Origin of the sequence: Bradyrhizobium sp. SUTN9-2 (assembly GCF_003122645.1) — a bacterium.
Lineage (GTDB): Bacteria > Pseudomonadota > Alphaproteobacteria > Rhizobiales > Xanthobacteraceae > Bradyrhizobium > Bradyrhizobium yuanmingense.
On record NZ_LAXE01000001.1, the window covers coordinates 7,004,001 to 7,052,626 of the forward strand.

The following is a 48,626-nucleotide window of genomic DNA, read 5'->3' on the forward strand; positions in this document are numbered from 1 at the left end:
GGCATCGCGAAGCGATGCGGGTGAGGGGGACTCTCCAAGCACTGAGCTCGTGGAGACTCCCCCTCATCCCGGCCTTCTCCCCGAAAGCGGGGAGAAGGAGAAGACCAAAAACATCTGCTGCGTCGGTGACGACGACCAGTCGATCTATGGCTGGCGCGGCGCCGAGGTCGACAACATCCTGCGTTTCGAGCACGATTTCCACGGCGCCAAGGTCATTCGCCTGGAGCGCAACTATCGCTCGACGGGTCACATCCTCGCCGCCGCCTCGCACCTGATCGCGCACAATGAAGGCCGGCTCGGCAAGACGCTGCGCACCGAGGACCAGGACGGCGAGAAGGTCACCGTCACGGGCTCATGGGATTCGGAAGAGGAAGCCCGCGGCATCGGCGAGGAGATCGAGCAGCTGCAGCGCCAGGGCGAGAAGCTCAACGAGATCGCCATTCTCGTGCGCGCCTCCTACCAGATGCGCGAGTTCGAAGACCGCTTCGTCACGCTCGGCCTGCCCTACCGCGTCATCGGCGGCCCGCGCTTCTACGAGCGCGCCGAAATCCGCGACGCGCTGGCCTATTTGCGCGTCATCAATTCGCCGGCCGACGATCTCGCCTTCGAGCGTATCGTCAATACGCCCAAGCGCGGGCTCGGCGACGCCACCGTGCAGATGCTGCACGACCACGCCCGCAAACGCCGCATTCCCTTGTTCGAGGCGGCGCGCGCCGTGGTCGAGACCGACGAGCTGAAGCCGAAGGCGCGCGGCTCGCTTCGCGATCTCATCGCGCAGTTCGACCGCTGGCGTGCCCAGCGCGAAGTCACCGCGCACACCGATCTCGCTCAGATCGTGCTCGACGAGAGCGGCTATACCGAGATGTGGCAGAAGGACCGCTCGGCGGATGCCGCGGGCCGGCTGGAGAATCTGAAAGAGCTGGTGCGCTCGATGGAGGAGTTCGAGAACCTGCAAGGGTTCCTGGAGCACATCTCGCTGGTGATGGACCGCGAGGGTGGCGCCGAGGACGACGCGGTGTCGCTGATGACGCTGCATTCGGCCAAGGGGCTCGAATTCGACAACGTGTTCCTGCCCGGCTGGGAGGAAGGCCTGTTCCCGAGCCAGCGCACCTTGGACGAACAGGGCCGCGCCGGCCTGGAAGAAGAGCGCCGGCTCGGCCATGTCGGTCTGACCCGCGCCCGCCGCCGCGCAAAGATCTATTTCGCGACCAATCGCCGGATCCATGGCACCTGGTCGACCACGATTCCGTCGCGCTTCCTCGACGAATTGCCGGCGGCCAATGTCGAGATCACGGAATCCAAAGGCGGCTCCGGATGGGGCGGCAGCGGCGGCTACGGCGCCTCGCGCTTCGACGACATGGAGGCGTTCGGCTCCAGCTATTCGACGCCGGGCTGGCAGCGCGCCCAGGCCAACCGGAATCGCGGCGGCGGCCGAAGCGGCGGCTGCGAGGAAGAGGCCGCGACGTTCTCGACCTCCTCGTCATCCGGCCCCGATTTCGGCAGCTTCGCCTCGCGCCGGCGCGGGCCCCTGACGATCGAAGGCGAGCTGGTCGCCAAATCGACCGGCACGACGTCCGAATTCTCGCTGGAAGACCGCGTCTTCCACCAGAAATTCGGCTATGGCCGCGTCACCAAGATCGACGGCAACAAGCTCACCATCGCCTTCGACAAGGCCGGCGAGAAGAAGGTCGTGGACAGTTTCGTGCAGCGGGCGTGAGACCCGATATGGCTCAGTACGTTGCCATCATCGAGGACGCCGACCCGGACGAAACCGTGAGCTTGTGGTTTCCGGACCTGCCCGGTTGCATCTCCGGCGGCGACGACGTCGAGGAGGCCCTGGAGAATGCGCCCGAGGCGCTCGCATTCTATGCGCAGGAGCTGACCGCGGACGGGCGCCAGCTGCCCCCGCCGCGGACGCTGGACGAGCTCAAGGCCGATCCCGAGGTTGCCGAGGACCTCAGGAACCATACCGTCGCCCTGGTCGACTGGCCGCCCCTCGCTGAGGCCGAGTGAGGACTGTTCGCCGCACTGCGCAACTCTCGACAGTTCTCGCCCGAACGCCCCTTGACCGCCGCGAACTTCCCCGTATCAGATGCAACCCATGGTCCGGGGCTCCGTCACATTGATCGTGCTTGCATTGGGGATGCCGTCGCTTGCGGCGGCGGAGACCATGAGCTTTGGCGATTCGATCGGCAAGCTGGCGGCGAGCTGCGGGGCGGAAATCGTCGCCAATTGCCGCGGCGTCAACCCGGATTCGAACCGGCTGAAGGAATGCCTGTCGCGCAATCGCGACGTGCTCTCGCCGCAATGCACGAGCGACTATCTCGGCGTGTTCGACGCCATCCAGAAGCGCGTCGCCGCGCGCGTGACGGTAGCGAACGCCTGCCAGCGCGAGATCGTCAAAGTCTGCGGCGGCTCGACCAAGGAGACCAGCAAGTCGATCCCGTGCCTGGTCTCGACGCCCAAGGGCATCAGCAACAACTGCCTGAAGGCCGTTGACGACGCGGGGTATCGCTGATGCGCGCGAACGGGCTCGCTACCGCAGGACTGGGCTTGGCGCTGGGGCTCGCTTTGCTCGCGGGCCCCGCCGGCGCGCAGACGGCGGCGCCGACCCGCGACGACATTGTCGCGAAGCTGAACCATTTCGAAGAGGCCGCCGAGGTTGACCTGCCCGCGCTGAAGCAGCAGGTGATGGAGCGCGCCAAGACCAGGATCAAGAACGATCCGGGGCCGGTGAACCGGCCGCTGATCGCGCCGGAGCTCGCCAAGCTGCCCGCCTTCAATGCGCAGATCCAGTTCGACGCCGACACGCCGATCATCCAGCCGGCGTCCTACCAGACCGTTGGCCGCATTGCGGACGCGCTGGTTCATTCCTCGCTGCTGCCCTACACTTTCCTGATCGTCGGCCACGTCGAATCCAATTCGAAGACGCGCGAGGCCAATGCGATCCTGAGTCAGCGCCGGGCCGATGCGATCCGTGACGTCCTGGTGAACACCTTCAAGATCTCGACCAAGCGGCTGCATCCGATCGGCCTCGGCGAGGAGCAGTTTCTCGATCGGGCCAAGCCGACCTCCGCCGTCAACGGCCAGTTGCAGATCCTGACTTATGCCAAGCTGCCGGAAGAGACGCGTCCGGCTGCGACGCCAGCGCCTGCGGCGAAAAAGCCCGCCAAGAAGCGCTGAGCGAAGGCGGCTCCGCGGCTGACGGAACCCCTTGAAGTGCGGATTATTTTGCAGCCTGTCCCGGGCGCGCGCGCACGGTTTCACGCGACAAAAGTGCCGGTTTGTGCACCGCTCGGTCCAGTGCTATAGCCTCTATTCGCCCTTCCCGACCCCGTGCTGCATGAGACTGAAATGGGTGGCTTTTTCCAGCGCCAACTTGCCGTTTATGTCGAGTACCATCGCGATCCCCGCAACATGGCGATGCATGTGGTCGGCATCCTGCTGCTGTTCACCGGCGCCGTGCTGCCGCTGACGCTGGTCAAGCTTCCGCTGTTCGGATTCAACGTCAGCCTGGCGGTGGTCCTGGCTGTTCCGGTCTTGATTTATTGGCTGCTGCTCGACGCGGCGCTCGGGCTCGGCATTCTGGCCGTCTCCGTCGTGCTGTTTTCGGTTGCGACGACCATCGCGGCGCAAGTCGGCACCGCGACGATGTGGGCGATTTTCGCCACGCTGGTGGTGCTCGGCCTCGCCGCACAGGCCATCGGCCACAAGGTTTTTGAGGGGCGCGAGGCCTCGTTGTTCACGTTCCCCTCGCATCTTTTGCTTGGACCGATGTTCGTCATGGCAAAATTATTCATTGCACTGGGTTTCCGTCGCGACCTTGCCGCGATTCTGGCGCCTCTTCCGGCCAATTCCCTTTCAACCCGATAACGCTCGAAGCGAAACAGCAACCTTCTGCATGGCTCTCGTCCTGGTTACCGGTGGCAGTGGCTTCATCGGACATCACCTCGTAGAAGCGCTCCGCGCCCGTGGGCAGCGGGTCCGCGTTCTCGATGTCCGTGTGCCGAGCGCGGCGAACGCGGATGTCGAGCACGTCCACGGCTCGGTGCTGGACTGTACCGCGGTCGATGCGGCGATCGCCGGTTGCGATCAGGTCTATCACCTCGCCGGCCTGCCCGGCATGTGGGTCGCCAACAAGCAGGACTTTCACGAGGTCAATTGCCGCGGCACCGAAATCGTGCTGGCGGCGGCGATGAAGCGCGGCGTCTCGCGCTTCCTGCATTGCTCGACCGAATCGATCCTGTTCCCCTATTCCGACCTCAAGGGCGTTCCCGCCGAAGAGGCGCTGCAGCCGGCCGAGGCGATGCCCGGCGCCTACACCCGGTCGAAATCGCTCGCCGAGCATCATGCCGCCAAAGCGGCAGAAGCGGGCTTCCCGCTGGTGATCGGCACGCCGACCATGCCGATCGGCGCCGCCGACCAACATCTGACACCGCCGACCGCGATGCTCTGGTACTTCCTGCAGAAGAAGGTGCAGCCGCACCTCAACTTCCTGGTCAATCTGGTCGACGTCCGCGACGTCGCCATGGGCCTGGTCCTGACCATGGAACGTGGCCGCCTCGGGCAGCGCTACATCCTCGGCGGCGACTGCGTCCCGCTCGGCGACATCCTGCGCATGATGTCGACGATGAGCGGACGCCGGCAATTTCCCGTCGTCGTACCCGGCAAGATCGCCGAGCTCTCCGCGATCATGCTCGAATACATGGCCGACCACATCACGCGCCGGCCGCCCAACGGCACCGCCGAGGGCGTGCGGATCGCGCTCGCCGCGAGCGATCTTTCGATCGGCAAAGCCCGTAGCGAACTCGGCTATTCGCCGCGTCCGATCGAGCCCGTCTTGCGCGAAACCATCACCCACCTGCTCGCCCGCAACGGCCAGCAGCCCTCCGGCGCCCTCAAGCATCACGCGCTGTCCTCGCGCGCGAGCTGACGCCGCTTCAAACGCAAAGAACCTTCATGTCTTTCGATTTCAGCAAGCTTCTCTCTGTCGCCTGGGGTGGCTGGACCACGACCTGGCCGACGCAACTGCTCGCCCTGATCTGGCTCGCTTTTCTGGTCAGCTGGGTCGGCGCCTCGTTCTGGCAGGGGCAGACCAAGAAGCAGGTCATGACGCTGGAGTCGCAGCGCTATCGCCTGCCGATCCTGGTCGGCGGCATCCTGTACACGCCGTTCATTGCGGAAGCCATGGGCTGGAAGCCGCTTTGGGTGCTCGGCAACACCGGCATCATCATCGCTGCGGTCCTCTCCGTCGCCGGCATCGCTTTCGCATGGTGGGGGCGGCTGCATCTCGGAAAATTCTGGTCCAACACCATCACCCAGAAGGAAGACCACCGCGTCATTGACACCGGCCCTTACGGTATCGTCCGCCACCCGATCTACACCGGCCTAATCTTCGGCATGCTGGTGACCGGCGTTGCGATCGGCTTGGTGACGACGATCCTCGGCGCGATCCTGATCTCGCTCGGTATGTGGCAGAAGGGCCGGATGGAAGAGGTGTTCCTCTCGAAGGAGCTCGGCGAGGACGCCTATGGAGCCTATTGCCGCCGCGTTCCGATGATCATTCCGTTCACGTCGCCGCGGTGAGGGCGTCACTCTCCTGTCCGGACGCGCTGCGCTGCGTCCGGGGCACGAGTGCACGATCCGACCCGCCAAGGAACCACACCTCCGCTGGTCCGTTAGCCCTCGACATCTGTCAACGGCCGCAGAGCATCGAGCCATGTCGGACGCCTACGATTATTTTCGCGCCCACGCGATCGCCGCCGTCCGCAAGGCGCGGGCGCTGCCCCCCGGGCGTACGAAGCAGAAGCAGCGCACGGTGGCGCGGGTCTATCATCTGCTCTCCAGGGAAGCGGCGCTGGCGCCGAACATCCGTCACTTGGATGATTTTCGCGCGGCACGACGGCTGGAGCGGCAGATCGGCCGTTGATCTCCGGGCCGACGCCGCGACCTCTCCCATGCAAATTCGATCGGCTGCCATTCCACGGGAATAGGCCCCTGCTGAGGTCCGCACAGGTTGACGTCGGCCCCGTCAGCCAGTTGGATGCGCGCGCAACCGGGGGCTTGTCATGACGTTTTCCAGCATCTTCGCGCAGTTCGTCGCCTTCATCGGCGGCATCGCGCTGCAATGGCGCAAGATGACGGGCACCGAGCCCGCGCCGGCCTGGGGCGAGAAGCCCGCCATTCCCGAAGCGAAACCGCAAGGCGCGATCCCCACCTTGAAGATGCCGACCGCACGCGGCTGGCGCGACCGACAGAAGCCGATCGCTGCACCCGGGCTCAAGGTCGATGCGTTCGCGACCGGTCTCGACCATCCGCGCTGGATCGAGGTGCTGCCCAATGGCGACGTGCTGATCGCGGAGGCAACGCAGATCGCGGGCGCCCCGCGCAGCGTGTTCCACTATGCGATGCAGGCGACGATGCGGCGCGCCGCCGCGCTCGGCGTCTCCGCCAACCGCATCACGCTGTTGCGCGACAAGGACTGCGACGGCGTTGCGGAGATTCGCGGCGCGTTCATGGAGAACCTCAGCCAGCCGTTCGGCATGGCACTGGTCGGCGACACTTTCTACGTCGGCAACACCGACGGCGTGATGGCTTTTCCTTACGTTGCCGACGCCGACCGCATCACAGCACCGGGCAAGCGGCTGACGACATTCAAGCCCGCCGGCCACTGGACGCGCAGCCTGCTCGCCAGTCCCGACGGCAAGAAGCTCTATGCCGGCGTCGGCTCGCTCAGCAACATCGCCGAGATGGGCATGGAGGTCGAGCAAGGTCGCGCCGCGGTCTACGAGCTCGATCTCGTCGCCGGCACGCATCGCATCTTTGCGGCCGGCCTGCGCAATCCCGTGGGCCTTGCCTGGGAGCCGACGACCGGCGTGCTTTGGACCGTCGTCAACGAGCGCGACGGCCTCGGCGACGAGACGCCGCCCGACTATCTCACCTCCGTGCGCGACGGCGGCTTCTACGGCTGGCCCTATTGCTACTGGGGCAAGACGGTGGACGACCGCGTGCCGCAGGATCCGGCGATGGTTGCCAAGGCAATTCAACCGGACTATGCGCTCGGTGGCCACACCGCTTCGCTCGGCCTGTGCTGGATGCCCGCAGGCACCCTGCCCGGCTTCGGCGACGGCATGGTGATCGGCCAGCACGGCTCGTGGAATCGCAGCAAGCTGTCCGGCTACAAGCTGGTGTTCATCCCGTTCGCGAACGGCAAGCCGTCCGGCCCCGGTCGCGACATCCTGTCGGGCTTCCTGTCGCCGGACGAGAAGGAATCCTACGGCCGCCCGGTCGGCGTCGCGATCGGTCCCGACAGGAAATCGCTACTGATGGCCGATGACGTCGGCAACGTGATCTGGCGCGTGACGGGGGCGTAGGAGCTCACGTCCCCACGCACAGCGTGGCGCGCTGCTTGCGGAGCAGCGCGATCACCGACAACGCGGTGATCAGGCCGGTCTTGGGATTCTCGGACGGGATGTTCTCGATGCCCATCGAGAAGCGCGCTGAGTCCGCCTCGACCTCGATGCGGTGAACGTTGCGCGTCACGGTCGGGTCGGCCCAAACCTGGATCTCGGTGCGATCGGGCCCGATGCCCGCGAGCGACAACGCAACGGCGACATTGACGTTGGCCGGAAAGCCCTTTGCCGCTTCGCGCGCGCTGCCCTCGAACAGCTTCAGCGGTTCGCGCAGATTGTCGATGTCGATGTTGTTCTGAACGATGAACGGCGCGCCCTTCAAGCCGTCGATCGGCTTGCGGGTCACCATCTTCACGGAATGGATGGTGCCGATTGCGGCGGCGTTGACCGCATCGAGGCCGATCAGGGCGCCGGTCGGCACGAGGATGCGGCCGCCATTGGCGCGGGCGAGATCGACGAGATCGAAATTGTCGAGCAGGCCGCCGACGCTGACCACGACCGCGGCCTTGCCGCGCTTCACCGCAGGCTCGACGATCGCACGCAGCTGGCTGCTCGGCGCGCATTCGACGACGATGTCGGCGGCCTCGCCGAGCTGGTCGAGCGGCAGGATTGTCGGCGGGCGGCGCAAGCTGTTGATGAAGGCTTGATGCTTGGCGGGATCCCGCACGGCCACGGCCGCGAGCGACAGGCCGTCGATGCCCTGATCGAGTGCGGTCGCGATCTTGGTGCCAATCGAGCCCAGCCCTGCAACAGCCACCCGCAATTCGCCTGAAGCCGTCTGATCCGTCATCACCATCCCTCTGTCCTGGCCTCTGTCTTGGCCGATGTCATAGCCGCTCACGCCTCCCGCGCATAGCTGCGCAGGCGGGCTTCCAGAACCGCCAGCATGGCATCGCGGGCCGGATCGCGCGAGCCGCGCAGCCAGGCGGCGGCAAGCGGCAACCGGCCCACCGGCCCGCTCTGCCTCAGTCGAAGCGGCACGAAGCGCACACCGGTCACCGCCATCCGTGCGGTCCAGCGCGGCACGATGGCGACCCCGAGCTTCGTTGCCACGAGGTTGATGATGGTCTGCTTCTCGTCGGCGACCTGAACGATGCGCGGCGTCAGGCCGGCCTGTTCGAACAGCTTTATGGTGAGGTCGTGGCTGTGCGGCCGCGAGCGCCGGTCCGGCACCAGCATCGCCTCATCGGCGATATCCGCCAGCGTGATCGCTTTGCGCCCGGCCAGCGCGTGCCGCCGCGGGAACGCAACGATCGCGCTCTCCTGGAGCAGGCCGCGGAATTCGAGCCGCTTGTCCGGCCGGTCAGGCGGACGGACGAAGGCGAGATCGAGCGCGCCGGTCAAAATCTTCGGCAGCAGCCGGACAGTCTTGTCTTCGAGGAGCTGCACCGCGATGTCAGGATGCCTGACGCGGAAATCGCGCAGGAGCGGCGGCAACAGTCCGGCCGCCGCGCTGTCGATAGCACCGACCCGCAGCCGCCGCGCGGTCCCCGCGCGCGAGCGATTGCGCAGGTTGCTCTCGACCGCCTCGACCTTGGCGAGGATGGTGCGGGCATCGCGCAGCAGCGTCGTGCCGTCCTCGGTGAGCGACACCGCGCGCGTGGTCCGCGCGAACAGCCGAGTGCCCAGGTCTTCCTCCAGCAGCCGGATCTGCCGGCCGAGCGCGGAGGGCAGCATCTGAAGCTGCTGCGCCGCGCGGCCGAAATGCAGCTGCTCGGCCGTCGCCACGAAGCATCGGAGCTGATGCAATTCCATTCGCCGTCCTCTCGCCTCGCCCGACCGCGCTTGAGACTTGCGCGAGGTCGTCATGCCCGGGCTTGTCCTGGGCATCCACGTTCTTGGGCCGCGGGGAAAGGCGTGGATGGCCGGGTCAAGCCCGGCCATGACGCCGTGGCGACCTACCGATGATTATATCATTTTTTTGTATAAACCAGCGCCGATTGAGTTTGCCCGGCACTCCCGTCTAGATTCGCCAGCGACGCCGACGGCCGGATATGCCGGCGCGGTCTCTGAAACGGAGCCTTCCCATGCGCACCCATTCGATCGCAGCCATCCCCGCCGACGGCATCGGCCCCGAGGTGATCTCGGCCGGCGTCCGCGTGCTGGAGGCTCTCGCAAAACGCAGCGGCGATCTCGCCTTCAACGTCAAGACGTTCGACTGGGGCTCGGATTATTACAAGAAGCACGGCGTGATGATGCCGGCGGACGGCCTCAGCGAGCTGAAGAAGTTCGACGCGATCTATTTCGGCGCGGTCGGCGCCCCAGACGTGCCCGACCACATCACGCTGTGGGGCCTGCGCCTGCCGATCTGCCAGGGTTTTGACCAATACGCCAATGTGCGGCCGACCAAGATCCTGCCGGGCGTCGCCTCGCCGCTGCGCAATGTCGGCGTCGGCGATCTCGACTGGGTGATCGTGCGCGAGAACTCGGAAGGCGAATATGCCGGCATGGGCGGCCGCGCCCACAAGGGCCTGCCGGAAGAGGTCGGCACCGAAGTCGCCGTCTTCACCCGCGTCGGCGTCACGCGGATCATGCGCTATGCGTTCCAGCTCGCGCGGTCGCGCCCGCGCAAGCTGCTGACCGTCGTGACCAAGTCGAACGCGCAGCGCCACGGCATGGTGATGTGGGACGAGATCGCGGCCGAGGTCGCCGGCGAATTCCCTGACGTGACCTGGGACAAGATGCTGGTCGACGCCATGACGGTGCGCATGACGCTGCATCCGAAGAGCCTCGACACCATCGTCGCAACCAATCTCCACGCCGACATCCTCTCCGATCTCGCCGGCGCGCTGGCTGGAAGCCTCGGCGTCGCCCCGACCGGAAACATCGATCCGCAGCGCCGCTTCCCCTCGATGTTCGAGCCGATCCACGGCTCGGCGTTCGACATCACCGGCAAGGGCATCGCCAACCCGGTCGCGACGTTCTGGACCGGCGCGCAGATGCTCGAGCATCTCGGCGAGAAGGATGCCGCCTTACGGCTGATGGCGGCCGTCGAGCGTGTCTGCGCCGCGGGCGTGCTGACGCCGGATGTCGGAGGCAAGGCGACCACGAAGGAGGTCACGGACGCCGTGATCGATGCGATCCACGGATCGAATGTTTAGTCTTATCGGATCGAGTGTCGCCAAGGACTCGCTGCACCTCTCCCACTTGCGGGGAGGGCGACGCGCTCGGCAGCGCAATTGCGCGCCAGAGCGCGGCGGGTGGGGGCTCTCTTCTCTGGGGTCCTCGATCGAGGAGAGACCCCCTCCCCAACCCTCCCCCGCAAGCGGGAGAGGGAGCGCACCGCCTTCTGCGGCAAGATAACGGCCCCTACCTCCGCGCCGCCGGTGACGCCGGCGGCGTGGCCATCGCGGCGGCCGGCTCGGGCGGTGTCAGATGGCGGGGGACGATGATGGTCTGGCCCGGCGTCAGCTGCGCGTTCTCGGGCAGCGAGTTGCTCTGCGCGAGCGTCCACAGCGGCACGCGGTTTGCTGCTGCGATGCTCTCCATGGTGTCGCCGCGGCGCACCGGAACCCGCACGCCGCTGTCCCACAATTCGACCAGCGTGTCCGCCGGCACGAGATAGCGCAGCGGCACGGCATCGGCCTGCGTTTGCGGCGGAATGCGCGGCAGCTGCGTCACCATCTCGACGATCTGACGATGGATATCGTCGGACTTCTCGATGTTGATGTGGGTGACGCGCGCGTTCCGCTTGAGGTCATAGCTGGCGTAATGGCCGCGAAAGCCGGGAACAGCCACGACGTCGCCGCCGCCGAGCACGCTGTCGGACAGGAAGATGTTGATGAAGCGCTCGACGTTGAGGGGGACATCGCCGGTCGCTTGCGCGGGATCGATGGCGATGACGAGGCTGATCGGGATGTTCTCCTTGGCCGCCATCTCGGAGATGACGATCGAGCACAGCCCGCCCATGGAATGGCCCATCAGCACGATCGGCGCCGGCGATTCCTTATAGCTGGAGATGGCGCGATCGCCGATCCACCGGCAGATGGTGAATTCGTAGACGTTGGCCGAGAAGCCGGCCTTCGTTAGCCTCTCTTCGAGCCGATCCATGCCGGTCGAGAAGATGGGACCCATGGCGCCGCGGAACAGGTAGATTTTTGGCGGCGGCAACGGCTCGAACGGCGGAGGCGGCGGCGGCGCGGCGGGGGCGGTCGCGTTGGTCTTGGACTTCGGCGGTGAAGCAGCGGCCATGCCACTGCTCAAGGCGAGCAGCACCACTACTGCCAGCGCGAGGAGTCGCCTCGAATGAATCATCAGTCCAGCAGTCCCACCACGGGAGGCAGGGGCCTCCCCTGACCGGCTTAGTGACCATCGATTGGGTGGATTTTGGGGCACGGAACCGACCATCTCTCGTCCGGCGCCCTCTCCGGCTGCCGCGCCGCTGGACGTGGCTGCGACCGTCGGCCTCAGGCGGGCCTCTCCCGGGCTAAAGCGGCAGCAGCCGATTGAGCAATTCGAGCAGGGTGCGTTGCTCCGCCTCGGTGAGCGGGGCCAGCATCTTCTGGTTATAGAGCCCCGTCAGGCTTGCCCCGTCCTGAATGAGCTTGGCGCCCTTCGGCGTAAGCATCAACTCGACGGCGCGGCGGTCGGATTTCGAGCGGTTACGCTTGATGAAGCCGGACGATTCCAGCTCGTTCAGGATCTTGATCAGGTTCGGCAGGCGCAGGCGGAGCAGGCTGGCAAGGCTGCTGGGGGGAACGCCCGGATTGTCGCGAATGACGACGAATATCGCGTAGGTCGCCGGCGTCAGGCCCAGTGCGGCGAACTCCTCGTAGAAGCCTTCGAAGAACTTCAGCTGCGCGAGCCGCAGCATGAAGCCGGGCGTGCGCTGCAGCGCGCGCAAGTCCAGTGACGTCTCCGACGGTTGAGCGGGCTTTGCTCCGGGTCTGACTGCTTTCGGGCTCATGATCCTGGATCCGGCGGCCACAAGTCGGCCGAATTGACACTCTCAAAAATAGCTATAAAATATAACTATTATAGAGCGGCACCAAGACCGCCCATGGGAGGGACACAATGAACAGCAAATTCCTGCATAAACTGTGCATGGTGGCCGCGGTGCTGACCGCCGCACCGGCCTTGGCCCAGGACGTCGTGAAGATCGGCATCCTGAACGATCAATCGGGGCCGTTCGCGAGCTATCAGGGCATCGGCTCGGTCGTCGCCGCCAAGATGGCCGTCGAGGACTATGGCGGAAAGGCCGCCGGCAAGCCGGTGGAAGTCGTTGCGGCGGACCATCAGAACAAGACGGACATCGGCATCGGTATCGCCCGGCGCTGGTACGAGAACGAGAGCGTCGATGCGATCTTCGACATTCCGAACTCGTCGATTGCGCTCGCCGTGGCCGGCATGAGCGCCGAGAAGAACAAGGTCTTCGTGGGCTCGGGCGCCGGCACGGTGCTTCTGACCGGGGAGAAGTGCACGCCAAACACCGTGCACTGGACCTACGACACCTATTCCTACGGGCGCGGCCTCGGCAAGGCCATCGTGCAGCAGGGCGGCAAGAAATGGTTCTTCATCACCGCGGATTACGCGTTCGGCCATGATCTGGAAAAGCAGGCCGCGGAAGCCGTGAAAGCGTCCGGCGGTGAGGTGCTCGGCAGCGTGCGGCATCCGTTGGGCACGGCTGATTACGCCTCATTCCTGCTCCAGGCCCAGGCGTCGGGCGCGAGCGTCATCGCATTCGCCAATGCAGGGGACGATACCATCACCTCGATGAAGCAGGCCGCCGAGTTCGGGCTGACGAAGGATCACAAGCTGGTCGGATTGATCCTCGGCATGAACGGCCTTCCCGCGCTTGGGCTCAAGTTTGCGCAGGGCGCGCAGATCATGAATCCGTTCTACTGGGATCTGACCGACGGCACGCGTGCTTTCGCGAAGCGCTTCGCCGAACGCATTCCCTCGAAGGCCTATCCGAACGACATGCAGGCCGGCGTCTATGCCTCGGTCATCCACTACCTCAAGGCGGTCGACAAGGCCCGCGGCGCCAAGGACGGCAAGGCCGTGGTCGCGACGATGAAGCAGATGCCGACCGACGATCAGTTGTTCGGCAAGGGCTACATCCGCAAGGACGGCCGCAAGATCCATCCGCTCTACCTGTTGCAGGTCAAGGCTCCCGAGGAATCGAATTCGTCCTGGGATCTGCTGAAGGTCGTTGCCACGATCAAGGGCGAGGACGCGTTCCGGTCCGAGAGTGACGGTCAGTGCCCGCTCGCAAAGCAATAGCGGTTCGGAGCTGACCATGAGCGGCATTGCATCCAGTCCGGTCGATCCGTTCGCGCCCGGCTTTCTGACGGATCCCTATCCCGCCTATGAGGCGCTGCGCGCAATCGGGCCGGTGTTCGAAGTGGAACGCTACGGCGTGTGGGCCATGGCCCGCAATGCCGAGGTCGAAGCGGCCCTGAAGGACTGGAAAACGTTCATCAGTGGCGAGGGCGTCGGGCTGAACGGGATGAACCCGGCGCTGCCAAAGCCGCTGACGCTGCAGATCGATCCGCCCGACCACGACAAGGGCCGCCGCGTGCTCGGCCGCACGCTGTCTCCGGGCGTCGCAAGGAAGCTGCGCGAGACGTTCCAGCGCGAAGCAGAGAGGAAGGTCTCGGAGCTGATCGACAAAGGCACGTTCGATGCCGTGACCGATCTTGCGGAAGCCTATCCGATGAAGGTGTTTCCGGACGCGATCGGCATCCGCCCCGATGGGCGCGAGAAGCTGCTCGCCTGGAGCACGTTCGTATTCAACAGCTTCGGCCCGGAGAACGAGATCCTCGCAGCGTCGCGAAAGGATGGTCTCGCGGCGCAGAGCTGGATCATGGAATGTTGTGCGCGCGATGCGCTACGGCCCGACAGCCTCGGCATGATGATCTACCAGGCGGCCGATGAGGGCGAGATCACCGAGCACGAGGCGACGCATCTGGTGCGGCCGTTCCTCACGGCAGGAATCGACACCACCGTCAATGGCATCGGCAATACCCTGCTCGCGCTCGCCACTCATCCGGACGAATATCGCAAGCTGCACGAGAAACCAGAGCTGGCGCGCAACGCCTTCGAGGAAGGCCTTCGCTACGATTCACCGGTGCAGACGTTTTTTCGCACCACCTCGCGCGATGCCGAGATCGGCGGCGGCGTGATCCCGGCGCACCGCAAGGTGCTGCTGTTCATGGCCTCCGCCAATCGCGATCCCGCGCGCTGGGACAAGCCGGGCCGTTTCGACGTGGAGCGGGTTGCGACCGGCCATGTCGGCTTCGGCGCAGGCATACACGCCTGCGTCGGCCAGATGATCGCGCGTCTGGAGGGCGAATTGATCTTCGGCGAGATCGCAAGGCGCGTGAAGACGATCGAGCTCGCGGCGGAGCCGAAGCGCAGGCTCAACAATTCCCTGCGCGGGCTGGAGAGCATGCCGGTTCGCGTGACGCCAGCTTAGGCGGCATCACGCGGCAGGATGCGCGACGGCTCAATTCCTCGCCGGATCCGTTGCCGCCGCCGCGCGTGCGGGCCGCGGCGCAGCGGGTTCGGCGACTCGCGCAGCCGGGGCGCGCGAGCGCATGATGGCAGCGTCGATCTCGGCGATGACGCGGCGCTGGATCGCCTCGTTCTTGTCGATCGAGATGTGGCCGACGCCACTGCCGCGGATGTCGACATTGTCGAGCTTGCCGCGGAACCCGGCCGCGGCCCGCACCGGCTCGCCGGGGCCATCGCCGATATAGATGTTGATGTAGCGTTCCGCGCCGGTCGAGAGCTTGGTCTTGAACACGGAGTCGAGGCCGATCGCGAGCTTCACGGGCACGCCGAGCTGGTTGAGCTTGGCGATCATGTCGGGCAGCGCGGTCGCACCCGAGGAATGGCCGACCAGGATGATGGTCTTGAGCCGACCGGCCTTGTAGGCAGCCGCCGCTTCATCGGCGAGCGAGGACCAGGACACGAAATTGGCGACGGTCACCGGAACGCCCTGCGCCTGGAGCCGGGCGCCGATGGTGTCGAGGCCGAGCGAGAAGATGTTGAGCACGCCGCGGAGCAGATAGACATGCGTGGTCGCCGCCGCGGCCTGGCTCGGCGCGGCCTTGGCAGTGGTCGGGCTGATGGCAACAGCTGACAGCAGGAGCAGGCCCATCGCCCAAACACGGAGGGCGGACAATTGGCTGGCGCCGGCGGTGTGACGGCCGTTCGGTCTCATCGATCTTTTCCCTGGAGACGATACGCTTCGCGATTGGCCGGAATCGTAGCCACGGCGCGCTCGCAGACGCAACAAAGAGGCGCGTGAGCGCCAATCTTAGCAGCAAGCCGTGACCATCGCGCAACACTTGCCCGGAACCTGCCACTAAAGCGCCTGTTTTGAGACCATTTTTCTCCGGGGAATTGCGGAGGGACAATGGCGTTCCTATTTCAGGGCTCCGCCGACCTGTCCTCCTGGATGGTCCGGCCCCCTCCCCAGCCTTTGCTCCTCAGCCTCGCGGCCATCATGTCTTCCATCATCTCCGTCGCCAATCTGTCGAAGACCTATGGGTCCGGCTTCAAGGCACTCAAGAACGTCAATCTCGACATCAAGCGCGGCGAGATTTTTGCGCTGCTCGGCCCCAACGGCGCCGGCAAGACCACGCTGATCTCGATCATCTGCGGCATCGCCAATCCGAGCGAGGGCCGCGTCCTGGTCGGCGGCGAGGACATCCAGACCTCCTACCGCAAGGCGCGCTCGCTGATCGGCCTCGTGCCGCAGGAACTGCACACCGACGCCTTCGAGAGCGTGTGGGCGACCGTGAGCTTCTCCCGCGGCCTGTTCGGCAAGCCGAAGAACCCCGATCACATCGAGAAGGTGCTGAGGGCCCTCTCGCTGTGGGACAAGAAGGACAACAAGATCATCACGCTCTCCGGCGGCATGAAGCGCCGCGTGATGATCGCCAAGGCATTGTCGCACGAGCCGCAGATCCTGTTCCTGGACGAGCCGACCGCCGGCGTCGACGTCGAGCTGCGCAAGGGCATGTGGGAGGTGGTGCGCGGGCTTCAGCAATCCGGCGTCACCATCATCCTGACCACGCATTACATCGAGGAAGCCGAGGAGATGGCCGACCGCATCGGCGTCATCAACAAGGGCGAGATCGTGCTGGTCGAGGACAAGACCACTTTGATGCAGAAGCTCGGCAAGAAGCGGCTGACGCTGCACCTGCAGAACAAGGTGACGGCGTTGCCGGAAAGCCTCAGCCATTACGAGCTCGAGCTCTGCGACGGCGGCGCGACGCTGGTGTACGATTACGACACCCAGGGCGAGCGCACCGGCATCACCAGCCTGCTCGGCGACCTCCGCACCGCCGGCATCCGCTTCAACGACCTCGACACGACGCAATCGTCGCTCGAGGACATTTTCGTCGACCTCGTGAGGACGTCATGAACCACCGCGCCATCCGCGCCATCTACCTGTTCGAAATGGCGCGTACCTGGCGGACCCTGCTGCAAAGCATCGTCTCGCCGGTGGTCTCGACCTCGCTCTATTTCGTGGTGTTCGGCGCTGCGATCGGCTCGCGCATCAGCGAGGTCGAGGGCGTCAGCTACGGCACCTTCATCGTGCCGGGCCTGATCATGCTTTCGGTGCTGACGCAGAGCATCGCCAACGCCTCGTTCGGCATCTACTTCCCGAAATTCACCGGCACGATCTACGAGATCCTGTCGGCGCCGATCTCCTATTTCGAGATCGTGCTCGGCTATGTCGGCGCCGCCGCCACCAAGTCGATCATCCTGGGCCTGATCATCCTGGCGACCGCCGGGCTCTTCGTTCCATTGCATATCCAGCATCCGGTCTGGATGCTGGCCTTCCTGGTGCTGACGGCGGTGACGTTCAGCCTGTTCGGCTTCATCATCGGCATCTGGGCCGACGGATTCGAGAAGCTGCAGATGATTCCGATGCTGGTGGTGACGCCGCTCACCTTCCTCGGCGGCAGCTTCTATTCCATCGACATGCTGCCGCCGACATGGCGCACGGTCGCGCTGCTCAACCCGGTCGTCTATCTGATCTCCGGCTTCCGCTGGAGCTTTTACGAGATCGCCGACGTCAGCGTGTCCGTCAGCATCGGCATGACGTTGGCCTTCCTGGTGATCTGCCTGGTCGTGATCTGGTGGATTTTCCGAACCGGATACCGGCTCAAGAACTGACCACGCGGCGCTCGCGAAAATGTCAGCGCCGCCGGCCGGCGCGGCACAAAGCGGCCTTGCTTACGCCTGCCATCACGTTAACGATGGACAGGCTGGCCGCTGGAACCAACGCCGGGCTGCAGGCATAATGCACGCCGGGGGACGGAGAGCCGCGGCGCTAAGCATGAACAGGCCGGAGGCCAGAAGTCAGATGCGTTCGTTTTTTATTGCTCTCACATCCCTGATGCTTTTGAGCGCGGGCACCGCGCAGGCCAAGGTCGAGATCACCGTCGACAAGGACAATCAGCAGATGACCGTCGCCGTCGACGGGGTCGCGCGCTACCGCTGGCCGGTGTCGACCGGCCTCCCCTCGCGCGAGACGCCGAACGGCGCCTTCCGGGCCTTCCGCATGGAAGAGGATCACTACTCCAAGGAATTCGACGACGCACCGATGCCGCACGCGATCTTCTTCACCAAGGTCGGGCACGCCATCCACGGCACGGACTCGGTCGGCCGGCTCGGCTCGCCGGCATCCCATGGCTGCGTGCGCCTGTCGCGCCAGAATGCCTCGACGCTCTATGCGCTGGTGCAGCAGCAGGGCGTGCTCAACACCACGGTGACGCTGACCGGCTCGGCACAGGTGGCGCTGGCGCGCAATCCGCGCGGCCGCAACAACACTGCGGTGGCCCGCGCCCCGCAGCCGGCCGAAGACCAATACGCCACCACCGGCGCCCCCGTGGACCTGACCCCGCCGGCGCAGCCCGCGCGGCGCTACATGCCGCAGGACGACAATTACATCTACCCGGCCGACGGCAGCGACACCGGCGCGCGCTATCCGGCGCCGCGCTCGGCCACCCGCCCGCTCTACGACGCGCAGGTCTATCAGCAGCAGCCGCGGCCTTATTACGACCAGGGCTACGGCCAGCAGGGCTATTACTATCAGCCGCAGCCGCGGCAGGTTTATCAGCCGCGCGGCTACTACTATCAGAACTGACCCGGCGACCATCAACCGCCCTTGACCGTCGAGGCACCATGCCATCACGTGCCACGACAATCCCGGTGCTGCTCTCGCTGCTCACTGCCGGACAAGCCATGGGATCTGATTTGGCCTTCGACCTCGAGGCGCATCGCGGCGGGCGGGCGCTGCTGCCGGAAAACACCCTGCCCGCCTTCGCCCATTCGCTGACGATGGGCGTGGACACGCTGGAGCTCGACGTCGGCGTCACCGCCGACGGCGAAGTGATCGTCGCGCATGAGCGCGGGCTCAATCCCGATCTCGCACGGCGGCCCGATGGCGCCTACATCGCTCCGCCCGGCACGCCGTTCGTGAAATTGCGGCTCGACGAGATCAGGACCTATGACGTCGGCCAGATTCGGCCGGACAGTGCCTATGCGAAACAATTTCCGGGCCAGCGTGCCGTCCCGGGGACTCGCATTCCCACCTTGCGCGAGCTGTTCGCGCTGGTGCGCAAGTCCGGCAACAGGCAAGTGCGCTTCAACATCGAGACCAAGATCGATCCGAACCGTCCCGATGAAACGCTTGATCCGCAAGAATTCGTCGCGAAGCTGCTCGGGGTGATCGAGACCGAGGGAGTCTCCGATCGCGTCATGATCCAGTCGTTCGACTGGCGAACCTTGCGTCGCGTCCAGCAGCAGGCGCCGAACATCCCGACCGCGTACCTGACGATCCAGCGCAGCCTGGCTCCGACGGTAGCGCTCGACAAGGCGACAAACTGGACGGCGGGGTTCAACCCGGCCGATCACGCCGGCTCGCTGCCGCGCACGATCAAGGCTGCGGGCGGCGCGATCTGGTCGCCCTATTTCGGCGACGTGACCGCGCCTCTGGTCTCCGAGGCCCACGCGCTCGGACTGCGCGTCGTGGTCTGGACGGTGAACAAGCGTGAAGACATGACGCACATGATCGAGCTCGGCGTCGACGGCATCATCTCGGACAGACCGGATCTATTACGAGAGGTGGCCGGCGCTAAGGGAATTGCGCTGCCGGTGGGGACGCCCGTGGCGCCGTAGTTGCGATGCCTCGTAGCCCGGATGGAGCGCAGCGAAATCCGGGACAGTACCACGCCGGGAGCGCCCCCGGATTGCGCTTCGCTCCATCCGGGCTACGAAGAGAGCCCTACTCGCCGTCCTTCCAACGCCGATACAGCGCGCCCAGGATGTTCGAATAGTCATCGGTCCAGACCCGCACCCTGTCGTCGGCTTCGGTCTGTTCCCATTGCTTGGAGGACGCGAGCCTGCCGATGTCGGCCTCCTCGCGCGCGGAGATGACGACGTCGGTGGAGAAGATGTAGTCACCATCGCGCCCGGAATCCTCGTTGAAGACCCAGCTCTTGAGATCATTGGCGTCCGCGATACCGACGACGACGGTTTCGAGGTCCAGATGCCGGTTGGAGACGTGCATCACCACGGCACCGTGCGGCGCGAGCTTGTCCTTGTAGATCTTCATCGCCTCTTCGGTCGCAAGATGGATCGGGATCGCGTCGGACGAATAGGCGTCGACGATGACGAGATCATAGGCGCCGTCGGGCTCCTTGGCGAAGGTGAGGCGCGCATCCCCGATGACGGGCTTCATGTCGGGCATGCAGCTCGAGATGTAGCGGAAATTCCTGGGATCACGCGCCGCATCGACCATGGACTGGTCGATCTCGAAGAAGGTCCAGTCCTCCCCCTGCTCGGCGGCGCAGGCGAGCGTGCCGGAGCCGACGCCGATCGCGGCGACCTTCAGCGGCGCGCCCTTGCGCTCGCGGATCGCGCTGACGGCCTGACCGATGCCGCCGTCCTTGTGGTAATAGGTGATCGGCTCGGGCCGGCCGGCAACAGGCGTGCCGTCATTGTTGCGGAAACGCTCGGCGCCATGAATGGTGGTGCCGTGCATCAGCACGTGGAAATAACCGCCCGGCGTCACCACGATCTTGTGCACGCCGAAGAAGCTGCGCACGGTCGTGACGCGGCCCTCGTCCGCGGGATAGACGCGGATCAACGCCAGCGCCAGCACGACGGTGGCAAAGATCTTCCAGCGCCCGGCATTGAGGATCAGCGCGAGCAGCGCGGCGAGCACGCCGACGGCGCCGGCGACCCAGACACGATGATCCTCGAACCAGGTCGAGAGGCCACCGGTCGTATATGACGGCGCGATGAGCGCCACCGCGAGCGCGGCGAGCGCCAGCCAGTACCATTTGACGATTGCGGCCAGCCGCTCATTCGCGGACGGACGGCACAGCGCGGCAAGCGCGATCAGGATCGGATATTCGGCGATCCACGAGAAGGTGAAGGGCGCAACCAGCCCCGCGAACAAGCCGCCGACCATGCCGCCGAACGACAACGCGACATAGAAGCCGGTGAGATATTTGGCGGCAGGCCGCGTCCGCGCCAGCTCGCCGTGGCAGGCCATGGCGATGACGAAGAAGCAGAGTTGATGTCCGCCGAGGGTCAGCAGCAGGTTCTGCTCGCCGCCGAAAGCCAGCAGGACGACGACGCCCGCAATCGCGACCGGCTGGAGCATCAGCATCCATTTGTGCGGCAGCAGCGGCCGCGACTGGAACACGACGACCCAGGTCAAGAGGTAAAGCGACAGCGGCAGCACCCACAAAAGCGGCGCCGCCGCGACGTCGGTCGAGATGTGCGCGGTGACGGCGATGAGCAGGCCCGATGGCACGGCGGCGAGGAAGATCCAGCGCAGCCGCGTCAAGAGGCCGGGCGCGGGTGCATTCACGTCCTCGGCCCGCGTGTCGGTCAGCGCCAACTTCGGCGAACGCAACAACAGCACGCCGCAGGCGCCGATGAGGAGGATCAGCAGGCCATAGCCACCGGTCCAGAACCGGTTCTGCATCTGCAGCGTGAACATCGGCTCCAGCAGGAACGGATAGGACAACAGCGCGAGGAAGCTGCCGACATTGGAGGAGGCGTAGAGGAAATAGGGATCGTGCCCGGCCGGATGGCCGGTGCGGACGAACCAGGCCTGCAGCAGCGGATTGTTCGCGGCGAGCGCAAAGAACGGCAGCCCGATCGAGACCGCGAACAGGGCGAGCAGCCAGACTGCGTAGCCCGAAGCCGGCGGCTCGCCATAGGCGGAGGCGATGCCGAGCGGCAGCGTTGCGAAGGCGGCGAACAGCAGCACCAGATGTACCGCGACGGGGACGATCCGGTTCCGCGCCTGCATCAGCAGATGCGCATAGGCATAGCCGGCCAGCAGCAGCGACTGGAAGAACACCATGGCCACCGACCACACCGCCGGCGAGCCGCCGAGCCGCGGCAGCACCATCTTGGTGAACAGCGGCTGAACCGAGAACAGCAGCAGCGCGCTGACGAAGATCGCAGCGGTGTAGACCGTCAGCAGCAGCCGGTTGCGCGACGACGACGGCTGCTCCGTGGCGGCGGGTTGCACGATCGAATCCATGAATGCTCCGGCTTAAACCCCGGCGGGCGCCGGATCGCGCGCAATGGAGCACAAGGCGCCTGGACGGGCAATAAAGTGTGGCGTGATGTTGCAGCAAGGAATGCCTGATATAAGAGGGTCGTTCCGGGCGATGCAAAGCATCGAACCCGGAACCTCGAGATTCCGGGTTCTCGCTTCGCGAGCCCCGGAATGACAGTAGACCGGGCCTCGCATTCTTCATGACAGATACCGACGTCATCATCATCGGCGCGGGCCATAACGGCCTCACCTGCGCGACCTATCTGGCAATGGCGGGCCTGCGCGTGCGCGTGGTCGAACGGCGCAAGGTGGTCGGCGGTGCCGCGGTGACGGAGGAGTTTCACCCCGGCTTTCGCAATTCTGTCGCCGCCTACACCGTGAGCCTGCTCAATCCGCAGGTGATCCGTGACCTCAAGCTTGCCGAGCAGGGCCTGCGCATCGTCGAGCGGCGTGCGCAGAATTTTCTGCCCGCGCCAGACGGCAGCTATCTCCTCACCGGCGAGGGGCGAACGAAAGCCTCGGTGGCGCGGCTCAGCGCGCATGATGCGGAAGCGCTCGACGGCTTCGCGCGCGAGCTGGAAGACATTGCCGACGTGCTCAGGCGGTTCGTGCTGCGCGCGCCGCCGAACCTGCTCGACGGTTTTGGTACCAACGCGGTCCGCGAGGCGGTGAACGCTTTGCAGAGCGCCAACATTCTGCGCGGCCTGACGCTGGAACAAAGCCGCAGCCTGCTCGATCTGTTCACGCGCTCGGCCGGCGAGATGCTGGACGAACGTTTCGAGCACGATCTGGTCAAGGCGCTGTTCGGCTTCGACGCCATCGTCGGCAATTATGCCAGCCCCTACGCCGCCGGCTCGGCCTATGTGATGCTGCATCACGCGTTCGGGGAGGTGAACGGCAAGAAGGGCGTGTGGGGCCACGCCATCGGCGGCATGGGCGCGATCACGCAGGCGATGGCGCGCGCGGCACGCGACCGTGGCGTCGTGATCGACACGGATGCCGGTGTGCGCGAGGTCATCGTCGAGCGAGACCGCGCCGTCGGAATCGTGCTGGAGAACGGCTCTGCGATCCGCGCGAAATATGTCGCGGCCAATGTCAATCCAAAGCTGCTCTACACGCGCCTGATCGCGGCCGATGCTCTGCCTGCGGACTTCCTCGCCCGCATCCGGCATTGGAAGAACGGCTCCGGCACCTTCCGGATGAATGTGGCGCTGGACCGCCTGCCCTCCTTCACGGCGCTCTCAGGCGAGGGCGATCACCTCACCTCCGGCATCATCCTGGCGCCGAGCCTCGGCTATATGGATCGCGCCTGGCTCGACGCGCGCGCGCAGGGCTGGAGCCGCGAGCCCGTCGTGGAAATGCTGATCCCCTCGACGCTCGACGACACGCTGGCCCCGGCCGGCAAGCATGTCGCGAGCCTGTTCTGTCAGCATGTCGCACCAGGGCTTCCCGATGGAAAGTCGTGGGACGACCATCGCGACGAGGTCGCCGATCTCATGATCGCGACGGTGGATAAAAACGCCCCGGGCTTCGCGGCGAGCGTGCTCGGCCGTCAGATCCTGTCTCCGCTCGATCTCGAGCGGCAATTCGGGCTGCTCGGCGGCGACATCTTCCACGGCGCGCTGACGCTGAACCAGTTGTTCTCGGCGCGGCCGATGCTGGGCCACGCCGATTATCGCGGGCCGCTGAGAGGCCTTTACCATTGCGGATCCGGCGCCCATCCCGGCGGCGGCGTCACCGGCGCCCCCGGCCATAACGCCGCGCAGGCGATCCTGCGGGATCACCGCGCCCTGTTCGGGAGCCGTGGATAGGGCTGTGGATTGGCGGTGGACAGGCTGTCGAAAGGCCTGTGAGCGGCCAGAGGAGGCCTGGGCGATACGGCCAGGAGCGATCCTGGGGAAAGCCGGTGGGAAATCGGCGAGGCGATCAGGGGAAAAGTGGTGGATAAAGTCCGGACAAGCAGGCGGATAAGCTGTGAAGTCGGGCGGCAAAAACGACCTCGCCCGCCAGGGGAAACCCCTAGCAGGCGGTGATCAGGAACAGCCTTTGAAGAAAATAGCCCCCGCTGGAAAATGGCGGCGGAAATTACTTCAAGGAGGTGCTAATCGAAGTGAACTTCTCGTTCATGGTAGTGCCCAGGCCGTTCACCACGGTAATGATCGCCAGGGCGATACCCGCGGCGATCAGGCCGTATTCAATCGCGGTTGCACCGGACTCATCCGACCAGAACTTCTGAATCATGCGCTTCAAGACTCGCCTCCGTTTCAATTCAAAGCTGCGTGGACTTGCTTGTACATCCGAAAATATACGGGCCACACACTGCAGGCGCGTTAATATGGGAACCTCAACTTGTCCGAAAACTGGGCACTAAAAGTTCCAAAAATTGAACGCGACGGAACCTAAATGCAGCCTTCCCCGACCCATCGCGCCAGCTTTTCAATCGGCAGCGAAGCCGACGCCAAGGGCGTCGTCGACCTGCTCACCGAGATCTTTTTCGACGGCGATGCGGCGGTCGCCGCGTTCGAACGGCCTGACGGACGCTGGGACGTCACGTTGCATTTCGCCGCAGCGCCCGATCAGGCATGGCTGCGCGAACTCGTTGCAACTTCAGCAGGAAATGAGGTCGCGGCGACGCTCGTCTTCGACACTGTCGAAGCCAAGGACTGGGTCAAAGCCAGCCTTGAAGATCTCGTCCCGGTGCCGGCCGGCCGCTTCGTCGTGCACGGCAGCCACGATCGCGACCGTGTGGCGCCGAACAAGCTTGCCATCGAGATCGAGGCGGCGCTCGCCTTCGGCACCGGTCACCATGGCACGACGCGCGGCTGTTTACTTCTGCTTGACCATGTCCTGAAGAGCTCCCGCCCAAGGAGCCTGCTCGATCTCGGCACCGGCACGGGCGTGCTGGCGATCGCGGCGGCGAAGGCGCTGCATCGCGCGGTGCTCGCTTCCGACATCGATCCGCCATCGGTCCGGGTGGCCGCCGAGAACGCCACGCTGAACGAAGTTGGCAACCATGTGCGGGTGATCCGCGCGACCGGCTTTGCCGCGCCAGATTTTGCGCGTGCAGGCCCGTTCGACCTGGTGCTCGCCAATATCCTTGCCAATCCGTTGCGGCAATTGGCGAGCCCGATGACGCGGCACCTTGCGCCTGGCGCCCCCGTCATCCTCTCCGGCCTCTTGACGCACCAGGCGCCCGCCGTGATCGCCGCCTACCGCGCCCGCGGCCTCGTGCCGGTGAAGCATCTGCGCATCGAGGGGTGGAGCAGTCTGCTGCTGAGGAAGGTGGGATGAACTAACCGCGTCGCGACGGCGGTGCGCTCCCTCGCCGCGCTACTCGGCCGGCTTCTCGTCGCGGCGTGACGCGCGCTTGCCCCGCAAGGCGCGTTTGGCGCGGCGCTCGGCGAAACGGTCGATCATCTGGCTGATGAGGCCGCGCGGCTTCTTCGGTACTGCCGCTATCGGAGCGCGGCGCGCCGGAGGCGAAATCTTCTCAAAGGTGAACGCTGGCATTGTGTGTCCCCTCGCCGTTGAGATGAACCACCCGCTCGAATTTCCCTGTTATCCGGACGAAGCGCAACTGCCGCATCCTTTACTCCACTCAATTCGAATGGAACTATTTCAAGCACAGTCCATGCCAGATGCGACGCAAATGCGTCTACATTGCGGACTGATCTCCATGATCCTAAAGTGATCCACCATGTTCGAAGCGCACTTCCAGACATTCGAGGAGCCGGAGGCCGGCGTCGCGTTGGCGGCACGACTGGCCGCACTTCGCGAAGAACTTGCCCGTCGCAAGTTGACCGGCTTCGTCGTGCCACGTGCCGACCAGCAGCAGAACGAATATGTGCCGCCATCGGAAGAGCGGCTCGCCTGGCTGACCGGCTTTACCGGCTCGGCGGGACTAGCAGTGGTTCTGCCGCAGGAGGCTGCGCTGTTCGTCGACGGCCGCTACACGCTGCAGGCGGCCAAGCAGGTCGATGCCAAGGCATGGGTAGTGGAATCGCTGATCGACCCGCCGCCGGAGAGCTGGGTGGCGGCGCATCTGAAAGCCGGCGACCGCCTCGGATTTGATCCGTGGCTGCACACTTTTTCGGCAGCCGAGCGATTGTCCGCCGCCTGCGCCAAGGCCGGGGCCGAGCTGGTCGCGGTCGACAGCAATCCGATCGACGCGATCTGGCAGGACCGGCCGCAGCCGCCGATCGCCCCCGTCGCGGTGCACAGCCTTCAGCACGCCGGTATCACTGAAGCGGAGAAGCTGACCCAGATCAGGGCCGAGATCGCCAAGCTCGGCACCGATGCCTTGGTGCTGTCGGACAGTCACGCGGTGGCCTGGACCTTCAACATCCGCGGCGCCGACGTCGCCCATACGCCGCTGCCACTGTCCTACGCGCTGGTACCGAAGGACGGCCGTCCCACCATCTTCATCGACCACCGCAAGCTCTCCAACCTCACGCGCGACCATCTCGAGCAGTCCGCCGACGTGCGCGAACCGGACGCCATGGCGCCGACGCTGATGGCGCTGGCCAAGAGCGGTGCGGCCATTGCGCTCGACAATGCCACAGCGGCCGACGCACTCAGCCGCCTGATCAGCGGAGCCGGCGGCAAGCCGGTGCGCGGCAGCGATCCGGTTGCATTGCTCAAGGCGGTCAAGAACGCGACCGAGATCAAGGGCACCAAGACGGCTCATTTGCGCGACGCCGTGGCGCTGGCACGCTTCCTCGCCTGGATCGATCGCGAGGCGCCAAGCGGCAAGCTCACCGAGATCGACGCGGTCGAGGCGCTGGAAACCTTCCGCCGCGACACTGGCGCGCTCAGGGACGTCTCGTTCCCGACCATCTCCGGCACCGGCCCGAACGGCGCCATCGTGCATTACCGCGTCACCCGCAAGAGCAACCGGCGGATCGCGCCCGGCGATCTCCTGCTGATCGATTCCGGCGCGCAATATGAAGACGGCACCACCGACGTCACGCGCACCATGGCGGTCGGCGAGCCGACGGATGAGATGCGCGACCGCTTCACCCGCGTGCTGCGCGGCCACATCGCGATCGCGCGCGCCGTCTTTCCGGACGGCACCACGGGCGCGCAACTCGACACGCTGGCGCGGCAACATCTCTGGGCCGTCGGGCTCGATTTCGAGCACGGCACCGGCCACGGCGTCGGCAGCTATCTCTCGGTGCACGAAGGACCGGCGCGAATTTCGAAGCTCGGCACCACGCCGCTGAAGCGCGGCATGATCCTGTCGAACGAGCCCGGCTATTACAAGACCGATGGCTTCGGCATCCGCATCGAGAATCTCGAGCTGGTCGTCGCCGCCGACATCAAGGGTGCCGAGAAGCCGATGAACGCGTTCGAGACGCTGACCCTGGCGCCGATCGACCGCCGTCTGATCGATGTCGCGATGCTGAGCCGCGACGAGCTCGATTGGCTGAACGCGTACCATGCGCGCGTCAGGGACGACGTGCGGCCGGCGCTGGACGAGGCGACGAAGACCTGGCTCGATCAGGCCACGGCGGAGCTGAAGCTCTAACTCCGTCATAAGACTGCCTGCGTAGGGTGGGCAAAGCATCCGCTGCCGCTCGAAGAGCGGAGGCGGATGCGTGCCCACCATCCATCTCCGGGTGACGGCAGCAATGGTGGGCACGCCGCGCAAAGAGCGCGTCTTTGCCCACCCACAGGCCCAGCGCCTTGACGCCTCGCGCATAGCCGTATGCCGAAATGAGCGTATTCGCTCGCAACGCGATGCGGCTAGTGTCCGGCGATGCACGGCATCATCAGCAAGCCGCCCGAAGCGGCCGGCAACCTCGCGACCTCGCGTCTGGTGTTGCTGCTGCTGGTGGTGATGACCGGGGTCGCACCGATCTCGCTCTACATCCTGGTTCCGGCGCTGCCGGTGCTGGCGACGGATTTCGGCAGCGACATCTCGATCGCGCAGATGACGGTGTCGCTCTACATGGTCGGCATCGCGCTGTCGCAGCTGATCATGGGCCCGCTGTCGGACCGGTTCGGGCGGCGTCCGGTGCTGCTCGGAGGACTTGCACTGATGGTGGCGGCCAGCGTCGCCTGCATTTTCGCCGAGACCCTGCCGCAATTGATCGCCGCACGCTTCTTCCAGGCGCTCGGCGGCGCATCCGGCATGGTGATCAGCCGGGCCATCATCCGCGACATCTACGAGCGCGACCGCGTCGCCTCGATGATCAGCCTCGTGGTCGCGGCGCTGATGATCGGGCAGATGGTCTCGCCGCTCACCGGCGGCCTGATCGAGACCGCGTTGGGATGGCGCGCGATCTTTTATGCCATCACCATCGCCGCCATCGTCGTTGCCGTCGGGATCGCCTTGGCGCTGCCTGAGACCCGCCGCAGCCGCGCCGCCGGCAGCGGCTTCCGCGGCGATATCGGCATGCTCATCCGCAACCGCGCCTTCGTCGGCTATGTGATGTGCCAAGTGCTGGCGTCCCAGATCATCTTCACCTTCGCCGGTGGCGGGCCCTACATCGTGGTGACGCAGATGGGCCGCAGCAGCGCTGAATACGGCGCCTGGTTCGCGACGACGGGCTTTGCGTTTCTGGTCGGCAACCTGCTCTGCGTGCGCTTTGCGCCGCGCCACTCACTGGAGAAGCTGATCTGGTTCGGGCTCGCCCTGCAGCTCTGCGGCAGCCTTGCGAACCTGCTCTGGAGCTTCGTCGGTTGGAACGAGGCGCCCGCCTGGCTGTTCGGCACCCATATGATCGTGATGGCCGGCAATGCCTTCGTGATGGCGAATTCCGCCGCCGGCGCCATCAGCATCCGTCCCGAAGCGGCCGGCACCGCCTCGGGCGCGATGGGCTTCCTGCAGCAAGGCATTGGCGCGCTGATGTCGCAGTTCGGCGCCTATCTCGGCGGCCACTCCGCAACGACGCTGCCGCTGACCTCCGCGGTCCTCGCGATCTCGATCCTTTGCGCCTGCGTGATGATGTTCGTCGTGCCCCGCCGCGAGGCGGTAGCGAGCGAGGCGCTGATCGGGCAGGCCGAGGAGGATGAGACGGGGATGATGTGAGGGGCGCCGAGTAGAGTCCCTCTGCGGAACGACTCTGGATTGCTTCGTGGAGCCTGTCATCGGGCCGCGCTTTGCGCGGACCCGGTGGCTCGCAATGACGACGCGGAGAGAGCAGTGCCAAAAATGAGAGGCGGGGCTGGGCCCCGCCTCTCTCAATTCAAGTCTGTGTTTCGGCTTACGCCTGGCTCGCGATCGCCTTGCCGAGCGCGGCCTGCGCCGCTGCAAGCCGCGCGATCGGCACGCGGTAGGGCGAGCAGGAGACGTAGTCGAGACCGATATGGTGGCAGAAGGCGACGGAGGCGGGATCGCCGCCGTGCTCGCCGCAGATGCCGACCTTGAGCGAAGTGCGGGTCTTGCGGCCGCGGGCGACGCCGATCTTGACCAGCTCGCCGACGCCTTCCTGATCGAGCGAGATGAAGGGATCGACCGTGAGGATGCCCTTCGCCACATAGGGACCGAGGAAGCTCGCCGCGTCGTCGCGGCTGATGCCGTAGGTCGTCTGCGTCAGGTCGTTGGTGCCGAACGAGAAGAACTCGGCCGACTGCGCGATCTCGCCCGCGAGCAGGCAGGCGCGCGGCAGCTCGATCATGGTGCCGACCTGATAGGCCAGCTTGGTGTTGGTCTCGCGCATCACGGCCTGTGCGGTGGCATCGATCCGTGCCTTGACCAGGTCGAGCTCGGCCTTGGTCGCGATCAGCGGCACCATCACCTCGAGGCCGACGGCCTTGCCGGTGCGCTTCTGCGCCTCGACCGCCGCCTCGAAGATCGCGCGGGCCTGCATCTCGGCGATCTCGGGATAGGCGATGGCGATGCGGCAGCCGCGGAAGCCGAGCATCGGGTTGAACTCCGAGAGCTCCCGGGCGCGGTCGGCGAGGCGCCGCGGGTCGGTGTTCATGGCGCGCGCCACTTCCTCGACCTCGGCATGGGTGTGCGGCAGGAATTCATGAAGGGGAGGATCCAGAAGCCGGATCGTGACGGGCAGGCCCTTCATGATCTCGAACAGCTCGACGAAGTCGGCGCGCTGCATCGGCAGCAGTTTTGCCAGCGCGGCGCGGCGCGACTGCTCGTCCTCGGAGAGGATCATCTCGCGCACCGTGCGGATGCGCGTCTCCTCGAAGAACATGTGCTCGGTGCGGCAGAGGCCGATGCCTTCCGCGCCGAACTTGATCGCGGTGCGCGCGTCGTCCGGCGTGTCGCCGTTGACCCGGACGCCGATCTTGCGGACCTGGTCGGCCCAATTCATCAGCGTGCCGAACTCGCCGGACAGCTCCGGCTCGATCATCGGCATGCGGCCGGCGAGCACCTGGCCGAGCGAGCCGTCGATGGTGATGACATCACCGGTCTTGAAGGTGCGCGAGCCGATGCTCATGGTGCCGCGGCCGTAATCGACGCGGATGGTCCCGCAGCCGGAGACGCAGGGCTTGCCCATGCCGCGCGCGACCACCGCCGCGTGCGAGGTCATGCCGCCGCGCGTGGTCAGGATGCCTTCGGCGGCGTGCATGCCGTGGATGTCTTCCGGGCTGGTCTCGATGCGGACCAAAATCACCTTGCGTCCGTCGCCCTGAAGCTTGGCCGCCTCGTCCGAGGAGAACACGATCTCGCCGGAGGCCGCACCCGGCGAAGCCGGCAGGCCGGTTGCGATCACGTCGCGCTTGGCGTTGGGATCTATGGTCGGATGCAGGAGCTGGTCGAGCGAGGCCGGATCGATCCGCGTCACCGCTTCCTTCTTCGAGATCAGGCCCTCATTGGCGAGCTCGACCGCGATGCGCAGCGCCGCCTTGGCGGTGCGCTTGCCGCCGCGGGTTTGGAGCATCCAGAGCTTACCCTGCTCGACGGTGAACTCCATGTCCTGCATGTCGCGGTAGTGCTTCTCGAGCAGCGTGTAGATCCGCGTCAGCTCCTTGAAGGCTTCCGGCATCGCCGCTTCCATCGACGCCTTGTCGGAGCCCGACTCCTTCCGCGCCTCCTCGGTGATGTCCTGCGGCGTGCGGATGCCCGCGACCACGTCCTCGCCTTGCGCGTTGATCAGGAACTCGCCGTAGAGCTTGCTCTCGCCGGTCGAGGGGTTGCGGGTGAAGGCAACGCCCGTGGCCGAGGTCTCGCCCATGTTGCCGAACACCATGGCCTGCACGTTGACCGCGGTGCCCCAGGATTCCGGAATGTCGTGCAGCTTGCGGTAGGTCACCGCGCGCGCATTCATCCAGGATGAGAAGACCGCGCCGATCGCGCCCCAGAGCTGGTCGTGCGGATCCTGCGGGAATTCCTTGCCGGTCTCGCGTGCGACCGCGTCCTTGTACTTGCCGACCAGCTCGACCCAGTCCTCGGCGGACAGATCGGTGTCGAGCGTGTAGCCCTGGCTGTCCTTGAAGGTGTCGAGGATCTCCTCGAAGTGATGATGCTCGAAGCCGAGCACCACGTCGGAATACATCGTGATGAAGCGGCGATAGCTGTCATAGGCGAAACGGCGGTCGCCCGACAGCTCGGCCAGCGCTTCCACGGTCTGGTCGTTGAGGCCGAGATTGAGCACGGTGTCCATCATGCCCGGCATCGAGGCGCGCGCGCCGGAGCGCACCGAGACGAGCAGCGGGTTCCTGGTGTCGCCGAACACCTTGCCGGTCAACTTGCCGACATAGTCGAGCGCCTTCTCAACCTGCGGCTTCAGTTCCTTCGGGTAGGTCTTGTCGTGCTCGTAGAAATAGGTGCAGACCGAGGTCGGGATGGTGAAGCCCGGAGGCACCGGCAGGCCGAGATTGGCCATCTCAGCGAGGTTGGCGCCCTTGCCGCCGAGCAGGTCGCGCATTTCCGTCCGGCCCTCGGCCTTGCCGTCACCGAACGTGTAGACCCATTTGCCGGCCTTCGCCGCTGCCGGCGCCGCCTTGGCAGGCACAACCTTCTTCGGCGCAGGCTTCGCGGCAACCTTCGGCGAAGCCGCCTTGGTCATTGCCTTTGCCACCGGCTTTGCAGTGGGTTTGGCGACCGGCTTCGGCGCGCTCTTGGCCAGCGCCTTGCGGGCCGCCGGCGCGGCCTTCGCCTTGGCGGAGGGCTTTGATTTCGCTGCAGTTTTAGAAGGCTTCGAGGCGGCTTTGGCCATAGCTTGCACACAACCTGCGAGAGGAATGGGAAATCGCGGGCCTTACACCACTTTGGGCGGGCCCGCGCAAGACGGACAGTTCCGAAAAGTGAACGCCTAGAAGCGGAGCCACTTCAGGAGCCCGAGCCCGATCGCGCCGTTGACGATGAGGAAGATCGCGACGATGAGGTTGAGAAGCCGCGGCATGATCAGGATGAGCACGCCCGCAATCAACGACAGGATCGGCGAAATGTGGGCGACGGTGATGTGCATGAACTATCTTTCTGTGAGGTGAGGCGAATCGCGCGCGGATCATAACCGGATGGGTTCCGGGAGTAGAGATGCGCAAGGGCTGCAGCGAGTTCCGGCCTCACGAAAACTGCCCGAAATTGCCGCGAATGCGGCATGCCTTTTGCCGGAACATTGGCTTGAGGCACGCATTGGCAACCGGTCGCGCCGCTGGCGCGCCCGCAGAATCACGTCGAAGGAGTTATCCATGCGGAACAGGATTTTTGCTCTCGCAGCGCTCGCGGCCGCAACCGGCGCGCCCCTTGCGGCGCAGGCGCAAAGCGATGTCACGATTGGACGCGCGCCCGCCATGGTCGACGGCGCGCCGACGATTGCCGTCGAACAACGGCCCGCCTTCCGCGAATATGTCGTCGAACAACGTGTGCCGCCCTTCCGCATTCCGGATCGCGTGGTGGTCGGCACCACCTTACCCGAGGCAGGCGTCACCTATTATGACGTGCCGCAACGTTTCGGCGCCACGACCTATCGCTACACCGTCGTGAACGGCGAAACCGTGCTGGTCGAGCCGCGCTCGCGCCGCATCGTCGAGGTGCTGGACTAAAGACGCAGCCGCTCCATTCGATGTCCGGCGCGTCACATCAGGCTGGCGCGAGCAGTGTTAAATCGGACATCAGGCCCCGCCCGGTCCTCCCCCCGCCGGGCGGGGCTTCTTTGGGCAAGCCACATCAGCAGCCGTCATTCCGGGACACGCCGGAGGCGTGGGCTATGGTGCGCAATTGCGCACCTGAGAATCCATACTCACGATCGTGGTTATGGATTCCGGGCTCGCGCTACGCGCGCCCCGGAATGACAGCGGTGTTTGCCGCAAACCGCGCCTCAATCCTGGATCTTCGAGAAATCCGCTACCGCGCGCGTGGCGCTGCGGATCTCGTTGAGGAGCTTCAGGCGGTTCTCGCGTACCTTGGGATCGTCGTCATTGACGCGCACCTTGTCGAAGAAGGCATCGACCGGCGGACGCAGCTTTGCCATCGCACTCATCGCGGCGGCGAAGTCTTCCTTGGCCACCGCAGCGCTGGCTTCCGCCTTGACCTCACCGATCGCCTTGGCCAGCGCCTTCTCCTCAGCGAGGCTGTAGAGCGCAGCATCTGGCTCGTGATCGTACTCGCGTTTATCCCTCTTCTCTTCGATAGCTAGAATGTTGCTCGCGCGTTTTGTCCCTGCCAGCAAATTCTTTCCATCATCGCTATCAAGCAATCTTCCGAGAGCCTCGATGCGATCCACGATCGAAATGAGCGAGTGCCCCTTAAAAAGCGATTCCGCACTCAAAACGGCATCGACCAGATCGTGTCGGGCCTTCTGATCCTTGAGCTGGACCTTCAGGCGATCCTCAAAAAAGAGCATCAAGTCATCGATCTTATCGACAACCTCAAGATACTTCTTTCTGTATGAATTCTCGAAGTGCTTCTCGACAATGTTTCGAAGACTGATCTTGATCCGCCGTTCAAGAACTATCCTGATGACGCCAAGTGCCGCGCGACGGAGCGCATATGGGTCTTTGCTCCCGGTTGGCTTTTCATCAATCGCCCAGAAACCGACTAGCGTATCCATCTTGTCGGCGAGCGCCACCACGACGCTGACCGGATCGGTCGGAACGCGATCAGCAGGCCCTTGCGGCTTGTAGTGCTCCTCGCAGGCCGCGGCGACGGAGGCGTCTTCGCCCTGAGCCAGCGCATAGTATTTGCCCATCAGGCCCTGCACTTCCGGGAATTCGCCGACGACTTCCGTCAGCAGATCTGCCTTTGCCAGATGCGCCGCGCGCGTCGCCTTGGCGACATCGGCGCCGACCAGCGGCGCGATCTCGGCGGCCAGGCGCTCGATGCGCTTGATGCGTTCCGCCTGCGTCCCGAGCTTCTCGTGAAACACGATCTGATCGAACTTCGGCAGCCGGCCCTCGAGCTTGGTCTTGAGGTCGGTCTCGTAGAAGAACTTCGCATCCGACAGCCGCGCGCGGATCACGCGCTCGTTGCCGGCAATGATGGTTTTGCCACCGTCGGTCGCCTCGATATTGGCGACCAGGATGAACTTGCTCGCGAGCTTGCCCGTCTTGGGGTCGCGCACCACAAAACACTTCTGGTTGTTGCGGATGGTGGCGCGGATGACTTCGTCGGGCGTCTTCAAGAACTCCGGCTCGAACGAGCCCATCAGCACGACCGGCCATTCGACGAGGCCGGCGACCTCGTCGAGCAGGTTCTGGTCCTCGATCAGCTCAAAACCTTGCGCGAAGGCCAGCTGCTTGGCGTCGGTGAGGATGGCGTCCTTGCGGCGCTCGGGGTCGAGCACGACTTTTGCTGCAAGAAGCTTAGCCTCGTAGTCCTCGAAGCGGCGCACGGAGATCGGCGCCGGCGCAAGGAAGCGATGACCGTAAGTGGTCTGGCCGCTCTCGATGCCGTCGACCTCGAATTTCACGACATCGGGCTCTTCGGTCTCGGGGCCGAAGGTCGCGGTGATCGCGTGCAGCGGACGCACCCAGTTCAGCGAGCCGGGCTTGCCCGAGCGCGCGCCCCAGCGCATCGATTTGGGCCAGGGGAAGGTGCGGATGATGACAGGCAGGATCTCGGCGAGCACGTCGATCGCGTCGCGGCCGGGCTTCTCGATCAAGCCGATGTAGAAATCACCCTTGGGGTCGCGCTGGATTTTGGCTTCGTCCAACGACTTCAAACCGGTTGCCTTGAGGAAGCCCTGCACGGCCGCATCGGGCGCGCCGACCTTCGGGCCACGGCGCTCGGTCTTCAGATCAGGCTGGCGCGCAGGGATGCCGTGCATGGTGAGCGCAAGGCGGCGCGGCGTCGCGAAGGCTTTTGCGCCCTCATAGACCAGGCCCTCGGCAATCAGCTTGTCGGTGACCATGCGGCGCAGATCGTCCGCCGCCTTCGCCTGCATGCGCGCGGGAATTTCTTCGGAAAACAGTTCAAGCAAAAGATCGGGCATCAGGCCGCTCCGCCCGCTTCAGTGTGGATCCAGGCCTCGCCACAAGCTTTTGCCAGCTCGCGCACGCGCAGAATGTAGCTCTGCCGTTCGGTCACGGAGATCACGCCGCGGGCATCGAGCAGGTTGAAGACGTGGCTCGCCTTGATGCACTGGTCGTAGGCAGGCAGCGCCATCAGATGCTGTTTCCGGTTGCCGCCGTCGCGCCAGCCCGCGTCGAGATATTTTTTGCAGGCCGCTTCCGCCATCTTGAACTGCTCGAACAGCATCGCGGTGTCCGCATACTCGAAATTGTGCCGCGAATATTCCTGCTCGGCCTGCAGGAACACGTCGCCATAGGTGACCTTCTGGTCACCGTCGCGTCCGTTGAAGTTGAGGTCGTAGACGCGGTCGACGCCCTGCACATACATCGCGAGGCGCTCGAGCCCGTAGGTGAGCTCGCCCGCGACCGGGGCGCATTCGAAGCCGGCGACCTGCTGAAAGTAAGTGAACTGGCTGACCTCCATGCCGTCGCACCAGCACTCCCAACCGAGGCCCCAGGCGCCCAGCGTCGGACTCTCCCAATCGTCCTCGACGAAGCGGATGTCGTGCACGGCGGAATCGATGCCGATCGCGGCGAGCGACTTCAGGTACAGCTCCTGAAGGTTCGGCGGCGACGGCTTCATGATCACCTGGAACTGGTAATAGTGCTGCATCCGGTTCGGGTTCTCGCCGTAACGGCCGTCCTTGGGCCGGCGCGAGGGCTGCACATAGGCCGCGTTCCACGGCTTTGGCCCAAGCGCGCGGAGCGTGGTCGCCGGATGGAAGGTGCCCGCGCCCATTTCCATGTCGTAGGGCTGCAGGATCACGCAGCCCTGCTCGGCCCAGAACCGCTGGAGCGCGAGGATGAAGCCCTGGAACGAGCGTTCCGGGCGCATATGGGCGGGCAATGAGGCGTCCATCGTCAGATCGGGCTCTCGCGGGGGGTTTTGAATAGCGCGGGACCGTATCGACGGCGGGGATGGGAATCAAGGCGAAGGGGCCGGATTCGGGCGTCATTCCGGGGCGCCCGCAGGGCGAGCCCGGAATCCATTGCGCCGCTCACTCCGTGGTTCGGATGGATTCCGGGTTCTCGCTTCGCGAGCCCCGGAATGACGAACGCGTGGAGGTGTGCCCTAACCCGGCCGGTAAGCTCCGGTCACGGGGTCACGCTTCAGCGTCTGGATATCCCCCATGCGGGCGGCCTCGGTGACGCGCGACAGGCGCATCTCCTCCAGCTCCTGGTTGATCCGGATGGCGGTCTTGTAGGCCCAGCGGACCACGGCAAGCCCGCCCAGGACGCCCGCGAAAGCGACGAACGGCGGCATCGGTCGATCCTCGTCTCATGCTCAGCCCCCACACGCATTGTTGCGCAGATGGACCTGCGCCGCAATCGGCGCCGCCCGGGCGAAATGGCGCGGGAGCGCGAGACCTAGAACCCGAATTTCGCCCAAATCGCCCGCGTCTCGACCGCCGAGATCAGCTCGTCCGGCAGCCCGGCCATTGATTCCAGGGCCGAAAGCTGCCCCGCGCCGGGCGATTTCCGGCCCAAAAGGCCGGAGAGCAGCCCGGTCGGCTGCGCAATCACGGGGGTGAGAACCTTCTCACCATAACGGGCACGAAGAGTTGAGCGGAGATCGCCGATGCTGTCGGCGAGCCCCAGCGCGATCGCGCTGTCCCCCGCCCAGTATTCGCCCGTGAACAGCGTATCGTCGGCTCCCTTCAGCCGGGCGCCGCGGCTTTCCTTGACCAGCGCGATGAAGATCTGGTGGATCTCGCGCTGGATCGCCTTCAGCCTCATGACATCATCCGGGTTTTCCGGAAGGAACGGATCGAGCATCGCCTTGTGCTCGCCCGAGGTGTAGAGGCGCCGCTCGATGCCGAGCCGCCTGATCGCCTCCTGAAAACCGAAACTGCCGCCGACCACGCCGATCGAGCCGAGGATCGAGGAGGGATCGCAGATGATCTCGTTGCCCGCGCAGGCGATCATGTAACCACCGGAGGCCGCAACGTCCTCGACGAACACGAGCACCGGCAGCTTCTTCTCCGCGGCGAGCTGCTTGATGCGCAAGTAGATCTGGCGCGACTGCACCGGCGAGCCCCCGGGCGAGTTGATCACCAGCGCCACTGCCTTGGCGTGCCGATAGGAAAACGCGCGCTCGAGCACCCGCGCGACGCCGGCAAGCGTCAGGCCCGGACGCAGCGGCGTCACCGCACCGATCACACCGGACAGCCGCACCACCGGCACGACCGCCGTGCCGGGACGAAAGCGCGCCGGCAGATATTGCATGAGCTTGTCGGCCAGGCCGGAACTCTCACGATCGTTCAATTGTTCGGCCATGGCCTTACCTCTGATTAACCATTTCTTATCACGCGAGTGTCATTGAAAGTGCCAGGAACGTGTTTTGCAGAATCCGCGTTGGGAAGCTGCAATAGGCAGCGGAAGGAAACGCCATGAAGATCTATCTGCTGTTGCTGCTGATCGGTGCGCTTTTCACGGCGCTTCACTTTACGTCGCCGCAAGAGCAGCAGACGGAATCGCTTCCGCAATAAGCCGTCACGGCCTCGCCAGCGGCAACGCCGCCCTCCCCTCCAGAATATCCTTCACCTCTTTCTTCGGCACGTTTGACTCCTCGTTGAGCATGAGGCCCGGCAGCAATTGTGTCGGTGCCCGGCCGCCTTTGACTGCGCGCACCAGCACCCGGATGGCAGGCTTTCCCGCTTCGCCATGAACCGGCAGGATCGCGAGGCTGCCGAAGCCGCGTGACAGCGCTGCCATGACGTCGCCAATTCCGTCCGCGCGCCAGATCAGGGTCAGCACGCCGCTCGATCGGAGAATGCGCCGGGCTGCATGCACCCACGCATGCAGTGTCTCCTCCCTCGCCACATGCGCGGTGTGGCGCGCCTGATCCGGCGAGCCGCGATGGCGTGCGGGATCGTTGAAGGGCGGGTTCATCAACACGGCGTCGGAACCGTCGGGCAGAAGTCCGTTCGCTGCAAACGCCTGCGCGTCGGCGGTGACGTCGAGCACGATGACCTCGGCAGGAAGCGCGTTCGCGGCGGCGTTGGCCCGCGCGAGCTGCGCCAGTTCCGGATCGATCTCGACCAGGCTGAGCCTGATCCCCGCGACGCGCCGCGCCAGCGCAAGGCCCGCCGTGCCGACGCCGGCGCCAAGCTCGACCACGCGGTCACCCGCCTTAGCGTCGGTCGCTGCTGCCAGCAGGATGGCGTCGTGCCCGGCGCGGTGGCCTGACCGCTTCTGCATCAAGCGCAACTGCCCGCCGAGAAACGCGTCCTCGGTAATATCCGCGGCCTCAATCATCGCCGCGCAGTTCGTGGCTGAGGCCTGCCTCGGTGAGGAGCGCCCTGGCTTCCTCGGCGTCGTCCTCATGAACCAGGATCCGCCGCGGCAGAATGCCGAGAGACCCCTCGATGATGCTCATGTTCTGGTCCAGCACCAGATGATGGATGTTGGCGCCGTCGAGCAGCGCGCCAATCGCCGACACCAGCACCATATCGTTGGTCCGAACCAGTTCACGCAAAACGGAGGTCTCCTGCCTGAAAGTGGCTAACGCGGCAAATGTCAATGGTTCCGCGGCCCTTGCCGCATCCGTCGCCAGTTTCTATTGTATTTCCATCAGAATAGCCCTTCCGGGGCAAATATTGGAGACCGGCGTGGCCGTCATCGTACCTTTCGAAACCCCCGGCGCGTCGATCGAAGAGCTGGTTGCCCTTGTCGCTCCCGACATGGAGCGCGTCAATGCCACGATCCTGTCGCGGACCGGCTCCGACGTGACCATGATCCCTGAAGTGGCCAACCACTTGATCTCCTCGGGCGGCAAGCGCCTGCGCCCGATGCTGACGCTCGCCATGGCCAATCTCGCCGGCTACACCGGTGACGGCCACATCAAGTTGGCTGCCAGCGTCGAGTTCATGCACACCGCCACCCTGCTGCACGACGACGTGGTCGACGAGAGCGAGATGCGCCGCGGCAAGCTGTCGGCGCGCATGCTCTGGGGCAACGAGGCAAGCGTGCTGGTCGGCGACTTCCTGCTCGGGCAGGCCTTCCGCATGATGGTCGAGGTCGGCTCGCTGCGCGCGCTCGACATCCTCTCCGCGGCGGCCGCCACCATCGCCGAGGGCGAGGTGATGCAGCTCGCCGCCGCCAAGAACACCGCGACCACCGAGGACGAATATCTCGCCGTGATCCGCGGCAAGACCGCCGAATTGTTCGCCGCCGCCTGCGAGGTCGGCCCCGTGATCGCGAACCGCCCGAAGGCGGAGCAGACTGCCTGCCGCTCGGTCGGCATGAATCTCGGCATCGCCTTCCAGCTCGTCGACGACGTGCTCGACTATGGCGGCAAGAGCGCCAAGCTCGGCAAGAACACCGGCGACGATTTCCGCGAAGGCAAGATCACGCTGCCCGTCGTGCTCGCCTTCCGCCGCGGCAACGACACCGAGCGCGCCTTCTGGATCCGGGCGCTCGAGCGCGGCGAGATCGGCGATTCCGATCTCGATCACGCCATCGGCCTGATGAACAAGCACCGCGCGCTCGAGGACACGCTGATCCGCGCCCAGCACTACGGCGCCATGGCCGTGGATGCGCTGGCGCTGTTCCCGCCCTCGCCGATGAAGAGCGCGCTGGAGCAGGTCGTGGCGTTCTGCTTGGCAAGGTCGCATTAGGCGACTGACGCTCACGCTTTGCGCGCTCCCTGCACCCGTCATTGCGAGCGTAGCGAAGCAATCCAGAATCCCGCCGCGGAAACAGTCTGGATTACTTCGCTGCGTTCGCAATGACGGAGTACGCCGCGACGGCACCGCTCGCTCTCGTGTCCCGGACGCGCTGCAGCGTGAAACGCTGCTGCGCAGAGCCGGACCCATGCGACATCCGCAATCGTGAGCAATATGGCCCTGGCTCTGCAGCGCACCGCTAGGAGGCGCTGCGCTGCGTCCGGGGCACGAGAGCGCGCTTCATCTCATCAGCAGAACCCAGCCTCACTCGCTCCACATGGCTCCCCGCGCAGTTACTTGCATTTTGCAAGTGACTGACCTACCTTGCCCGCATGCAACCCAAATCCCCTTCGATCCTGGAATGCCCGGTCGGCCGCGCGGTAGAGACGGTCGGCGAATGGTGGAGCATCCTGATTCTGCGCGATGCATTTCAGGGTGCGACGAAGTTCGACGAGTTCTCGCAAAGCCTCGGCATTGCGCCGAACATCCTGTCGCGGCGGCTCTCGCATCTCACCGAAAGCGGCATGTTCGTGCGTCGCCGCTATCAGGAGCGCCCGCCGCGCTACGAATATGTGCTGACGGACAAGGCGCGGGATTTCTTCCCCGTGATCGCTACGCTTTTCGCCTGGGGCAACAAGCATCTGGCGCCGAAAGGCGAATCCATCCTGCTGGCGAGCCGCGACGATGTCCGCCCGCTCGAGCCGCTCTTGGTCGATGCCGCCGATAAGCGCCCGATCACGCTGGCCAATGCGGTCGTCGTCGCAGGTCCCCGCGCCAGCCGCGGCATGCGCGCACGGCTTGCTTCGCTCAAGGCCATGAACCCGGCCGTCGCGCCGGCTGGAGACTGACATGCGTCGTATCGTCGTGACGGGAATGGGCGCGGTGTCGCCGCTTGGCTGCGGCGTCGAATTGACGTGGCGGCGGCTGCTCGCCGGGCAAAGCGGGCTGCGCCCGTTGCCGGAATGGGCAGAGGCGCTGCCGGCGCGCATTGCAGGCCTCGTGCCCGATAAGACCGATGATGCCGAAGGCGGTTTTGATCCGGCGCAGGCTGCCGCGCCCAAGGATCAGCGCAAGATGGACCGCTTCATCCTGTTCGCGCTGCTCGCGACGGCAGAAGCCGTCGCGCAAGCCAAATGGACACCGCAGGATGCTGGCGCGCTCGAGCGCACCGCGACGATCATCGCCTCTGGCGTCGGCGGCTTTCCCGCCATGGCGGAGGCGGTGCGCATCACCGCGCAACGCGGCGCGCGCCGGCTGTCGCCGTTCACGATCCCCTCGTTCCTCGCCAATCTCGCCGCCGGCCACGTCTCGATCAAGTACGGCTACAAGGGCGCGCTGGGCGCGCCCGTCACGGCCTGCGCCGCCGGCGTGCAGGCGATCGGCGATGCCGCGCGCATGATCCGATCAGGCGAAGCTGACGTTGCGATCTGCGGCGGCGCGGAGGCCTGCATCGATATCGTCAGTCTCGGCGGCTTTGCGGCCGCTCGCGCGCTGTCGAGCGGCTTCAACGACGAGCCTGCGCGCGCCTCGCGTCCGTTCGATCGCAACCGCGACGGTTTCGTGATGGGCGAAGGCGCCGGCATCCTGGTGATCGAGGCGCTGGAGCATGCGCAGGCGCGCGGCGCGACGCCGATCGCCGAGCTTGTCGGCTACGGCACGACCGCGGACGCCTATCACATGACCTCGGGGCCGCCGGATGGCGATGGTGCCCGCCGCGCCATGGAGATCGCGCTTCGGCAGGCCAAGCTTGCGCCCGCGGATGTGCAGCACCTGAACGCGCACGCGACCTCGACACCGGCCGGCGACGAAAGCGAGCTAGGCGCCATCGGCGCGCTGTTCGGCCGCAACCGCGGCATTGCCGTGAGCGCGACCAAATCGGCCACGGGTCACCTGCTCGGCGCCGCCGGCGGGCTGGAAGCGGTTTTCACCGTGCTCGCGTTGCGCGACCAGATCGCGCCGCCCACGCTCAATCTCGAAAACCCCGATGCGGGCGCCGAAGGCATCGATATCGTCGCAGGCAGCGCGCGGCCAATGCCGATGCAGCATGCCATCTCCAACGGGTTCGGCTTCGGCGGGGTCAATGCCAGCGTGATCTTGCGCCGGCTGGGCTAAGCAAGAGGTCTTGCAATCGCCGCCGGCTTCGCTACGAAAACGGCATGATCGAAACGAATTTCTGGCTGTTCCTGGCCGCAGCTCTCCTCATTGCCGCCGTTCCCGGCCCTGGCATTTTTTACGTCGCGGCGCGAACCTTGTCGGAGGGGCGTGGCAGCGGCTTCGCCTCGACCGCGGGCACGGCGCTGGGCGGACTGGTTCATGTGGTCGCGGGCAGCCTCGGCATCTCCGCCATCATCCTGGCCAGCGCGGAGCTGTTTGCCGCCGTGAAATTCGTCGGCGCGCTCTATCTGGTCTGGCTCGGCATCAAGACGTTTCGCAGCGCCGGCAACAACCTGTCGCTCGGGAGCGAGCCGATCGGCGACAAGCGCGCGTTTCGCGACGGCGTGCTGGTCGAAGCGCTCAATCCGAAGACCGCGGCATTCTTCCTCGCCTTCATTCCACAGTTTCTCGATCCGTCGGACTCGAACCCGACGCTGCAATTCATCCTGCTCGGTGCGATCTCCGTGGCCCTGAACACGCTCGCCGATGTCGTGGTGGTGCTGATGGCCTCCGCGACGCGCGCGCAGCTGACCGGACGGCCGCTTCTGATGCGTCGCCTCACGCAGGGCTCCGGCGTCTTCATCGCGGGCCTCGGCCTCTCGCTCGCCCTGGCGCGGCGGCCGGCCAATGGCTAGCGCCCCGCAAAGCCGCTTCTATGAATCGCACGGCCTGCGGCTGCACTACGCCGACTGGGGCAACGAGGGCGCACCCACCGCCATCCTGGTGCACGGCGGCCGCGATCATTGCCGCAGCTGGGATCACATCGCGCGCTCGCTGCAACCGCATTTTCGCGTCGTTGCGCCCGATCTCCGTGGTCACGGCGATTCCGACTGGACGAAAGGCGGCAGCTACGCACTCACCGAATATGTCTACGATGTCGCGCAGCTGGTTCGCACCTTAGCCACGCCTCAGGTCACTCTCATCGGCCATTCGATGGGGGGCATGGTGAGCCTGATCTTTTCGGGCGCATTCCCCGAACAGGTCACGAGGCTCGTCGTCCTCGACGGCGTGACCATGTTGCCGGACACACCGAAGCCGCCGGCGCATGAGCGCATCGGCAGATGGGTCGGCCAGCTCGACAAGCTCCAAGACCGCACCCCGCGCCGCTATCCGAGCCTCGAGGACGCGGCCGCGCAGATGGTGCTTCACAACAAGCGCCTGTCACGGGACCTCGCGCTGCATCTCGCCAGGCATGGCGCGCGGCAGAACGAGGACGGCAGCTACAGCTGGAAATTCGATCCCTATCAGCGCGCCTCCGCGCCACATCGGCTCTGGCCCGACGATCACATCGAGCTGTGGTCGCGGATCACGTGCCCGACGCTGCTGCTCAATGCCGGCGAAAGCTTTCTAGCGGGCGCTCGCTCCGCCGGCCTGGAGCGATACTTCCAGAACGCGCGCGTTAAGACTATTGCCGGGGCGGGACACTGGCTGCAGCACGACAAGCCGCAGGAGGTGTTGGGTGAGATCCGGCGGTTTCTCGAGCTCAACGAGGACGAAGGCTAGCTCAACGTGCCCGCATGCACCCACCAGGCGGGGTGATCGCGCCGGATCGTTTCGGCCGCGGCATGTGCCTCCTCAGATGCGCCGTAGATCGCAAAGCACGTCGCGCCCGAGCCGGACATGCGGGCGAGCTTGACGCCGGCGGAATCGCGCAAGGCGTCCAGCACCTCGCCGATCACAGGCTCGATCCGCAGCGCGGGTGCTTCGAGATCGTTGGCGACCGTGTCGAGAACCTCGACCCAATCGGAAATCGAGCCGCCTTCGCCGGGCCAGGCCGGTGCGCGGATGACGTCGGTGACGCCGACCAGGAGCTCGCCGTTGCGCAGGCCCAGCGCCTGGAACACGTCCTTGGTGGCGACAGGCACACGCGGATTGACCATGACGCAAGGCATGCTCGGCAGCGCGAGCGGCAGCAGCTGCTCGCCGACGCCGGTCATGTCGCAGGCGCGCGAGAGGAGGCACACCGGCACGTCGGCGCCGGTTGCGAGCGCGACCTTCTGAATGCGGGGATCATCGAGCGACAGATCGTTGAGACGCGCCAGGAGCCGCAGCGCGGCCGCGGCATCCGCCGAGCCGCCGCCGATGCCGGCTGCAACAGGGAGCACCTTGTCGAGCGCGAAGGCGCCCAGCTGCAGGCCAGGGATCGCCTCGGCAAGGAGCTTGGCGGCCTTGAGCACGAGATTGTCGGCTGTGTCGCCGCAGGCGGCAGCCAGCGGCCCAGTCGTGGTGAGCTTCAGCTCCCCGCCCGGCTCCAAGGTGAGCCGGTCGGCGCAGTCGGCAAACGCGACCACGCTTTCGAGATCATGATAACCATCGGCACGACGGCCGACGACGCGAAGGCTCAAATTGACCTTCGCCCGTCCCTCTTCAATCAACGCCGACATTGGCGATCAGCCCCCAAGACTCACTTGTTTGCGCATGATCTGATCGGAAAACCGCTCCACACTTTTCCGGATCATGCGCCTAGCTTAGCCGCCCTTGCCGTCGTCCTTCTTCTTTTCGGCCTGCGCCGCAGAAGAGTTCGAATTGTCGTCGGGAAGGCCGTTGGCGATCTTGGCCTCGATCTTCGGCAGCTCTTCCGGCTCGGGCTTGAGATCGCGCGCATGCGACCACTGGAATTTTGCCTCCAGCGTGCGGCCGACGCGCCAATAGGCGTCGCCGAGGTGGTCGTTGATGGTCGGATCCTCGGGCTTGAGATCGATCGCGCGTTCGAGGTTCTTCACTGCCTCCTCGAAATTGCCGATGCGGTAATAGGCCCAGCCGAGGGAATCGACGATGTAGCCGTCGTCGGGACGCTGCTCGACGGCCCGCTTGATCATCTTCATGCCTTCGTCGAGATTCACGCCCTGGTCGATCCAGGAATAGCCGAGATAGTTGAGGACGTGCGGCTGATCGGGCTGCAGCTCCAGCGCCTTCTTCATGTCGGCCTCGGCCTTGGCCCATTGCTTGGAGCGCTCCTGGCAGATGCCGCGATAATAGTACCAGACGCTGTTGGCCTTGTCGTTGCCGGGCGGCAGCACCTCGATGCCTCGTGAATAGGTCGCGCCGCAATCGCCGAACCGCTTGCGGCCGCGCTCGATGTTGCCGAGCGCCATGATGGCTTCGAGGTCCTTGGGATCCTCCGAGGTGACGCCCTTGAGGATCTTGATCGCCTCGTCGGTGCGGTCGGCGGAATCGAGATCGATGGCGAGCTGAATTTGCGCGTTGCGCTTGAGCGGCGAGTTGGCGGGCACGCGCTCGTAGACCTTGATCGCCATCTTCGGCCGCTTGACTGATTCGTAGAGATCGGCGAGCGACAGCAGTGCCAGCGGATGCGTCGGCTGCAGGTAGAGCGAGAGCTGGAGATAGACCAGCGCCAGATCCTCGCCACCGCGGCGGGTCAGCGTCGCGCCGATGCCGTAGAGCGCTTCGGCGGCGCCGGCCTGCGCGGAATCGACCAGCGGCGGCATCTTCTTGCCGGCCTTGGTCTCGCGCAGGCCTTCCTGGATCAGCGGATGGCGCGCGAGCTTCTTGTCGAAGGCCTGATAGATGTTGGTAGCCGCGGCGGAATCCTTGTTGCGCGACAGCCAGCGCGCATAGGCCTCGGTCACGCGCAGCATGGAATCGTCGAGCTTGTAGGCGCGCTCGAAGCGCGTGCCGGCGTCCTTCTCCTTGCCGGAGAGCTCCAGGATCATGCCGGTGTGGAGATCCTTGAACAGCGGATACCATTCCGGACCTGTCAGCTTGTCGATGGTGGCGACACCACCCTTGGCATCGCCCGCACCATAGGCGGCCCAGCCCGACAGCAGCGTGGCGACGAGATCGGTGATCGGACCACGGATCGACTGGTTGATGTTGGTCTGCGCCGCGACGTACTTCTTCAGCTTGAGATCGTGCACGCCGACGACGAGACGGGCGACGCGGTTGGTCTTGTCGATGGTGAGGATGCGCTCGGCGAGCTTGACCGCCTCCTCGATGTCGCCGTCGGCGACCGACGAGATGAAGGCACGGTCGAGCAGCTCGTTGTTCTTGGGATCGGTGCGGAGCGCCGAACGGTAGAATGCGGCGGCCGAGGTCGCGTCGCGCTCAACGCTAGCATGGCGGGCGGCGAGATAGCTGCCGGCGCCGGTGAGCGACTTCAGATCGTTTCGCGTCGGAAATTGCGCCGCCGTGTTTTCCGGATGATCCGGCGTCTGCGCCAGGACCGCGCCGGGGACCGTCGCGATCGCGGTGCCCATGAGGGCGATGGCGGCAGCAGTCCAGCGGTTGAAACGATTTGAAAACATCAGGGCTCGCCTTGAGTTGGGTGGTGCCTGGGTTTGCAGCAGAAGACCGTATCGCAAGCGAACGCGGCCGGTGACATCCGGGCCCGGAACCGTCAGGCCGACAATGCCGCTTTTGGCGCTTCGCCGCAAGGATTCGGACCCGGGAAGATCCCCTCCGCACGCCCAAACCGGCCCATTGAAACCGCGCCAGCGCCCCAAGACGCCGCCACTATGGCCTTATCGTGGCCGCGGCGGGTCGCCGCAGCCCCGTCCTCACGGGAACGTGCGCTTGGTCACCTGCGATGTCCTCACATCGCCTCGTAGTTCGGGCCGCCGCCGCCCTCCGGGGGAACCCAGGTGATGTTGCCGTTGGGATCCTTCACGTCACAGGTCTTGCAGTGAACGCAGTTCTGGGCGTTGATCTGGAAGCGCGGGCCGGAGCCCTCCTCGATCCATTCATAGACGCCAGCCGGGCAATAGCGGTTCGAGGGGCCGGCATAGACGTCGTGCTCGGACGTCTTCTGGAGGTTCATGTCCGTGACCTTCAGATGGATCGGCTGGTCCTCCTCGTGATTGGTGTTGGACAAAAACACCGAGGACAGCTTGTCGAACGTGATCTTGCCGTCGGGCTTCGGGTAGTTCCTGGGCGCGTGGCTCTTGGCCGAATCGAGCGTGGCGCGGTCGGGCTTGACGTGCGACTGCGTGCCAAACAGTGAGGCGCCGAACAGCGTATTGCACCACATGTCGAAGCCGCCCAGCGCGACGCCGAGCACGGTGCCGAACTTCGACCACAATGGCTTGACGTTGCGGACCAGGAACAGGTCCTTGCCGACCGATGAGGAACGCCAGGCGTTCTCGTATTCGACGAGCTCGTCATTGGCGCGGTCGGCGGCGAGCGCGGCCGCAACATGTTCGGCAGCCAGCATGCCGGTGCCCATCGCATTGTGCACGCCCTTGATGCGCGGCACGTTGACGAAGCCAGCCGCGCAGCCGATCAGCGCGCCGCCGGGGAAGCTCAGCTTCGGCACCGACTGATAGCCACCCTCGGTGATCGCGCGCGCGCCGTAGGCGAGCCGCTTGGCGCCTTCGAAGGTGCCGCGGATCGAGGGATGGGTCTTGAAGCGCTGGAATTCGTCGAATGGGGACAGATAGGGATCGTCGTAGTTCAGATGCACGACGAAGCCGACGGCGACGAGATTGTCGTCGTAGTGATAAAGGAACGAGCCGCCACCGGTCTTGAGGTCAAGCGGCCAGCCGAATGAATGCTGGATCAAGCCCTTCTGGTGCTTGGCGGGATCGATCTGCCAGACCTCCTTGAGGCCGATGCCGAACTTCGGCGGCTCGCTCTTGGCGTCGAGCGCGAACTTGTTGATGAGCTGCTTGGTCAGGCTGCCGCGGGCGCCTTCGGCGAACAGCGTGTACTTGCCGAGCAATTCCATGCCGCGGGTGAAGGAATCCTTCGGCTTGCCGTCGCGGCCGATGCCCATGTCGCCGGTGGCGATGCCCTTGACCTTGCCCTCCTCGTCATAGAGCACCTCGGCCGCCGCAAAGCCCGGATAGATCTCGACGCCAAGCGCCTCGGCCTTGCGCGCCAGCCAGCGGCAGACATTGCCGAGCGAGCCGATGTAGCAGTGATGATTGTTCATCAGCGGCGGCATCATGAAATTCGGCAGCTTGATCGCGCCGCCGCCGGTCATCCAGTAGAAGCGGTCGTCCTTGACCTGCGTCTTCAGCGGGCAGTCGGCATCCTCGCGCCAGTCCGGGATCAGCTTGTCAAGGCCCGCGGGATCGATCACGGCGCCCGAGAGGATGTGCGCACCAACCTCGGAGCCCTTCTCCACCACGACGACGTTGAGCTCGGCGTTGAGCTGCTTGAGCCGGATCGCGGCCGACAGACCCGACGGGCCGGCGCCGACGATGACGACGTCGAATTCCATGGATTCGCGCGGGGGAAGTTCTTCGGTGCTCATCTGATCTCAGCCCTTGAGACGGTCCTTGGTCGTTTGCGCCCTCTTGTTTCCGATTTTTCCGGGTAGGACAACCTCGGAATCGCGTTCCGCCGGGATGCAAGGCCGTCCAAGGTGATATAAAAGTCAGACTTTCCCATGATCCCCGAACCCGCACCCACCGTCCGAGAGCTGCTCGCCTTCTATCTGGAGGCCGGTGTCGACTGCGCGCTCGCGGA

The 48,626-nt window shown here is 65.3% G+C and carries 45 protein-coding genes; 26 read left to right on the forward strand and 19 right to left on the reverse strand.

The genetic code is table 11. The features are described from left to right. The 9 genes from XF30_RS39650 to XF30_RS32510 all read left to right on the forward strand — a co-directional run. A partial coding sequence (locus XF30_RS39650) for an ATP-dependent helicase (protein WP_244609058.1) occupies positions 1-1,717 on the forward strand: 1,717 nt, incomplete at its 5' end. A gap of 8 nt (positions 1,718-1,725) precedes the next feature. Then, positions 1,726-2,013 carry a type II toxin-antitoxin system HicB family antitoxin gene (locus XF30_RS32475; RefSeq protein ID WP_036024931.1) on the forward strand — a complete coding sequence of 96 codons (288 nt, stop codon included), beginning with the start codon at positions 1,726-1,728 and terminating at the stop codon, positions 2,011-2,013. An 88-nt stretch (positions 2,014-2,101) separates the two neighbouring features. Beyond that, a complete protein-coding gene (locus XF30_RS32480; protein WP_036006450.1) occupies positions 2,102-2,518 on the forward strand; it encodes a hypothetical protein in 417 nt (138 codons plus the stop codon). Then, on the forward strand, positions 2,518-3,183 hold the full coding sequence (locus XF30_RS32485; protein WP_109144953.1) for an OmpA family protein: 666 nt from the start codon (positions 2,518-2,520) through the stop codon (positions 3,181-3,183). The genes XF30_RS32480 and XF30_RS32485 overlap by 1 nt, the downstream gene beginning before the upstream one ends. Positions 3,184-3,354: 171 nt before the next feature. After that, on the forward strand, positions 3,355-3,873 hold the full coding sequence (locus XF30_RS32490) for an Mpo1 family 2-hydroxy fatty acid dioxygenase (RefSeq protein WP_192893476.1): 519 nt from the start codon (positions 3,355-3,357) through the stop codon (positions 3,871-3,873). 28 nt (positions 3,874-3,901) lie between these two features. Continuing rightward, positions 3,902-4,933, forward strand: coding sequence for an NAD-dependent epimerase/dehydratase family protein (locus XF30_RS32495; protein WP_109144955.1), 1,032 nt, complete (start codon positions 3,902-3,904; stop codon positions 4,931-4,933). Positions 4,934-4,959: 26 nt separating this feature from the next. Next, positions 4,960-5,586: a methyltransferase family protein gene (locus XF30_RS32500; RefSeq protein ID WP_036006440.1), complete on the forward strand. Its 627-nt coding sequence runs from the start codon at positions 4,960-4,962 to the stop codon at positions 5,584-5,586. A gap of 133 nt (positions 5,587-5,719) precedes the next feature. Continuing rightward, positions 5,720-5,929 (forward strand): hypothetical protein, encoded by a 210-nt coding sequence (locus XF30_RS32505; protein ID WP_025038081.1) that lies wholly within the window; start codon positions 5,720-5,722, stop codon positions 5,927-5,929. Positions 5,930-6,068: 139 nt separating this feature from the next. Further along, a complete protein-coding gene (locus XF30_RS32510) occupies positions 6,069-7,373 on the forward strand; it encodes a PQQ-dependent sugar dehydrogenase (protein ID WP_109144956.1) in 1,305 nt (434 codons plus the stop codon). Between the two features lie 4 nt (positions 7,374-7,377). Here XF30_RS32510 and XF30_RS32515 read toward each other — a convergent pair whose 3' ends face one another. Then, a complete protein-coding gene (locus tag XF30_RS32515) occupies positions 7,378-8,202 on the reverse strand; it encodes an aspartate dehydrogenase (RefSeq protein ID WP_109145940.1) in 825 nt (274 codons plus the stop codon). A 47-nt stretch (positions 8,203-8,249) separates the two neighbouring features. Beyond that, complete coding sequence (locus tag XF30_RS32520; protein ID WP_109144957.1) at positions 8,250-9,167, reverse strand: LysR family transcriptional regulator; 918 nt, start codon at positions 9,165-9,167, stop codon at positions 8,250-8,252. A gap of 272 nt (positions 9,168-9,439) precedes the next feature. Here XF30_RS32520 and XF30_RS32525 point away from each other — a divergent pair, with 272 nt between their 5' ends. After that, positions 9,440-10,513: a tartrate dehydrogenase gene (locus tag XF30_RS32525; RefSeq protein WP_036006429.1), complete on the forward strand. Its 1,074-nt coding sequence runs from the start codon at positions 9,440-9,442 to the stop codon at positions 10,511-10,513. Between the two features lie 208 nt (positions 10,514-10,721). Here XF30_RS32525 and XF30_RS32530 read toward each other — a convergent pair whose 3' ends face one another. Then, entirely contained in the window at positions 10,722-11,666 is a 945-nt protein-coding gene (locus XF30_RS32530; protein ID WP_192893315.1) for a LysM peptidoglycan-binding domain-containing protein, read from the reverse strand. Positions 11,667-11,838: 172 nt separating this feature from the next. After that, positions 11,839-12,318: a MarR family winged helix-turn-helix transcriptional regulator gene (locus XF30_RS32535; RefSeq protein WP_109144959.1), complete on the reverse strand. Its 480-nt coding sequence runs from the start codon at positions 12,316-12,318 to the stop codon at positions 11,839-11,841. 107 nt (positions 12,319-12,425) lie between these two features. On the opposite strand from XF30_RS32535, the gene XF30_RS32540 reads away from it, so the two are divergent. Further along, the gene (locus XF30_RS32540; RefSeq protein ID WP_109144960.1) at positions 12,426-13,634 is read left to right on the forward strand and encodes an ABC transporter substrate-binding protein; all 1,209 of its coding nucleotides are present in this window, start codon (positions 12,426-12,428) and stop codon (positions 13,632-13,634) included. Positions 13,635-13,650: 16 nt separating this feature from the next. Beyond that, positions 13,651-14,829 carry a cytochrome P450 gene (locus XF30_RS32545; RefSeq protein WP_109144961.1) on the forward strand — a complete coding sequence of 393 codons (1,179 nt, stop codon included), beginning with the start codon at positions 13,651-13,653 and terminating at the stop codon, positions 14,827-14,829. A 30-nt stretch (positions 14,830-14,859) separates the two neighbouring features. Here the strand turns inward: XF30_RS32545 and XF30_RS32550 are convergent, their stop codons facing one another. After that, the gene (locus XF30_RS32550; protein WP_036024916.1) at positions 14,860-15,579 is read right to left on the reverse strand and encodes a hypothetical protein; all 720 of its coding nucleotides are present in this window, start codon (positions 15,577-15,579) and stop codon (positions 14,860-14,862) included. A 285-nt stretch (positions 15,580-15,864) separates the two neighbouring features. Here XF30_RS32550 and XF30_RS32555 point away from each other — a divergent pair, with 285 nt between their 5' ends. From XF30_RS32555 to XF30_RS32570, 4 genes are all read left to right on the forward strand, one after another. Then, on the forward strand, positions 15,865-16,788 hold the full coding sequence (locus XF30_RS32555) for an ABC transporter ATP-binding protein (RefSeq protein WP_109145941.1): 924 nt from the start codon (positions 15,865-15,867) through the stop codon (positions 16,786-16,788). Next, a complete protein-coding gene (locus tag XF30_RS32560; protein WP_036006407.1) occupies positions 16,785-17,546 on the forward strand; it encodes an ABC transporter permease in 762 nt (253 codons plus the stop codon). Before XF30_RS32555 ends, XF30_RS32560 begins: the two co-directional genes overlap by 4 nt. Before the next feature lie 163 nt (positions 17,547-17,709). Beyond that, a complete protein-coding gene (locus XF30_RS32565; protein ID WP_081492937.1) occupies positions 17,710-18,519 on the forward strand; it encodes a L,D-transpeptidase in 810 nt (269 codons plus the stop codon). Between the two features lie 38 nt (positions 18,520-18,557). Further along, positions 18,558-19,553 (forward strand): glycerophosphodiester phosphodiesterase, encoded by a 996-nt coding sequence (locus tag XF30_RS32570; RefSeq protein ID WP_109144962.1) that lies wholly within the window; start codon positions 18,558-18,560, stop codon positions 19,551-19,553. Between the two features lie 106 nt (positions 19,554-19,659). Here XF30_RS32570 and XF30_RS32575 read toward each other — a convergent pair whose 3' ends face one another. Next, positions 19,660-21,939, reverse strand: a complete 2,280-nt coding sequence (locus XF30_RS32575; protein ID WP_036006401.1) for a fused MFS/spermidine synthase — start codon at positions 21,937-21,939, stop codon at positions 19,660-19,662. Between the two features lie 218 nt (positions 21,940-22,157). Between XF30_RS32575 and XF30_RS32580 the strand changes: the two genes are divergently transcribed. Beyond that, complete coding sequence (locus XF30_RS32580) at positions 22,158-23,768, forward strand: phytoene desaturase family protein (RefSeq protein ID WP_109144963.1); 1,611 nt, start codon at positions 22,158-22,160, stop codon at positions 23,766-23,768. A gap of 274 nt (positions 23,769-24,042) precedes the next feature. Here the strand turns inward: XF30_RS32580 and XF30_RS32585 are convergent, their stop codons facing one another. Continuing rightward, complete coding sequence (locus XF30_RS32585; protein WP_085968950.1) at positions 24,043-24,198, reverse strand: Flp family type IVb pilin; 156 nt, start codon at positions 24,196-24,198, stop codon at positions 24,043-24,045. Between the two features lie 162 nt (positions 24,199-24,360). On the opposite strand from XF30_RS32585, the gene XF30_RS32590 reads away from it, so the two are divergent. Continuing rightward, positions 24,361-25,248, forward strand: a complete 888-nt coding sequence (locus XF30_RS32590) for a 50S ribosomal protein L11 methyltransferase (protein ID WP_109144964.1) — start codon at positions 24,361-24,363, stop codon at positions 25,246-25,248. Positions 25,249-25,287: 39 nt separating this feature from the next. Here the strand turns inward: XF30_RS32590 and XF30_RS32595 are convergent, their stop codons facing one another. After that, positions 25,288-25,467 carry a hypothetical protein gene (locus XF30_RS32595; RefSeq protein ID WP_109144965.1) on the reverse strand — a complete coding sequence of 60 codons (180 nt, stop codon included), beginning with the start codon at positions 25,465-25,467 and terminating at the stop codon, positions 25,288-25,290. A 187-nt stretch (positions 25,468-25,654) separates the two neighbouring features. Between XF30_RS32595 and XF30_RS32600 the strand changes: the two genes are divergently transcribed. After that, positions 25,655-27,484, forward strand: a complete 1,830-nt coding sequence (locus XF30_RS32600) for an aminopeptidase P family protein (protein WP_109144966.1) — start codon at positions 25,655-25,657, stop codon at positions 27,482-27,484. A 231-nt stretch (positions 27,485-27,715) separates the two neighbouring features. Next, positions 27,716-28,990: a multidrug effflux MFS transporter gene (locus XF30_RS32605; RefSeq protein ID WP_036024906.1), complete on the forward strand. Its 1,275-nt coding sequence runs from the start codon at positions 27,716-27,718 to the stop codon at positions 28,988-28,990. A 175-nt stretch (positions 28,991-29,165) separates the two neighbouring features. Here XF30_RS32605 and ppdK read toward each other — a convergent pair whose 3' ends face one another. Next, a complete protein-coding gene (gene ppdK / locus XF30_RS32610) occupies positions 29,166-32,081 on the reverse strand; it encodes a pyruvate, phosphate dikinase (protein ID WP_036024905.1) in 2,916 nt (971 codons plus the stop codon). Positions 32,082-32,177: 96 nt separating this feature from the next. Beyond that, positions 32,178-32,333, reverse strand: a complete 156-nt coding sequence (locus tag XF30_RS32615) for a DUF3096 domain-containing protein (protein ID WP_008562090.1) — start codon at positions 32,331-32,333, stop codon at positions 32,178-32,180. A 223-nt stretch (positions 32,334-32,556) separates the two neighbouring features. Between XF30_RS32615 and XF30_RS32620 the strand changes: the two genes are divergently transcribed. Beyond that, positions 32,557-32,910, forward strand: coding sequence for a DUF1236 domain-containing protein (locus XF30_RS32620; protein WP_036006381.1), 354 nt, complete (start codon positions 32,557-32,559; stop codon positions 32,908-32,910). A gap of 275 nt (positions 32,911-33,185) precedes the next feature. Here XF30_RS32620 and glyS read toward each other — a convergent pair whose 3' ends face one another. The 6 genes from glyS to XF30_RS32650 form a co-directional block, all read right to left on the reverse strand. Next, entirely contained in the window at positions 33,186-35,297 is a 2,112-nt protein-coding gene (glyS, locus tag XF30_RS32625; RefSeq protein ID WP_109144967.1) for a glycine--tRNA ligase subunit beta, read from the reverse strand. Then, the gene (locus XF30_RS32630) at positions 35,297-36,235 is read right to left on the reverse strand and encodes a glycine--tRNA ligase subunit alpha (RefSeq protein ID WP_036006377.1); all 939 of its coding nucleotides are present in this window, start codon (positions 36,233-36,235) and stop codon (positions 35,297-35,299) included. Before XF30_RS32630 ends, glyS begins: the two co-directional genes overlap by 1 nt. 213 nt (positions 36,236-36,448) lie before the next feature. Further along, positions 36,449-36,640: a hypothetical protein gene (locus XF30_RS32635; protein WP_036006375.1), complete on the reverse strand. Its 192-nt coding sequence runs from the start codon at positions 36,638-36,640 to the stop codon at positions 36,449-36,451. 104 nt (positions 36,641-36,744) lie between these two features. After that, positions 36,745-37,653, reverse strand: a complete 909-nt coding sequence (locus XF30_RS32640) for a S49 family peptidase (protein WP_036006373.1) — start codon at positions 37,651-37,653, stop codon at positions 36,745-36,747. 216 nt (positions 37,654-37,869) lie between these two features. After that, positions 37,870-38,634: a tRNA1(Val) (adenine(37)-N6)-methyltransferase gene (locus XF30_RS32645; RefSeq protein ID WP_109144968.1), complete on the reverse strand. Its 765-nt coding sequence runs from the start codon at positions 38,632-38,634 to the stop codon at positions 37,870-37,872. Continuing rightward, the gene (locus XF30_RS32650; RefSeq protein ID WP_008562067.1) at positions 38,627-38,854 is read right to left on the reverse strand and encodes a putative signal transducing protein; all 228 of its coding nucleotides are present in this window, start codon (positions 38,852-38,854) and stop codon (positions 38,627-38,629) included. The genes XF30_RS32645 and XF30_RS32650 overlap by 8 nt, the downstream gene beginning before the upstream one ends. Before the next feature lie 133 nt (positions 38,855-38,987). Here XF30_RS32650 and XF30_RS32655 point away from each other — a divergent pair, with 133 nt between their 5' ends. The 5 genes from XF30_RS32655 to XF30_RS32675 all read left to right on the forward strand — a co-directional run bounded on the left by XF30_RS32655 (position 38,988) and on the right by XF30_RS32675 (position 43,700). After that, positions 38,988-39,995 (forward strand): polyprenyl synthetase family protein, encoded by a 1,008-nt coding sequence (locus XF30_RS32655; RefSeq protein WP_036006386.1) that lies wholly within the window; start codon positions 38,988-38,990, stop codon positions 39,993-39,995. Positions 39,996-40,375: 380 nt separating this feature from the next. Then, a complete protein-coding gene (locus XF30_RS32660) occupies positions 40,376-40,891 on the forward strand; it encodes a winged helix-turn-helix transcriptional regulator (RefSeq protein ID WP_109144969.1) in 516 nt (171 codons plus the stop codon). Position 40,892: 1 nt separating this feature from the next. Next, positions 40,893-42,155 (forward strand): beta-ketoacyl-ACP synthase II, encoded by a 1,263-nt coding sequence (gene fabF, locus XF30_RS32665; RefSeq protein ID WP_109144970.1) that lies wholly within the window; start codon positions 40,893-40,895, stop codon positions 42,153-42,155. A gap of 44 nt (positions 42,156-42,199) precedes the next feature. Then, on the forward strand, positions 42,200-42,832 hold the full coding sequence (locus XF30_RS32670; protein WP_057026303.1) for a LysE family translocator: 633 nt from the start codon (positions 42,200-42,202) through the stop codon (positions 42,830-42,832). Next, on the forward strand, positions 42,825-43,700 hold the full coding sequence (locus tag XF30_RS32675; RefSeq protein ID WP_109144971.1) for an alpha/beta fold hydrolase: 876 nt from the start codon (positions 42,825-42,827) through the stop codon (positions 43,698-43,700). Before XF30_RS32670 ends, XF30_RS32675 begins: the two co-directional genes overlap by 8 nt. Here XF30_RS32675 and XF30_RS32680 read toward each other — a convergent pair. From XF30_RS32680 to XF30_RS32690, 3 genes are all read right to left on the reverse strand, one after another. Further along, complete coding sequence (locus XF30_RS32680) at positions 43,697-44,581, reverse strand: 4-(cytidine 5'-diphospho)-2-C-methyl-D-erythritol kinase (RefSeq protein ID WP_109144972.1); 885 nt, start codon at positions 44,579-44,581, stop codon at positions 43,697-43,699. The genes XF30_RS32675 and XF30_RS32680 overlap by 4 nt on opposite strands. Positions 44,582-44,665: 84 nt before the next feature. After that, on the reverse strand, positions 44,666-46,462 hold the full coding sequence (locus tag XF30_RS32685) for a tetratricopeptide repeat protein (RefSeq protein WP_036024894.1): 1,797 nt from the start codon (positions 46,460-46,462) through the stop codon (positions 44,666-44,668). Between the two features lie 287 nt (positions 46,463-46,749). Continuing rightward, positions 46,750-48,411, reverse strand: coding sequence for an electron transfer flavoprotein-ubiquinone oxidoreductase (locus XF30_RS32690; protein WP_109144973.1), 1,662 nt, complete (start codon positions 48,409-48,411; stop codon positions 46,750-46,752). Between the last annotated feature and the right edge of the window lie 215 nt (positions 48,412-48,626).

What these genes read in the sequence shown, in the direction of transcription:
- XF30_RS32525 (WP_036006429.1), top strand. Translation starts at nt 9,440, where the DNA reads ATGCGCACCCATTCGATCGCAGCCATCCCCGCCGACGGCATCGGCCCC.
- XF30_RS32545 (WP_109144961.1), top strand. Translation starts at nt 13,651, where the DNA reads ATGAGCGGCATTGCATCCAGTCCGGTCGATCCGTTCGCGCCCGGCTTT.
- XF30_RS32645 (WP_109144968.1), bottom strand. Translation starts at nt 38,634, where the DNA reads ATGATTGAGGCCGCGGATATTACCGAGGACGCGTTTCTCGGCGGGCAG.
- XF30_RS32580 (WP_109144963.1), top strand. Translation starts at nt 22,158, where the DNA reads ATGACAGATACCGACGTCATCATCATCGGCGCGGGCCATAACGGCCTC.
- XF30_RS32620 (WP_036006381.1), top strand. Translation starts at nt 32,557, where the DNA reads ATGCGGAACAGGATTTTTGCTCTCGCAGCGCTCGCGGCCGCAACCGGC.
- XF30_RS32600 (WP_109144966.1), top strand. Translation starts at nt 25,655, where the DNA reads ATGTTCGAAGCGCACTTCCAGACATTCGAGGAGCCGGAGGCCGGCGTC.
- XF30_RS32615 (WP_008562090.1), bottom strand. Translation starts at nt 32,333, where the DNA reads ATGCACATCACCGTCGCCCACATTTCGCCGATCCTGTCGTTGATTGCG.
- XF30_RS32495 (WP_109144955.1), top strand. Translation starts at nt 3,902, where the DNA reads ATGGCTCTCGTCCTGGTTACCGGTGGCAGTGGCTTCATCGGACATCAC.
- XF30_RS32685 (WP_036024894.1), bottom strand. Translation starts at nt 46,462, where the DNA reads ATGTTTTCAAATCGTTTCAACCGCTGGACTGCTGCCGCCATCGCCCTC.
- XF30_RS32585 (WP_085968950.1), bottom strand. Translation starts at nt 24,198, where the DNA reads ATGATTCAGAAGTTCTGGTCGGATGAGTCCGGTGCAACCGCGATTGAA.
- XF30_RS32605 (WP_036024906.1), top strand. Translation starts at nt 27,716, where the DNA reads ATGCACGGCATCATCAGCAAGCCGCCCGAAGCGGCCGGCAACCTCGCG.
- XF30_RS32540 (WP_109144960.1), top strand. Translation starts at nt 12,426, where the DNA reads ATGAACAGCAAATTCCTGCATAAACTGTGCATGGTGGCCGCGGTGCTG.
- XF30_RS32520 (WP_109144957.1), bottom strand. Translation starts at nt 9,167, where the DNA reads ATGGAATTGCATCAGCTCCGATGCTTCGTGGCGACGGCCGAGCAGCTG.
- XF30_RS32530 (WP_192893315.1), bottom strand. Translation starts at nt 11,666, where the DNA reads ATGATTCATTCGAGGCGACTCCTCGCGCTGGCAGTAGTGGTGCTGCTC.
- XF30_RS32490 (WP_192893476.1), top strand. Translation starts at nt 3,355, where the DNA reads ATGGGTGGCTTTTTCCAGCGCCAACTTGCCGTTTATGTCGAGTACCAT.
- XF30_RS32630 (WP_036006377.1), bottom strand. Translation starts at nt 36,235, where the DNA reads ATGGACGCCTCATTGCCCGCCCATATGCGCCCGGAACGCTCGTTCCAG.
- XF30_RS32535 (WP_109144959.1), bottom strand. Translation starts at nt 12,318, where the DNA reads ATGAGCCCGAAAGCAGTCAGACCCGGAGCAAAGCCCGCTCAACCGTCG.
- XF30_RS32550 (WP_036024916.1), bottom strand. Translation starts at nt 15,579, where the DNA reads ATGAGACCGAACGGCCGTCACACCGCCGGCGCCAGCCAATTGTCCGCC.
- XF30_RS32485 (WP_109144953.1), top strand. Translation starts at nt 2,518, where the DNA reads ATGCGCGCGAACGGGCTCGCTACCGCAGGACTGGGCTTGGCGCTGGGG.
- XF30_RS32480 (WP_036006450.1), top strand. Translation starts at nt 2,102, where the DNA reads ATGGTCCGGGGCTCCGTCACATTGATCGTGCTTGCATTGGGGATGCCG.
- XF30_RS32635 (WP_036006375.1), bottom strand. Translation starts at nt 36,640, where the DNA reads ATGCCGCCGTTCGTCGCTTTCGCGGGCGTCCTGGGCGGGCTTGCCGTG.
- ppdK (WP_036024905.1), bottom strand. Translation starts at nt 32,081, where the DNA reads ATGGCCAAAGCCGCCTCGAAGCCTTCTAAAACTGCAGCGAAATCAAAG.
- XF30_RS32575 (WP_036006401.1), bottom strand. Translation starts at nt 21,939, where the DNA reads ATGGATTCGATCGTGCAACCCGCCGCCACGGAGCAGCCGTCGTCGTCG.
- XF30_RS32660 (WP_109144969.1), top strand. Translation starts at nt 40,376, where the DNA reads ATGCAACCCAAATCCCCTTCGATCCTGGAATGCCCGGTCGGCCGCGCG.
- XF30_RS32510 (WP_109144956.1), top strand. Translation starts at nt 6,069, where the DNA reads ATGACGTTTTCCAGCATCTTCGCGCAGTTCGTCGCCTTCATCGGCGGC.
- XF30_RS32690 (WP_109144973.1), bottom strand. Translation starts at nt 48,411, where the DNA reads ATGAGCACCGAAGAACTTCCCCCGCGCGAATCCATGGAATTCGACGTC.
- XF30_RS32475 (WP_036024931.1), top strand. Translation starts at nt 1,726, where the DNA reads ATGGCTCAGTACGTTGCCATCATCGAGGACGCCGACCCGGACGAAACC.
- XF30_RS32505 (WP_025038081.1), top strand. Translation starts at nt 5,720, where the DNA reads ATGTCGGACGCCTACGATTATTTTCGCGCCCACGCGATCGCCGCCGTC.
- XF30_RS32565 (WP_081492937.1), top strand. Translation starts at nt 17,710, where the DNA reads ATGAACAGGCCGGAGGCCAGAAGTCAGATGCGTTCGTTTTTTATTGCT.
- fabF (WP_109144970.1), top strand. Translation starts at nt 40,893, where the DNA reads ATGCGTCGTATCGTCGTGACGGGAATGGGCGCGGTGTCGCCGCTTGGC.
- XF30_RS32640 (WP_036006373.1), bottom strand. Translation starts at nt 37,653, where the DNA reads ATGGCCGAACAATTGAACGATCGTGAGAGTTCCGGCCTGGCCGACAAG.
- XF30_RS32555 (WP_109145941.1), top strand. Translation starts at nt 15,865, where the DNA reads ATGTCTTCCATCATCTCCGTCGCCAATCTGTCGAAGACCTATGGGTCC.
- XF30_RS32500 (WP_036006440.1), top strand. Translation starts at nt 4,960, where the DNA reads ATGTCTTTCGATTTCAGCAAGCTTCTCTCTGTCGCCTGGGGTGGCTGG.
- XF30_RS32590 (WP_109144964.1), top strand. Translation starts at nt 24,361, where the DNA reads ATGCAGCCTTCCCCGACCCATCGCGCCAGCTTTTCAATCGGCAGCGAA.
- XF30_RS32675 (WP_109144971.1), top strand. Translation starts at nt 42,825, where the DNA reads ATGGCTAGCGCCCCGCAAAGCCGCTTCTATGAATCGCACGGCCTGCGG.
- XF30_RS32570 (WP_109144962.1), top strand. Translation starts at nt 18,558, where the DNA reads ATGCCATCACGTGCCACGACAATCCCGGTGCTGCTCTCGCTGCTCACT.
- glyS (WP_109144967.1), bottom strand. Translation starts at nt 35,297, where the DNA reads ATGCCCGATCTTTTGCTTGAACTGTTTTCCGAAGAAATTCCCGCGCGC.
- XF30_RS32595 (WP_109144965.1), bottom strand. Translation starts at nt 25,467, where the DNA reads ATGCCAGCGTTCACCTTTGAGAAGATTTCGCCTCCGGCGCGCCGCGCT.
- XF30_RS32515 (WP_109145940.1), bottom strand. Translation starts at nt 8,202, where the DNA reads ATGACGGATCAGACGGCTTCAGGCGAATTGCGGGTGGCTGTTGCAGGG.
- XF30_RS32560 (WP_036006407.1), top strand. Translation starts at nt 16,785, where the DNA reads ATGAACCACCGCGCCATCCGCGCCATCTACCTGTTCGAAATGGCGCGT.
- XF30_RS32670 (WP_057026303.1), top strand. Translation starts at nt 42,200, where the DNA reads ATGATCGAAACGAATTTCTGGCTGTTCCTGGCCGCAGCTCTCCTCATT.
- XF30_RS32680 (WP_109144972.1), bottom strand. Translation starts at nt 44,581, where the DNA reads ATGTCGGCGTTGATTGAAGAGGGACGGGCGAAGGTCAATTTGAGCCTT.